We start from the raw sequence: 43,988 nt of genomic DNA, 5'->3' as shown, positions 1-43,988 counted from the left end.
AGGAGAACAAGGTCGACGTGGCTCACGAGGCCACGGTCGGGAAGATCGGCGACGAAGACGTGTTCTACCTGGAGACGCGTGGCCTGGACGACGACGACGCCAAACAGATGATCGTCGCCGGGTTCATCGAGCCGATCACCGAAGAGTTGCCCATCGAGTACGCGGTGGAACTGAACCGGCTGATCGAACTGGAGATGGAGGGCTCGCTCGGGTAATCCCCGGATTCCACAATGAGTACGCAGGTACACGCAAACCTCACAGAGGAGCAGGTAACGGAGATCAGCGAACAGTTGGACGAGCCCGAGTGGCTGCTGGAGACGCGACTCGACGCCCTCGACGCGCTCGAAGACCTCGACATGCCCGAGGTCATCCAGACGCCGGGCCGGGAGTGGACGAATCTCGACGCGCTCGACTACGAGAGCTTCGTCGACCCCCTGGAGATGGCCCAGGAGAAAGACCGCGTGGACGCCGACGGCGTCGACGTGCTCTCCTGGTCGGAGGCACTGGCCGAACACGGCGACCTGATCGAAGAGCAGTTCGGGAGTGTCGTCGACCCCCAGCGCAACTACCTCACGGCGCTGTCGACGGCGCTGTTCTCGGCCGGGACGGTCGTCTACGTCCCCGACGGGGTCGACGCCGAGGACGTGAAGATCCGGACCCGGATGAACAGTCGCGCGCTGTTCAACTATACCCTGGTGATCGCCGAGGAGTCGTCGTCGGTGACTATCCTCGAGCGCCAGGAGACGGGCGACGACGCGAGCGAGGAGGACGAACGCTACTACAGCGGCGTCGTCGAAGTCGCCGCCGGCGAGAACGCACACGTCCAGTACGGCGCGCTCCAGAACCTGAACGAGGACACCTACAACTTCCAGGTCAAGCGCGGCCACACCGACCAGTACGCCACGGTCAACTGGATCGAGGGGAACATCGGGTCGCGCCTGACCAAAACGAGCGTCGAGACGCGACTGCTCGGTGACAGCTCCGAGAGCAAGATCGTCGGTGCCTTCTTCGGCCACGAGGACCAGCACTTCGACCTCGGGTCGCGGGTCTGGCACGAGGCCGAACACACCACCGCCGACCTCGTGACCCGCGGTGTGCTGGACGACACCGCCCGCTCGGTCTACGAGGGCGTGCAGGACGTGGGTCGGGAGGCCTGGGACACCAACTCCTACCAGCGTGAGAACACGCTGATGCTCTCAGACGAGAGCGAGGCCGACGCGTCCCCGAAACTGATCATCAACAACCACGACACCGAGGCCAGCCACTCCGCGACGGTCGGCCAGGTCGACGCCGAGGACATGTTCTACATGACCTCGCGGTCGATCCCCGAACAGGTCGCCGAGAACATGCTGGTCGAGGGCTTCTTCGAGCCCGTCCTCTCGGAGGTCGCGGTCGACGAGTTCCGCGAGGACCTCGAAGACCTGATCGCGACGCGGCTCCGAGAATAGCGGGCTGGCGTTCCGCGGACGCCGTTTTTTTAATTCACACCAACCAGGAGAGCCAGTTCCCGTAGGCCTCGAATTCGGCGATGCCGGTGGTCTCGGCCGTTCCGTCCTCGAAGCGGCCGTGCCGGTAGGTCGGATCGCTCGGCGGGGTCGACGGATCGCCCGACAGCCAGTGCACTGGTCGCTCGTGACTGGCACCGACCAGCGCCGCCCGGACGGCGGCCACGGCCTCGTCGGGGAACTGATAGAGCGCGATGGTGCTGAACACGACGAGCGTCGCGTCCGTCGGGGCGTTTCCGAGCCGTTCGGGGAGGACGTCCGCGGCGTCACCAGCGACGAGTTCCGGTGGCCGGTCGGCGGCCAGTTCCAGTGCGGCGGCCAGCCGTTCGTGCCGACGGTGCTGGTTCGGGAGGACCAGTGCACGGAGCCAGCGGGCGTCGCTCTCGTCGGTCACGTCGAGCGGGTTCAGATCGACGCCCCAGCGTTCTGCGACGGTCGGCGGTTCGTCGGGAAGCGGTGGGGTCCCGTCCCGGATGGTCGTCTCGATGCGGACCGGGGAATCCGGGTCGCCGACGACGTGGTCGTCGAACTCGTAGCGGTATCGGGCCCACAGCAGGTTCAGCCCGGCGCTGGCTCCGAGTTCGACGAGGGCGAGGGGACCGCCGTCGGCGGCGGCGACCCGGGAGCAAGCGGGATAGAGGACGGCGGAGCGACCCACGTCGTTGGTCTGGACCAGCCGGGTTTCGAGCCGTTCACGGATCGCCTCGCGGTGATCCAGACAGAACGACTCGAAGGCGGGGACCGGATCGGTCTCCGTCGGGTCGGTGGGGTTCTCGGTGACGGTGGGATAGAACTCCGCGAGGCGGTGGTCGACGCCGGAGAGGAGGAGGTGGTGAACGGCACCCAGAAGCAGGTTCGGGGCGGGCTGACTCGGCGGGGCCGTCGCGGCGAGGTCGAGGAGGGCGTCGTCGTCTGCGGTGGCGCGGCTCAACCGTTCGTACAGCGGGGACTGGTCGGTGGCCCAGTCGGTGTAGTCGTGGAACTCGTCGGCGCGCGTCATGACCGCTGGTCCAACAGCGGCCGCTTAGGGGTGTCGGTCCCGAGGGAACGGCTTAAGTTCCCGCCTACCTGACTCGGGAGTATGCAGGCGGGACAGAGCCGACGCCGTCGGTGGTGGTCGCCGTGAGCGTCCAGCAACCGGTCTCGAACGACCACCAGCTGGCGCGACTGCTGCAGATCGGCGTCGTCCTCGAAGAGGTCGTGGAGGCGCGGGCGGGCGAACACGCCCGGACGATGGACGTCGACGACCCGGAACTGGAAGCGCTGCTCGCAGAGGCCGCCGAGGAGTCGGCTGGCCACCGCGAGCAACTCGAAGATCTGATCGACGACCTCGAAGCCGACACGATTCCGTTCGAGGAGATCAAGGGGCTGGTCAAGGCCCAGTACGAGTCCGAAGCGGATTTCGACGGCGTCCTCTACGACCAGTTGTGCAACGAGGAGACGGCCTACAAGTTCTACGACGACCTCATCGCGGCCATCGAGGAGTCCGACGCCCGACTCAGCGTCGACCGGGAGCACCTGATCGAGACGCTGGCGGCTATCCGCGAGGAGGAAGCCGAAGGGGTCGAAGAGGTCACGGAACTCATGGAGAAACGAGAATGATCGGGAACTATCCGTACGGAGGGGGTCTCACGTGAACACGTCCGACCAGTATCTCAAGGCGATCTACCTCGTCCAGCAGGCGGAAGACGGCCCGGCCTCGACCGGCCGCGTCGCCGACATGCTCGACGTGAGCCCCGCGAGCGCCAACGAGATGATCGGCAAACTCGAGGACCGCGAACTCCTCGAACACGAGAAGTACAAGGGCGTCACCCTCACCGACGAGGGCATCGTCCGCGCCCGGGACGCGCTCCAGACCTACTGTATCATCGAGCGCTTCCTGCTGGAAGTCCTCGAAGTCGACGAGTTTCGCGCCGAAGCCAAACAACTCGAACCGGTCATCGACGAGACCGTCGCCGACCGACTCGACACCATCATCGACCGGGCCCCGCAGTGTCCGGACTGCTTCGACCCCGAGAACGACGCCTGCAAACTGCTGGAAGTCGAACCCGATCCGGCGGACTGACCACTTTTAGTTTCACTCCGGCTGGATCGCATATTTACGACTCTCAGTCGAACGGTTATTCATGGAGTGTCCAACATGTGGTAAGTCACTCACGACTGAACGTGGTGTCAAACAACATCATACGAAGGTCCACGACGACCCACTTCCGAACCGGGAGTGTGCCGGCTGTGGGACAGAGTTTTACGATCCGAAGGCTCGTCTGACGTACTGCGACGACTGCAATCCCAACGCCGGCGAACACAACGGTAACTGGAAAGACGCGAAAGAGACGACGGAGTGCGAACGCTGTGGTGACGAGTTCGAGTATTACCCCTCCGACAAGAAGGGAGTCTACTGCCCGACGTGCGTCGAGGAAGCGGACGAGTTTCTGGGGACCACGTTCGCTGAAACCGTCGACGCAGAACGGATTACTAGATCATGTGACTACTGTGAGGACGAGATCACGGTGTTACAGTGCAACCGGAATTACGGAGCGGGTCGGTTTTGTTCACGAGACTGTCTATCCGACTGGATGTCAGAAAATAGGCGTGGCGAACGGCACCACCGGTGGGATGGCGGTGACGAAGGGTACTTCGGGCGCTGGTGTTCCGTTCGAAGGGCTGCACTCAAACGGGACCAGTACCGATGCCAACACTGCGGTGCAACCGCCGGTGGACTGGGGCAGAATCCTGATGTCCACCACATCACGCCGATGCGCAAATTCGACGATCCCCAGGGATCGCATACGCTCGACAACCTGATCGCTCTCTGTCGCTCATGCCACAACGATGCCGAGTCGGATCGAATCGATGTGAGTCTGCCATCACGCGATTCGGATCAAGAGTAAGGTTCTTACTCGTCGGTCCGAACTAGCCAATTGCAGCCCCGTGGTGTAGTGGCCAATCATAGAGGCCTTTGGAGCGGTTTAGTTCGGCCCCTCTCAAACGCCCGAATTCGCCGCGGAGCGAGCCTCTGACAGCGGTTCGAATCCGCTCGGGGCTACTATCAAACATTTTATACAAACTACGGCCTCGCCGAACACGTTCCACCGAAACCGAAGCAGTTGAATCTCCGGGTGTCCTACGCGCTCACAGAGGACAATGGTCGATCCGGTGTTCGCACACACAGGTTCTTCGGGACTCCCGGTGCCTCACGCCGTCGTCGACGGCGTCGTTGGGGTCGGGGCCGGGCTGTCCATCGTGGCGGTGTTTTACCTGTTCCTGCGTTTCTACGCGGGGTCGTCGCGGTCCGAATCCTGAACGTCTCTCATCCGGTCGGAGTAGTCCCAGGTGGCGACACGGGTCGGGTCGATCCGAATCGTGACTTCCTCGCGGTCCTTGTCGAGGAGGCGCTGGGCCAGTGCCGAGTCGGTGCCGCCGAGATAGCGCTGGAGAAGCGACCGGAGGACGGTCTTCTCGGGGTCGGGTTCGACGGTGGCCTGGCCCTGGCCGCGGACGCCTCGGTAGGGTGGGTCGTTGACCGAGACCTCGAAGGCGACGCCGGGGTCGTGGTCGAGGAACTCGATCACGTCGGCGCTGGCGGCTGTCGCACAGTGGAGGGCGTCGTCGCGGAACTCGTACCACAGCGAGAGCATCCAGAGTCCGCCACCGGGGGTTCGACAACTCAGCCGGATCGGGGCGCGGCTGTCGGTGAGGAAGGCGTCGGTCGCCTCGCGAGTCCAGGGACCGGAGGGGTCCCACGACCCGTCGAACTCGCCGCCGAGAGGTCGGTCGCTGTCGGTCACAGGTTCAACCAGGGGTCCCAGACGGAAATGAGCGTGGGGCGGGTTCTTTTGTCGGTCCGGCGGTACCACCGGACATGCGATTCACACAGGTACTCCGGAACAGTTTCGTCGCGGGGCTCGCGCTGCTGGCGCCGCTGGTCGTCACCGTCGTCGCGATGCAGTTCCTGGTCGGCTGGGTGACGACGCTGATCGACCCGGTGGTACAGGGGACGCGGTTGACACAGTACACGGCAAACATCGAGGCGATCGCGCAGGCGCTGGCGCTCCTGGTGATCGTGGGTGTGATCGTCGTGCTGGGATATCTCGCGCAGGGACGCATCGGCCAGCGGCTGTTCGGATGGATCGACCGTGGGATCGGTGTCGTGCCACTGGTCAGCATCATCTACTCGAGCGTGCGGCAAGTCGCCGACGCCCTGATGGAGCGGTCGAACCGCTACCGGAGCGTCGTCATGATCGAGTATCCTCGCGAGGGGGTCTACAGCCTCGGGTTCGTGACGGGTGACGGGCCGGTGGAAGCCGAGGCGGTCGCCGGCGAGGACGTGTACAACGTCTTCCTGCCGAACAGCCCGAATCCGACCGGTGGACACTTTCTGATGGTCCCCCGAGACGAGGTTCACGAGCTCGACATGAGTGTCCGGCGCGGTGTTCGGTTGCTGGTGACGACGGGTATCGCCGAGAGCGCGGAGGAGATGGCTGAACTGCGGGCCGAGGCCGATCTCCCGCAGTATTCGTCCTGACCGTGGTGGCCTACATGTACGCCGCGTCCCAGCGCGTGGGTTTGCGGCTGTTGCCACACTCGCCGCACTCGATGCGGCCCATGGCGTCCATCGCGTTGGCCAGCGAATCGCACTTCCCACAGTGGTAGCCGTACTTCTCCTCGCGATCCTCGTCGACGTAGACGACGTGGAACGGGCCCGCCGAGCCCTTGTCCACGTCGTCGTGGTCGATGTATACCGTCTGCCCGTCGTCGGTCGTCCGGGGTTCCAGACCCTCCGGTTCGGCTTCGAGGTACAGCGCCTCGGTGTAGGGACTCCCGTCGATCTCGACTTCCCCTTCGCCGACCTTCTCGAAGCCACGCTGTTTGTAGAAGGTGTTACCGACCTCGTTCATCGAGAGCACGCGGCCACGGAGCTGGGTGATGTCCTGCTCGCGGAGATGGTCGCGGACGGCGTCGAAGAGATCCGACCCGAGTCCTTCGCCGCGGTAGTCCGGATGCACGTGGAGCCACAGCAGGTCCGCGCCGGTCTCGTCGTCGTGGATCACGGTCTCGGTGAACGCGACCGGCTCTCCATCGTATTCGGCCAGCAAAAAGAGCATATCCTCCCGGTCCACCTTCTCCGCGTACTCCTCGTCGTCGTACCACTGATGGACGGTCCCCTCGATGGTCCCGGGGCTGAGGGTGTAAGACGCTTCCAGCGACCGTTCGGCGATCTCCATGATCGCTTGTTGATCGTCAGGAGTTGCCGCTCTGACTTCCATATGTTACACTATGACGGTAGCTGGCATAAATCTACGTCACACGCGGCCCGGTGTCCAGTGGGACGGGTCGGCGGGGTGGCCACGGGTAGGCCGGGTGTCACAGACGGGGCCGCCGGGTCCCGAATTCGGGGGTGTGGTAGATTTCAGGGTGTCGTAACGCTAAAGACCCGCACTCGCTTTTATATCCGTAAGATGAACAGCGAACGTCACGTCCGGAGGTGGTCCCGTGGGTGTTGAAATACGGGAGTCGCCCGTCTCGGACGCGGAATTCGAGGCGATGCAGGTCTTCGTCCACGACTACCTCGAAGCGAGCGTGGTCAACGAGGACGAAGGCGGGCGGATGCGGTGGTATCCCTGGCACTCGGCGGCCTATCGGTTCAACCACATCATGAACGTGGTCGAGCTGGCGACCGACATCGCGCGCGAGGAGGGCGCGAACGTCGACGTGACGCGTGTCGCGGCCCTCTTTCACGACATCGCCAAGCTCGAAGCCGACCAGGACGTCCACGCCGAGGAGGGTGCTCGCATCGCCCGGGAGTACCTGACGACCCACTGCGACTATCCCCAGTCGTTCGTCGACGAAGTCTGTACCGCGGTGGAGGACCACTCCTACCAGGGGCCGCTCTCGGACCTGTCACTGGAGACGCAGTGCCTGATCGAGGCCGACCTGCTCGACAAGGTCGGTGCGAACGGCACGGCGCTGATGCTGTTGCGGATGGGATACGAGTCCCGCACGCACATGGACGCCGCGGAGATGGTCGGGCGCGTCCTCGAACGCGGCCGCGACGCCGCCGAGCGCGTCGAGAGCGACACCGCCGAGAGCGTCGTCCACCAGCGGCTCAAACGCGTCAAGTGGTTCAAGGAGTGGCTCGAATCCGAGGTGGCCATGATGGGCGACTCCGACGCCGAGTTGAGCCCCGGCATGCAGAAGCAACTCGACAACGAGACCGACGACTAGAGCAGCGCGCCGAGGCCGTCGGCCACGAAGAGGAGGCCGAACCCGGCCAGCACGACGGCGCTCCCGCCGGCGACAAGCGGTGTGAGTCGGTCGACCCGCCGGCCAGCAGCGCGTAGTGCCGCCGGAAACCCGACGATCCAGCAGACGATGCCGCCGAACAGCCCCGCGAGCAGGAGGGGGCTCCCGGTCCGGACGACGACGAGTCCTGCCAGTTCCGCGCCGACGTAGGGCGTCTTCTCCAGTACGTCGACGGTCCCGGGTTCGAGCAGGCCCACGCCGACGGTCAGCCAGAACGCGATCTGGTAGGGGTTGGTCAGCGCCAGGACGAACGCCTTCCGGAACCCCCGTCCCACTCCGCCGTCGGTCGAGTCGGTCCCGGAGTCGACGGCCAGCGCTTCGCGCGCGCTCGTCGCCGCCCCGACCGCGAAGTACAGCATCAACCCGCCGCCCGCGAGGATCATCGCCGCGCGCAGGGTCGGTGCGTTCTGGACGACGGTGACGACGCCGGCCAGCGCGAGCGCGAAGAAGCAGGCGTCGGCGGTCATCGCACCGAGGCCCGCGGTGAAGCCCGCCAGCCAGCCCCGCAGGACGCTCTCCTCGGCGATGACGGCGTTCATCGGCCCGGGCGGTGCCGCCAGCGCCAGGCCGAACAGAACGCCCGCGCCGAGCGACGCGACGGGACTGGCCGCCATGCCTCAGATGCCCTTGCTCACCAGGTGGTTCCGGAGGATGTCCGCTTCCGCGTTGCCCGGAAGCGTGTTGACCAGTACGACGGTGTCGTCGGGGCCGAGCGCACCCTGGTCGGCCAGTGCCGCCGCACCGCTGGCCGCCACGCCCGCCGAGGCACCGATCTCGACGCCCTCGGCCTGGGCGATGCTGACTGCCCCTTCCAGCGCCTCCCGGTCCTCGGTGGCGACCGCACCGCCGTCGCTCTCGCGAATCGCCGCGAGCACGTCGGCCCCGCCCGCCGGATCCGGAATCTCGATGCCGCCACAGATCGTGTCGGGCGTCTCCCAGACCTCGGTGTCGTCCGCGTCGTTCTCGAACGCCTCGACGACGGGCGCACAGCCGTCGGCCTGTGCGGCGTACACCGCCGGCGTGTCGCCGACGATTCCCAGGTCGGCCAGTTCCGTCGCGCCGGCGTGAGTGCCGACGAGGCCGACGCCCTCGCCGGTCGGGTAGACGACCGCGTCCGGGGCCGTCCAGTCGAGTTGTTCGGCCAGTTCGTAGGCCAGCGTCTTCGCGCCCTCCCGACGGTAGGGCGTCCCGAAGGGAGCCAGCGAGTGCCACCCTTCCTCGGCGACGGTCTCACGGAAACTTTCGACGGCGTCGCCGTAGCGGCCGCCGACGACCTCCATGTCGCCGCCGTGGACGTTGATCATCGCCTTCGCGTCGAAGGTCGCCCGCGAGGGGACGAACGAGTGCGAGTCCAGTCCGGCGCGGGCGGCGTAGGCGGCCGCGGCCTGTCCTTCGATGCCCGTCGTCGGCAGGGCCACGTCCTCCGCGCCGGCCTCGGCGGCCGCGGTCACCGCGACGGCCATCCCGCGGTCCGCGACGCTGCCCGTCGGATTGCGCCCCTCGTCTTTGACGTAGACCTCGCCGACGCCCCACTCGTCGGCCAGGTCGGGGCAGGCGACCAGCGGCGTCGCGCCCTCGTCCATCGTCACGAGGGTCTCGGCGGTGAACGGGAGCAACTCGGCGTAGCGGGCGATCCCGTCGTACCGCCGGTCGGCGACGGTCTCGGGCGTGAACTCGACTGTGTCCAGGTCGTAGGTGACGGTGAGGTGGCCGTCACACGACGGACACGGGCCGGTCGTCTCGGCGGGGTCGAACGAGTCGCCACACGCTCGGCAGGTGAGGTCCCGAACGGCCGAATTGCGGGTCATGCTCGCGGGTCAGGGCGCGACGGACTAAGCCCTGTCCGTTCGTTCCCGGGCGGTCAGCGCGTCTCGTCGCCGCCGTCGAACGTGGGGCTGGCCCCCTCCTGTTCGGCCAGCGGTTCGAGGGAGTCGGCCATCGATTCCATCGCCACAGTCCGGCGGTGGTAGGCGGCCACGAACCAGCTGACGAACCGCCAGGCGACGTAGAGGCCGAGCACCCACGAGGCGACGAGCGCGCCGAGAAGCGGTCGTTGCACGACGAGGAGGCTGTACAGCACGACGAGCGCAACGACTACCACCACGGGAACGAAGCCTGCAGTCGACGTAAGTCGTGTCGGACTCGATGCACTCCCGCCCGAGCCGGAGGCTGTCTCAGGGCACATCGATCCGGGCTTGTCACGGCGTCTGAATAACCGCTCCCCTCGCGACCGACCGCGCGGCCTTTTTGTGGTCGCCACTCCTTCGCCCGTGTATGACAGACGCCGTGGTCGTCGGCGGCGGATTGGCGGGCCTGGTCGCGGCCCGCCACCTCGCCGACGCGGGCAGGGACGTGACGGTGCTGGAACGTCGCGACGAGGTGGGCGGCCGCGTCCGCTCCGTCCGCGAGGACGGGTTCGTCTTCGACCGTGGATTCCAGGTCCTGTTCACCGCCTACCCCGCGGCGAAGCGGGAACTGGACTACGACGCTCTCGACCTGCGATACTTCTCGGCCGGTGCGACCATCGCCAACCCCGGTCGCCGGTCGGTGCTGGCCGACCCCCTGAGCAGTCCGGGCGACCTCTCGGACACGCTGTTCAACACCGACGTGACGCTCGGTGACAAGCTCCGGCTGTTCAAACTCCAGCGGGAGATGAAAGCCGCCGATATCGGGACGCTGTTCGATCCCGACGAGCGCCAGGACGTGCGGGACTATCTGTCGGACAGAGGATTCTCCGAGAAGTTCGTCGAGAACTTCGCCGCGCCGTTCTACGGTGGGATCACGCTGGATCGCTCGCTGTCGACCGATGCCGGCGTGTTCCGCTACACGTTCAAGATGCTGTCCGAGGGCAAGACCGCGGTCCCCGCCGAGGGGATGGGGGCGATCAGCGAGCAACTGGCCGATCGCGCTCGCACGGCCGGCGCGGAGATCGAACTCGGGACCGCAGTCACGGCCCTCGACGCGGCAGACGACGGCGTCACCGTCGAGACCGACGGGGAGACGATCAGCGCCGACGGGGCCGTCGTCGCGACCGACCCACCGACGGCGGCGGCATTGACGGACGTGGCGGTCCCGACCGAGACCAGCGGCTGTGTCACCCAGTACTACGGCCTTCCCGGCCACGTCGAACTGGAGACCGGCAAGAAGATCGTCCTGAACGCCCGGGACGCGGAACCCAACCAGATCGCGCCGCTCTCGGCGGTCGCCTCGGAGTACGCACCCGACGACCGGACGCTGGTGAGCGCGACCTGGTTGGGCGAGCGCACCGAGAGCGACGAGCAACTCCACGCCCGCGGCCGCGAGGTACTGGGCCAGTGGTACCCCGAACGACAGTTCGAGGACCTCGAACTCCTCCGGACCGACCGGATCGACGTGGCGCAGTTCACCCAGCCCCCCGGATTCCGTGCCGACCTCCCCGCGGTCGACGCACCCGACGGGCCAGTCGTCCTCGCGGGCGATTACACCCGCTGGTCCGCGATTCAGGGCGCACTGGAGAGCGGGCGCGTCGCCGCCCGGACCCTAGAGTAGGTCGCGAAACTCCCCGAGCGGCGGGAACTCACGGATCTGTTCGGCCTCGTCGTCCCAGACGACGGGGCGATAGCGGTCGAGGTCGCCGATCAGCGGCGAGTTCGTCGTGGCGGTGCCGCCGTACCGTCGGTTGATCGAGACGCCCTCGATCAGGTGGGAGAAGGCGGGGAGGACGAGCACGTCCGCACCGTCGTAGGTCGCCGCCCCGTCGAGATAACAGTGCCACTTCCGCCCCTCGATGGTGATGGTAGGGTGGTCGTGGCCGACGACGTACAGGTCCGCCTCTGTCTCGGGTTCGAGGTGCCCGTGACAGACGACGGCCCGTCCCTCGTCGGTCTCGACCTCGAACTCGTGGGCGGTCGGGCCGGACCAGACCACGTCGAGCATCGCGTCGTGATTGCCCGGCGTGACGACCGGCCGTGCGCCCGCGTCCCGCACCGTCTGGTCCAGTGCGGTGACGGTCTCCTCGGCGGCGCTCGCCACGCGGTCGAACGAGTGGAGCAGGTCGCCCGCGAACACGACCGTCGACGGGTCGTATCGCTCACAGAGTGCGGCCACGCGGTCGACGAGGTGGTCGCGCTCGCCGAGGGGGAGCGAGACGTTCGCGGCCGCGGCCTTCCCGACGTGGAGGTCGGCACAGACCAGTACGTCGCCGAGCACGGCGGCCCGGTCCCGGTAGGTCACGTCCACACTCTCCGTCGGGTTCTGTGGTGTAAATGCCTGCCGCTAGCTGGCGTGTTGCTTGGCTGTGGTGTAGGCTTCGCGGACGCGCTTGAATTCGTCCTCGTCGCCGCCGTGGTCCGGGTGGACCTCCTTGACCTTCTCGCGGTAGGCGCGCTTGATGTCTTCGAGGCCGGCACCGACCGGCAGGCCGAGGACGGCGTGGGCCGCCTCCCGTGGATCGAGTTCGCCGCCGGCGTCCTCCTCGAAACTGATCTCGGGCGTCTCGAAGGGGAGCCGCGGGCCGAGCGCGACGCCCGGCAGTTCGTGTTCGACGAGAACCGGGAACGTGTCCGAGCGCTCGATGCGGTAGTACGCTCGGGCGTCGAACGTGATCGCCACGTCCCGTTTGGGCAGGTAGAAGGCGACGTGCTGGCCTTCGACGAAGTGGCGCTCGGCGTACTGTTCGCCGATGGCGTCGAGGTAGCTCCGAATCTCGTCACGGCGGTGTGATTCGCCGCTCGGTTCGCGACCGTCGACTGCGCCACGACCGGGAAAACGGGTAACGCCCACGTAGAAGATAGCGGCGACCACGACGCTGAGCGCGATCCCCAACAGCGCACCGTCGATGAGCCACTGTGGCAAGCCGTCGATCACCTCGGTATACACGAACACGTTAGGGGACCATCGCTAAAGAACCCCTCGGACCGCGACTCACCCGATGTAGCGCAGGTCCTCGTCGGCGGGCCCCGCCGCCGCACTGCTCTCCATCTCCTGGATCTTCCGGACGACCTCCTCCATCTCCTCGGCCCGATCCTCGAGCGAGCCGAAGTCCACCTCGAAGCCGACCAGATCCTCCAGGACCGTGAGGACCGCCTGCGCGCTCTTGGGATCGACGAGGTAGCCGCTGGTCTCACCCATCAGGCAGGCCGCCTCGAAGTCCCGGCGCTCGCCAAGCCCCAAGAGGAGGCCCGAAACGCCGACGATCCCGCCGGCCGGTTCGTCCTCGCGGAACTCCACGTCCGCCCCTTCGAGGTCCTCGACGAACCCCGCGTCGGTCGCCGCCCCGAGGACGTCGTACTCCTCGATGAGTTCACCCGTCGGAACGCCCCCCAGCGCGAACACGCGCCCGACGCCGAATTCGTCGGCCACGTCGAGGATCCGGTCGGTCAGGCGGTAGTGACCCTGGTTGTCCTGTGCCTGGTGGTCACCGGTCAACACGAGCAGGTCCTGGCCCTGTTCGGTCTCGACCGCGTGGAAGGAGGCGCTGGCCAGTTCCGAGCGCCCGTCGTCGATGCTGACCTGCGGCGGGAAGTGCTGAGAGTAGAGCCGGCGCACTTCCTCGCCGTCCAGCTCTTCGAGCAGGTGCTCGGCGGCGAGTTTCCCCACGTGGCCCACGCCAGGGAGTCCCTCTACCAGTACTGGATCCGTGAGCTCCGGGTCCGCGAGCGTCTCGATTTCGAACTCGTCCATACCCGCTACTGGCGGTTCCGGCGCTTAATAGCGCGTCGATATTCACCGTACCTGTCAGTTGGATCGAACGGGGCCGGGGCGCTGTTCTCGGCGTCGGCCCCACACTCCGGACAGGTCTCGGCCAGCGTGTACACCGGCCGCTCGTGATTCGACTCCCAGGCCGAACAGACGCGGATATCCGATTTCATGACGAAAGCGGCGCGGCCGGACGAGTCGTCACTCTTCGTCGGTGTTGCGCTCGCGGTGGTACGTCCCCGTACCGCCGTGGTCCGAGACGACCGCGCTAGCGCGGTCGGCGCTCTCTTCGAGGTGGGACTCGGCGGTCTTGTAGTCGGGGGCACGGACGCGGATGCGGTACTCCGGCGACCCGACGTACGTGACTTCGAGTTCGACCTCGTCGGGGATCTCCCCGTTGCCCTCGGCGGCCTGTAGAGCCTCCTTGATTACGTCGACGCCGGCGGCCGTCGGGACCGAGAGGTCGACGTAGCCGGTGACGTTGACGTAGGGCACCGAGACGTTCTCGCGGGCGGTCTCGACGATGCGCTCGACCTCCTCGTCGTCGAGGTCGGTGTCGTCGAGGGCTTCTTGGCCGTGGATCGCCGCCTGCTCGAAGCCGTCGTACATCGAGCCGAACTCCGCGAGGAACTCGTTGGCGATGGCGGCGTAGGTCTCGTCGTCCAGGTCTTCGCCGAAGGCCAGTTCCATCCAGTTGTCGGCCTTCTGCTCGTTTTTCCACTCCTGGATCTTCTCCTTGCGCTGGTGATCGTTGACGTCCTTGATCGAGAGGTCGACCTGCTGGGATCCCTCGTCGACTTCCAGCACCTTGGCGACGACGGTCTGTCCCTCGTTGACGTGGTCGCGGACGTTCTTGATCCAGCCGGAGGCGACCTCGGAGATGTGACACAGCCCGCGCTTGTCCTCGTACTCCAGCATGTCGACGAACACGCCGAAGTCCTCGATCTCGTCGATCCGGCCGACGACGAGTTCGCCGGGGTCGGGCCAGCCACTGTATTTCATCTATCGCGCCTCGACGGTGTCGGTGATCTCGCCCTCGATGACCGCCTCGCCGCCCGTGGGGCTGGCGAGCTGGTGGCCACACACCGCGCAGGCGACCTCCGTGGCGGCCTTGCCGAAGACGATCTGTTCGTTCTCACAGTCCGGACACGCGACGCTGTAGAAGTTTCCTGCCATGCTTACTCCTGGAATTCGAGTCGGCCGGCACGCCATCCCTCGCGGAGGTGGGCCTTGCCACACTCCGAGCAGCGGTACTTCAGGTCGGTCTTCTTGGTGGGCTTGTCCCCACCGGGCACCTTCGAGAACTTACCCTTGTTCCCGATCCCGGTTCCGCGTCGCTTGCGCTGGCGGTCGTTGACCTTCTTCATGCCCGAGGAACGCCCCGAGCGGACCTTTTCGACCTCCACTTCGTGGTGTTCGTTGCAGTGTGGGCAGTACGTGTTAAATCGGCGTGGCATCTCCATAGATATCTACCTTGTCCCGTGGTTAGACAGTGCCCGTTAAAACCCGTTTGGTTTCGGTATCCGCGTAGACCCGCTCGCGGACCCTGGGTCAGCCGTCCACGCCCGATTTCTCGGCATCGAAGCGCTTAACAGCGATTCGGGCCAACCGGCGAGCATGAAGCAGCTCATCATCAACGGGGACCCCGGCATCCGGAAAAACGCCGTCATCGAGTACGACGGCGAGGAGTACGTCTGTTTCGCCGTCGCGCGACAGGGCGACTGGCACGGCCCCGACCGGGTCCAGTTGTGGTGTACCGTCGGCTCCGAGGACGAACGCGAGGACTACCAGTATCGCCGGTACATCCCCAACCACCTCGACACGATGTCGGCCGAAGCCGAAGCCGTCACCGTCGTCGAGTCCGCGACCTAGAGCCTGGTCTGGTCGACTTCGTAGATCGTCACCGCGTCCCACTGTTTTTCGACCCGAATGCCTTCGATCTCGTCGACGGTGATCCCTTCCAGCGAGGACCCGTAGGTCGCCCGTTCGGCCGGCCCGACGTACACGTACCGCACGTCGTACTCGTTCAGTAAGGCCGCGCTCTCGTTCGGTTCACCCGTGTAGATCGTCCGGAGGTCGGCGGCCCGGCGGTCGTAGGCCTCCTGGCCGCGATAGCCGATCTCGTGGTGCCAGCCCAGGACTGTCGGCACGCCGGTCAGACTCGACGGTGCGCTGGCACCGCCGTTGCGCTCGCCGTTCCAGGTGTAACTCCCGGGTGCGGTGGTGATCGTGGGGCGTCCGTCCAGGCCGTCGACCCAGCGGATCGCGGCGGCCTCCTCGGAGTGGACGCGGTCGACGAACGCCGTCGCGTCGAGCGTCGGATCGTCGGTCTGGGCGTACGCCGAGTCGCTGGCGAAGTGGCCGGTCAGCGCGAGGCCGCCGTACACCGACGTGCCGGCGATCAGGAGCGCAGCAGCCACCTGCATGGCCGGTCGCCAGCGCCCACCGCTGAGTCCGAGTCCGGGCCGGTGTTGACAGAGCAGGTGCGCGAGGGCCGCGCCGGCCGCGACCGCCCAGATCGCCCAGACCTGCGCGTACGTCTTGAACACCGTGTTCATCCGGCCGGGTCCCGCCTGCTCTTTGACGTAGACGAACTCGACCAGCAAGACGAGTCCCGCACCGGCGACGAGCAACACTGTCTCGAAGCCAGGGCGCGGGAGCAGGTGTCCATCCCCGTCACCACCGTCCGCGGTCACGGCGGTCTCGGCGTCCGCCCGGTCCGGCCGGAACCGTTCGCCGATCCCGGCGCCGACGCCACCGGGCAGGTCCCGCCACCGGAGCAATGCCCAGCTGACGCCGATCAGCGGGAGGAAGAGCACGACTGCAGCCGCCTGACTCAGGACGGCGATCACGGCGACGACCGCGAGCATGGCGGCCGTGCGCCAGCCGTCACGGAGTCGCGGGATCGCGTGCCGGAGCAGGTAGGGGACGAACACGAGCAGGAACGTGCCGTGGACCAGCACGAGCGCGCCGAGGCCGCTCCGGGGCGGGAACAGTGCGAGTTCGCGCCCGCTGGCCGCGACCAACCAGAACGGCGCCGAGAGGAGCAACCCCCCAACGACGACGACGGCACCGGACCCGGCGGCGATCAGCAGCGTCCCGCCCTCGTCGAGCCGCCAGTCGTCGGTATCGATCCTCTCCGCCACCGGTTCGGGCAACAACGTCCGTGCCTCCGCGGGCGCGAACAACACCGCCAGCACGGTCAGCCCGGCGACGCTGGGGAACGACCAGGTGTTGACGACCGCCAGCAGGCCGGCCAGCGGCGGGAGTGCCCCGAACAGGAGGCCGCGCCGCCGCCACACTGCTTCGGTCGGGGTCAGGTAGTACGCGAAACACACCGTCGCGGCCAGCAGGAGGAACGGCGGCCCCATCATGTGGGCGTGCAAGTCGCCGTTGAGCCAGGCGAACAGCGGGAACTCGTTGATCGTCCCGTCGACGACGCGGCTGGCGTCCCAGTAGTCGAACTTCCCGAGCCCGCTCGCGAGTCCGTCCGTCTCGACGCCGAGTGTCCCGACCAGCACGCCGATCACGCCGTCGAGGACTGCGAATGCCATCCGAACCGGTATCAGAAGCGTTCCGACGACGCCGCCCAACCCGCCCAGGGCCGCCGCCCACCCGTCGACGAGGGCGACGATCAGCCGGAGCGGGGTCGTCAGATTGCTCGCGATACCGACGAAGAAGGCACCGAAGACGCCGCCGAGCCACCGTGGACTGTCCCGGCTGGCGGCGACGGACCCGGCGAGTCCGTAGGCTGCGGTGACGAACGCCGCGAAGAAGCCCGCGAGCACGAGGTTGTAGGCGAAGCGAGCCTCGGTCGCGGTGAGCCGGGCCAGCAGCGAGGCCAGCAGGTGCCCGCCGTAGTAGTAGCGCACCGGTTCGCCGGCGAACCACATGTCCTCCGGTGGGAGCGTCTCGGCTCGCAAGAGCGACTGGAGCAGGCCGAAATCGAGGAACTTCTCGCCGCCTGGGGGGTGGACGGCGGGGTCGACCGCCCGAACAGCGACGAGAAAGAGGAAGGCGAGGGTGAACACGCCGACCGTCTCGACCAGGACGCGGCGATTCAGTTCGATACCGCGCCAGGCGACGAGGCCGCCCGCGAGGGCGAGGAGGACGGCGACGGCGACGAACGGCGCGGCGTCGAGCGAGACGCGCCCGACCCAGTAGGCGACGAGACAGACGACCGTGAACGAGCAAACGAGCGCCACGCCGGCACCCCGGTCGGCGAGGCGACCGAACAGCGCGTCCGCCAGCGGGAGCCCGGTCAGAAGCAGGGCCAGGAAGGTTCCCAACCACAGGGCGACGAGCAGGAACTCCATCACCTGTGGGAGACGCCCCCGTGCCTATACCTTTTCTTGTTCGCCACCGTGCCGAGACGAACCGTTTTTACTCGCCCCACGGAATGCTGGGACAATGAGTCGGTCCCTGGGTGTCGTGGTCCCTGCCTACCGCCCGGACGTGGAGCGACTGTCGGCGTACGTCGAGGCTCTCGACCAGCGACTCGACCCGGCAGCCATCCGCATCGAACTCGACGCCCCCGACGACGGAACCGTCGAGCAGCTACGGTCCCTCCCCGCCTCGCTCGGCGTCGTTCCCTACCGTCGCGGGAAGGGCGCGGCCGTCACCGCGGGCTTCGAGGCGCTCTCGACCGACGTGCTCGCCTTCCTCGACGCAGACGGGAGCACGACGCCGGACTCGGCGGCCGCCGTCGTCGAGCCCGTCCACTCGGGCGAGGCGGACCTCTCTGTCGGGTCCCGCCGCCATCCCGAGGCCACGGTGTCGGATCACCAGACGACCGCTCGCCGGTGGCTCGGCGAAGGCTTCGTCTGGCTCGCTCGTCGGTTGCTCGACGCGAAACTGCACGACTACCAGTGTGGCGCGAAGGCGCTGACACGGGCGGGCTGGGAGCGAATTCGCGAGCACCTCTACGAGGCGGGGTTCGCCTGGGACATCGAACTCGTCGCCATGGCCGCCGCCTTCGACCTGCGGATCGCCGAGGTCCCGATCACCTGGGAGGATCAGCCCGGCTCGACCGTCGAACCGATCCGGACCTCGATCAGGATGGCCAAGGCGCTGTTCACCGCCCGGCACCGCGTCGAACGGGTCCGGGACAGCCGGCTGCACACCGCCATCGCGGACCGCCGGGCAGACGAGGAGGCCTTGATCGACAAACGATGAGCGACAGGGAACTCCCCCGGCAGCTGGATTCGCTGTTGTCGGGTGTCCGGTTCGGGCAGTTCGTCTCCGTCGGCGTGGTGGGGCTGATCGCAGACACGGTCACGCTCGTAGCGCTGAAAGAACTCGTGGGCCTCGAGCCGTGGCTTGCGGGCCTGCTGAGCATCGAGGTGGCGATTCTCGTGATGTTCGCCGTCAACGAACGCTGGACGTTCGCGGGCGTCGGTGAACCGGGGAAACTGCTCCGGCGGCTGGTGAAGTCCCACGCCGTGCGGTCGGTCGGCTCGTCGATGCAGTACGGTATCTTCTACGGGCTCGTGAGCTTCACCGGGATCTCGGTGGTGCTGTTCGGGAGTGACGTCTGGTACCTGTTCTCGAAGTGGATCGCGGTCGGGGTCGCGATGTTCGTCAACTACGCCTTCGAGAGTCTGTTCACGTGGCGTGTTCACGCGGAGTGATCACGGGAGAAATTGACGGACGGCTTCGGAATCACAACCCTTAATTGGCGGTCGGGATTACGAAGGTGTAGCGGGATGGGATAGCCAGGAGATTCCGGCGGGCTCATAACCCGCAGATCGGTAGTTCAAATCTACCTCCCGCTATACTCTGTCGCTCACAATCCGTGAGCGACGAATATAGGCCGTAGTAGTTTGAACCCAGAGGACGAACGAAGTGAGTCCTCGCGGTTCAAATCTACCTCCCGCTACTTTTCGAGGTGAACAACACGGCGAGCACCGCGTAGCGTGTGCTGGCCTCCACGAACGTCGAAAGTCGCCGTGGCGTTTCGAACCCTGCCACGAGCGACCAGCGGGAGCGAAGTGGCGCCGGTTCGAACCTCCCGCCTGCGATACTCCGTCGGTCACGATGTGACTCGCAGGACGGCGACCGGCGCAATCGCTATCCGTCTCCGCGTGGTGGTACTCGGGCCATGGAAGCGTACGAGGAGGCGTACGTCGAGGCGATAATCGAGAACCTCGGCGCACGGATGGCGACCTGCATGCGGGAAGACGCCGAGACGGAGATGGTGCGGGATAGAGCCCGGCTCACCGACGGGGGGCGACTCTGGGCCTGTGGCTACGTGACGAGTCGGCTGTCGATGCTGCGGGCGGATGCGGCGGACACGCCGAACCTGTCAGCTGCCGACCACCACCGAATCCGTGATCTCGTCGACCGACACGAGTCGACGATCGCGAGCGAACTCCACTCGTGACCGCTGGACGATGGCTGACTCGCGTGGCTGCGCGGCGGAACTGCGGGTGATGAGTTACAACGTCCGGTACCCGTCGGGGGAGGGCGGACGGAACGCCTGGGTGTATCGGCGGGACCCGCTGGTGTCGACGATTCGGTTTCACCGCCCGGACATCGTCGGGCTTCAGGAGGTCCACCACGACCGTGTCGACGACTTCCGCGCGGCGCTTCCCGGGTTCGAGTGGCTCGAAACGGGACGGTCCGGGAAGACGTACGGCGATCACGCCGCGATCGGGTTCCATCGCGAGCGGTTCACCCTCGAAACCGACGGACGGTTCTGGCTCTCCGAGACGCCTGACACGCCGAGCCGGGGCTGGGACGCGGCGCTCGTCCGACTCGTGCGGTACGTCGGACTCTACGACGAAGTGACGGACGTGTCGCTGTTTCATTTCAATACGCACTTCGATCACCGCGGTGAGACTGCCAGGCGACGGAGCGCACAGCTCCTCCGGAGTCGGATCGACGCCATCTCCGGGGACGAGCCGGTCGTCGTGACGGGCGATCTCAACTGTCGACCCGGATCGGAGCCACACCGGCGCTTGACCGACGAATCGCTCTCGAACGGGCGGGCGCTCCACGACGCGGGGATGGTCGCGGACGCGCCGAACCACGGCCCGGATACGAGCATGACCGACTTCACCGACCTCGTCCCGGAGAAGAAAATCGACTACGTATTCGTCACGCCGACGGTCGAAGTCGGCCGACACGGGATCCTCTCGGACAGCTACGGGGACGGCCGGTATCCCTCCGATCACCTGCCGGTGCTCGCCGACGTCGAAGTGCCCACAGACCGGACGTGAGGACTGTCCGAGCCTGACGACCGGCCGGCCGCTACGGATTCATCTGTCTCCAGTCCGTTCTCGGCTCCCTCGCCAGGAGTGAAACAGGAGGCCGACGAGCCCGAGCGCGCCGAGCACGGCCGTCGCGCCACCGGTCACGACGGCCACCAGGTGCGCGATCGTCGTCTCCTCGGCGGGATCGCCGACGACGACGCGGAGCCGGTAGACCGCCCCCTCGTAACGGACGTAACTCGTGTTCGGGCGCTGGTCGGGAGCGATCCGGGCCGAGCCGTTCGCCTCGGCGGCGTCGCTGACGAGCCGTCGGTCGCGTTCAGAGAGGTTCTCGAAGGCCGTGACCGTCGCGTTGGCCGGGGCGTCGGCGGCGATGAGTTCGAGCGTCTGGGGACCGGAGGCCTGTTCGGGGGCGGTCACGATCACGTACCCCGTGCCGGCGAGGCCGAGGACGAACAGGGCAGCGAAGGCGAGGACGAGTCGCATTCCGTCAGTCGTCGCCGAACTCGTCGACGACGACCACTTCGCCGTCGACGACGTCGACGTTGATGAGCGTCTTCACGTCGTAGTCGGAGCCTTCGATCTTGTTCTCGCCGCCGACTTTCTTGATGACGGCGACCGCGTCGACGACGTCCGCGCCGATGTCTTCGAGCGCGCCGGTGAGTGCTTCGAGGGTGCCGCCGGTCGAGAGCACGTCGTCGAGCAGGAGGACGCGGTCGCCCTCGTAGACGTCGTTGACGTACATCTCGCTCTCGGAGTAGCCGGTAACCTGCGAGAGTGAGACTTCCCCCTCCAGACCGTACTGGCGCTTGCGGACGACGACCAGCGGGATGTCGGTCATCAGGGAGACGGCCGTCGAGATGTGGATGCCCATGGCCGCGGGGGTGACGATCTTGTCGACGTCTTCGAGTTCGGCCTTGCGGATGATCTTGATGACGATCTCGCGGAGCAACTCGGGTTTGAGCATCGGCACGCCGTCGCTGATCGGGTGGACGAAGTAGTGGTAGCCGTCCTTCTCGATGATCGGGGCCTCACGAAGTGACTCCTGCAATCGGTCCATGTCGCGCGACTTTGCCCCCGACGACTAAAAGATGCCCGTCACGCGAGCGGCAGCGCCGCCGAGAGCCACCTGACGACCGGGAGCGCGAACTCCCCGGCGTAGGCGAAGTACTCGATCCCCGACAGCAGGACGAAGATAGTGCCGGCACCCGCCGTGACGCTCACCAGCGCCGCGCCCGCGCGCTCGGGAACGGTATCCGAGAGGGTTCTGACGACGGCCCAGGCCGCCAGGCTCGTCGCGGCCGCCAGCGCGAGCAGGGCGTGGAACTGGACGGCCTCGCCGAGTCCGGCGTCGATAGCCGCCAGCACGATGACGACGAGCTGGCCGCCGATCAGGACGGTTCCGCCGTAGGCCAGCCCGGTCGTCCGCCAGTGGGTGGTCACGGCCGACCGGATTGCGGGCACCCTGGCGAGGCCGTACACGCCCAGCAGGTACAGCGGGTGCAGATACCGGACGGTGACCTGCGCGTGGACCGGGAGTCGCGGGAGAAAGAGGAACACGAACAGCAACCCCGACGCGAGCGCGACGGTGTCGACGACGCCAGTCGGCGACCGGAGGGACGAGCCGAGGGCGGTCCGACCCCGGCGGCGGATCCAGAGACCGGCCGCGACGGGCGCGGCGGCGAAGCCAGCCAGGATCGGTGCCGATTCGAGCACGGTCAATCGAATCGCCTGATACCCGTCCCGGAACGCGACCGAGGAGAGGTAGCCGCCACGGAGGAAAACCCGATGCAGCCGCACCGGATCGGTGAAGGCGACCACGACCCCCTCGCCAAGTAGCGAGACGAATCTGAGCGCGATCCGGACCAGTCCGCCTACGATCGGAATCGGAATGTCGAGTACGGCACCCCCGCCACCACCCCCACTCAGGTCGAGACCCGCGGATGCGCTGTAGGACGGCAGCATGCGCGGCGGCTCGACGGGATTCCCCGAGACGAGCAGGTTCGTGAGAAAAAACGGGACCAGCGAGAGCGCGAACGTGCCCGCGATCACGGCGAGTGTCCGCCGGTCGTTCCGATCGGCCGTCGCGAAGTCGACGACGACGAGCGGTGCGAACAGGAGCAGGGCCTCCGCGGCGTGGATCCACGCCAGCAGTGCCACGGGAACGGACGCCAGCGCGCGGAACCGACGTGTCTCGCTGTGCTCGTCCGCAGTGCGACTGCGGGCCAGCGCGTACAGCGCCGCCGCGATGCACAGCACGGTGAAGGAGTGGCGCTTCAACAGCGCCGCCCAGAAGGCGACCGGCGTGGCCAGCACCACGGCAGTCCCGGCAGCCACCCCGATCCGTCGGCCGTGCAGGCACGCCACCAGCCGGTAGCAGAACACGCCCGAGAGGACGGCGGCGAGCATGCCGACGATCTGCAGCGCGAGGATTGGATACAGCCCCGGATCGACCGGTGTCGCGAACGCGACGTTCGCGACGAACGCCACCACCGCGAGCGCGCTCCCGCCGACGACGACCCACTCGCGTTCGACCAGCCGGCCGACGGTCGTCACGGCCCCGACCAGCGCCAGCGACCAGACGCCGATCAACACCACACCCAGATCGAACACCGCCCCGAGTCCCTGGAGCGCGTAGAAGACCGGGACCGCCAGGACGACGATTCCGTAGTTGCGTCCGACCGGCCCGTCGTTGCCCACGTATGTCCCGGGAGCTTCCAGTCCGCTCCCGTAGGGTACCTCCGTCAGGACGACGCGTCCGTCGGCGACGTTGACCAGGGTGTTCGCGATGGCGCTCCCGTCGGTGATGTAGATCCCCATCCGCCAGTAGAGGCCGAAAAAGCAGAGTCCGGTCAGGAACAGCGCCAGCCCGACTCGATCGCCGAACAGCAACCGCCACAGCACGGTCCGGACGGTCTCGGTCCGCGCCGCGAGTCGCGCCGTGAGTCCCGAGTCGAGCGTACTCATCGTCGCACCCGGACTGTGACGTTCCGTTCTGCGACGACCCGCGACTCCTCACCGGCTCGCTCGACGACGCGCAACACGCCCGCGTACGAATCGTTTCGTACGTCCTCGGGTGGGAGCTCGTCACGCTCCAGCGAGAACTGCATCCGCTCGCCGGTGTCCGGTCCGAGGAAGAACGCCGACTCGCGCGTGTACCCGAGTGCAGCGATCTCCAGCTTGTAGGTCAGGATCGGCCGGCCCTCGATCCCGTCGAAGACGACGGTCGCCGGGGGCACCTGCACGTAGTAACTGGCTTCGCCGAACTGGCCCTGCCGGAGTGTGGCCGTCTCCGGCAGTCGAACGTCGCTGATCGTGACCGAGCCCGTTCCGATCTGGGTGGGTTGCTCGGCCGGGCGGTCGGCTATGGCTAGCGGACCGGACGCCAGCGTCACGACGAGAATCACCGCCGCCGCGACGTACGGCACGGACGAGCCGAGATCCATCTACTCTGTGACTGGTGTAACGGGGGCATAAACCTGACGCGGGTGTGACGACTCGATGGCCGTCGCTGGTCGGCGTGAAGAAAACGAAAAGTGGTGTTTAGTTATGCGTCGGGACCCGTCTGCTCGGAGAGAGTGGCGGAGGTGTCGCCTTCCGCGGGCTCCCAGACGAGGGAGAGCTCGTAGTCGCTGGACGCTCCGATTCCGATGGTGTCGCCACCGACGACGGCGGAAGTGTCGCCGATGCTACCTGAGGAGTTCGCGCCGTCCCAGTTTGAGCCAGCGCTCGTTATCTGGGCACGGTCCGCTCCGAACGGATTCCCGCTACCGGTACCTGCATCGTCGAATGGGTTCACGAAGCCAGTGCCACGGAACACCAATTCATTTTGCTTGATTGAGTCACCGCCGTCGTGGCTCACTTCTGCGAGACCTTCACCGACATCGGAATTTGTAACATTGTTGTACTCCCAACTGAACGATGCCTGTGGTGTCTGTTGCTGGCTGCCGCCAAGTCCCAGCACGAACGATGCGATGACAGCAGCCAGGATGACCGTGATGGCGACCATCAGGATGACCCCGATGACCGGGCTGACTGCGTCGTCCTCTTCTAGCAGTTGGCGTACCTGCATAGAGAACCTGTTACTTACTCCTTAACTTATACGTTCGGGTCGACTCAACGGCCGAGTGAAGTGTTCCAGGAACAAAATAACGAAAATAAGTCCTGTCGACAAACAAGTGCGTAATCGGCCGTTGCACCGAAAGAAGAAATTAATGCGCCGTTACGCGTCGGGGCCGGTTTGCTCGGAGAGGGTGGCGGAGGTGTCGCCTTCCTGGGGTTCCCAAACAAGGGAGAACTCGAAGTCGCTTGAAGCACCGATAGTGACGGTGTCACCGCCGACGACGGCGGAAGTGTCGCCGATGCTGCCGGATGCATTTACACCGGCCCATTGCTGTCCGGAATCCACGATCTGCGGATAATCACTGCCCGTACTGATCGCTGTCACGCCAGTTGGGGGTGATCCGTCAGTCGGATCTGCGTAGCCAGTGCCACGGAAGTACAGTTCGTTGTGCCTGATGGAATCGCCTCCGTCGTGGCTCACTTCGGCAATCCCTTCTCCGACGTCCGTTCCAGTGACGTTATTGTAATCCCAGGAGAACGACGCCTGTGGTGTCTGTTGCTGGCTCCCGCCGAGCCCCAGCACGAACGAGGCAATCACGGCGGCAAGAATGACTGTAATCGCGACCATCAGGATGACCCCGATGACCGGACTCACTGCATCGTCGTCTCGTAGCAGTTCACGCACCTGCATACCACACCTGTTACTTGGTGTTTGTATTATACATTCGGGTCAACTCAGCGATGAAATCGGTCTCTGCCGGACGGAAAAACGAGTGATTGAGGGCATGGGTTAAGGTCGTCTTAAATCGGGGAGAACAGGGGGACTACGCGTCGGGACCGTTCTGCTCGGAGAGGGTAGCGGACGTGTCGCCTTCCTGGGGTTCCCAGACGAGGGAGAACTCGAAGTCGCTCTCGGCACCGATATTGATGGTGTCACCGCCGACGACGGCGGAAGTGTCGCCGATGCTACCAGAAGCGTTCGCACCGTCCCAGTTTTTTCCAGTATCAGTGATTTGGACGTAGTCGGTACCACGGTTTGTGATACCACTCCGGACCGGGTCCGTGTAACCCGTACCACGGAACACGAGTTCGTTCTGCTTGATGGAGTCACCGCCATCGTGACTAACTTCGACTACACCGGAACCATCCACGCTGTAGGTGCTGTTGTTGGTGTAGTCCCAGGAGAACGAGGCCTGCGGTGTCTGTTGCTGGCTCCCACCGAGTCCCAGCACGAACGATGCGATGACGGCAGCCAGGATGACCGTGATCGCGACCATCAGGATGACCCCGATGACCGGGCTGACTGCGTCGTCGTCTTGCAGCAGTTGGCGTACCTGCATGGAGAACCTGTTATTCTGACCATTACTTATTCATTTTGACTCGACATAAGGAGCCATTAATGTCTGGTTGTAGTGAGAAAAAAGTCCGGGGAAAATTGCGGGACAGCGGATTGTGATCGCTGATTAAAACGAGAAAATAACGGGCCGGTTACGCGTCGGGGCCTTCCCAGGTGCTGATCGTTGCCGAGGAGTCGCCCTGCTGAGACTCGTAGATGAGTCGGATCTGCCCATCCGTTCCAACCGGGAACTCCAGGAAGTCACCACCGGTCACCGCACTCGTACTTCCGACCTCGCCACTCGCAGAGCCGGAAATGGCACTGCTCGCACCGAATCCGCTCGGTCCTCCGATCATATCGCTCCACGTAACGTCGTACCCGAAGCTGCTTTTCGCGTTGGAGCCGTTCTGCCCTCGCAGGTACAATTGGTTTGCCTTGATGGAGTCACCGCCGTCGTGAGTCGCCGTCAGAACGCCGTCGGTGTTGTCCTGTGCCTCCTCGAACTGGAAGTTGAAGCTCGCCTGCGGTGCGGTGGAGCTCACCTGCTCACCGAGACCGAGCACGAACGTGGCGATCACTGCGGCGAGAATGACCGTAATCGCGACCATCAGGATGACCCCGATGACCGGGCTCACGGCGTCGTCGTCTGAGAGTAACTGTTTCAGTTGCATGGGTGGGGTGGGTATGGGGGCACGCGCGCCATTGGGGTCGTCCCGGCCGGACTCGAATCACCCGGACGGACGGCGTTCCCGTGGGGAGCGGGCGTGCTTACAGTCTGACAAGGCGGTGGCTTTACATAAAGGCTCGCACTGTTTTAATGGCCGTTTACACCCCCCTCACGGCGTTCTACCTGTCGATACGCAGTTCTCCCGTCCCCGGGTTTCCGCGACCACCTCGCCAGCCGGCGCGATCCGATCCGTGCGCCGCTATAACATGTCACTATTCTGGGATCGCGACGGGTCGAGGTCGGTCGCGAGATGGTCGGTCGGCCGGTCGCCGACGCCGATTCCGGCGTGGTTCGGTCCGGGTTGCCCATCTGAAAACACAATGGCTTTGATTCGGACCTGCCATGGGCATCACGACAACAGTGACTGCTGTCAACTATCCAGCGGCCGAGCCAGGCCGGTCGGCGGTCCGGTGGCCCGCGACCGCGGGGGGGCGACCGTGACGGGCGAGAAGTTGCTCGTGCCCGTCAGCGAGTCCCCGACGCTCCGGAATACGGTGGCCTACGCCGTCCGCAACGCCGTCGAGGGCGAGGACCGCTACGACGCGGTCCACTTCGTCTATCCGGCCTCCCGCCGGGTCGCGGGCGAGGAGTACATCGAGAGCGCCCGCGAGCTGCTCGAACGCGTCGCGGTCTGGGCCGGCGAGGACCTCGGCGAGGACGACCCGGATCTCACCGTCGAGACCGAACTGATCGGCGTCGACGACTATCTGTTCAGTCCCGGCGACTACGTCGACTTGCTGACCGACTACGCCCGCGACGAAGGGATCGAGGCCGTCCTCCTCGACCCCGAGTTCAACCCTGGCGAGAACACGCCGCTGCTCCCTCCGCTCGAAGCCGAGCTCGAACGCGCGGGGCTCGTCGTGGAGACGGCACCCGTCGAGCGCGGCACGCGCCGCGACCGACTCGTCCGTCGTGCCGGCCTCGGCCAGTTCGTCCTGCTCGCCGCCCTCTCCTACGGCTTCTACCTGCTCATCGGCGGTTCACTGGCCGCCTTCGATCTGGTGACCGGCGCGATCAGCGCCGCCATCGTCGCCACGGTCCTGTGGCGCATCTCGCTGACGGGCCCGGTCCGGCCCGGCCAACTCGTCGCACGCCTCGCGCGCATGCTCGTCTTCACTCCGTACCTGCTCTACGAGATCGTGGTCGCGAACCTCCACGTGGCGTACGTCGTCCTCCACCCGAGTCTCCCAATCGATCCGGAGGTGGTCGAGTTCGACGCCGCCGTCTGGTCGGAGATTCCGGTGACGACGCTGGCCAACAGCATCACGCTCACGCCGGGGACGCTGACGGTCGACGTGACCCGACAGCACTTCACGGTCCACACGCTCACCGAGAGTTCCCGCGAGGACCTGCTCGACGGCGGACTCGAACGCGCCGTCCGGTTCGTCTTCTACGGCCGGGCGGCCGCCCGCGGTCCCGGCCCGCGCGAGCGTGGTGACGACGGAGGTGAGGAGTCGTGACGCTCGTCACCGACGCCTTGCTCGTGGCCGCTGGGGCCTACGTCGTCCTGTCGGTGGTCATCCTCTACCGGATCGTCCGCGGCCCGACGATGCAGGATCGGGTCATCGCGGTCAACGTCGTCGGGACGAACACGGTCGTCATCATCGCGCTGTTCGCCGCGGCGCTGGACTCCCCGGGCGTCCTCGACATCGCGCTCGTGTACGCCCTGCTCAACTTCCTGATGAGCATCGCCATCTCGAAGTTCACCGTCGAGCGCGGAGGGGTGATGTAGATGGTCACGCTCTACGAGGGTGCGATCATCGCTCTGCTCGTCGGCGGCGTCTTCTTCGGCATCGTCGCCGCCGTCGGTCTGCTCCGCCTGCCCGACCTCTACACTCGGGCACACGGGGCCTCGAAGACGGACACGCTCGGCGCGGGGCTGTCGCTGGCGGCCGCCGCCGCGGCGCTGGGCTCGGGGCTGCCGACGGTCAAAGTCGTCCTCCTGCTCGTCTTCCTCTTCCTGACCAACCCGACGGCGGCCCACGCGATCACTCGTGCGGCCGCGGATCAGGGGATCGAGCCCTGGACTTCCGAGGACAGGGGTGACGGCGAGTGATCGATGCCGTTCCCGCCGTCCTGCTCGTGCTGGTCGTCGCGTGCGCGCTGGCGACCGCCGTCCTGCGGGACGTGCTGGCCGCGATCATCGCCTTCGCCGCCTACAGCCTCGGGATCGCGATGATCTGGGTCCTCCTGCAGGCACCCGACGTGGGGCTGACCGAGGCGGCCGTCGGCGCGGGCGTGACGACTATCCTCTTCTTGCTCACCATCGCGAAGACCGTTCGGCCGCCGGGCGAAGCGATCTTCGAGTCCCTCGACCCGAAGGGACTCGTCGTCGCCGTCCTGATCGTCGGCGTCCTCGCGTCGACGCTGGGGGCGCTCCCACCGGTCGGCTCGGCGGAGACGCCCGTCGCCCAGTCACAGGTGACCGACTACTATCTCGAGAACACGTACGAGCAAACCCACGTCAAAAACGCCGTGACGGCAGTGCTGGCGGCTTACCGTGGGTTCGACACCATGGGCGAGGCCGTCGTGGTCTTCGCCGCCGGCGTCGGGCTACTGGTCGTCCTCGGCCGGGAGGTGTTCGCATGAGCGCCGACGAACGTGGGAACGGCGACGGAAACGCCGTCGAAGCGGGCGAGTCGAACCGCTCGCTGTACGTCGAGAGCCCGATCATCATGGCGACAGTCAGAGTGGTCGCGCCGTTCGTGTTCACGTTCGGCCTGTTCATCATGTTCCACGGGGCCGACTCCGCGGGCGGTGGCTTCCAGGGTGGCGTCATCGTCAGCACCGTCATCCTGATGCTGGCGGTCGCGTTCGGCGTCGAGTCGACACGCGACTGGATCACGCCGGAACGGCTCGTCGCCCTCGTCGGCGTCGGCGTCTCCGCCGTGCTGTTGCTCGGTATCGGAACCGTCGCGCTCGGCGGCGGCTTCCTCGAGTACGACGTCGTCCCGATCTACCACTTCACGAAGTACGGCATCGAACTGTTCGAGATCGGTATCGGCGTCATCGTCTCCGGCATCGTCGTCGGGCTGTTCTTCGGGCTGGCGGCCGGTGCCAGCGGCGAGGGCGGTGCCGACCGTGAACCGGACGACAGGGAGGGGTTGCTATGATCGACGCTCTCGCTGCCGGCCCGGTCGACCTGCTCGCCACCCGGTCGTACTACGCCGGGACCGCCCTCCTGCTGGGAATCGGTGCGTACGTGATGATCGCCAGCCCGAACCTCGTGAAGAAAGTGATCGGCATGAACATCTTCCAGACCGGTATCTTCCTGTTTTTCATCGCCTCGGCCTACGTCGAGGGCGCGAAGAGTCCGATCGTCGGCCCGAAGGCGACGGGCCCGTTCGTCAGCCCACTGCCTCACGTGTTGATCCTCACCGCCATCGTCGTCGGGGTGAGCCTCACGGCCGTCGCACTCGGGCTCATCGTCCGCGTCTACAACGAGTACGGCACGCTCGAAGCCGACGTGCTCCAGGAGGTGCGGTCCGATGACTGACCTGCCACCCTTCCTCGTCGCCCTGCCGCTGGTGGCGTCGGTCGTCGTCCTCTTCGCCGGCCTCGCGCGCTCGAAGACGGGGTGGCCCATCGCCGCACTGGCGGGCGTCGCCCAGCTCGGTCTTGCCGGCTACCTCGCCTACCGCGTGTTCACGGCCGGTCCGATCAGCTACGTCGTCGGCGGGTTCGAGGCCTTCTACGGCATCGAACTCGTGATCGACGGGCTGTCGGCCTCGGTCGTCGTCCTGATCGCGGCCGTCTCGCTCGGGATACTCGCGTACGCTCGCACCGCGGGCCCGCGCGGGAACCCGTTCTACGCGACCTACCTGTTGCTCGTCGGTGGCCTGACCGGTGTCGCGGTCACCGGCGACGTGTTCAACATGTACGTCTTCATCGAAATCTCCGGGCTCACCGCCTACGCGCTGGTCGCCAGCGGTGACTCGGGCCGGTCGGCGGTCGCCGCGCTGAAGTACCTGATCGTCGGGACCGTCGGCGCGTCGCTGTACCTGCTGGGCGTCGGCTACGCCTACATCGGGACGGGGACGCTGAACATGGCCGACCTCTCCGCTATGCTGGCGGAGGTGGGCTACCAGTCTACACTGGTCCAGACGGCGTTCGCGTTGTTCGCCATCGGCCTGTTCATCAAGACCGCCGTGTTCCCGCTGCACACCTGGCAGCCCGAGGCCTACGCCGGTTCGCCCGACAGCGTCAGCGGGTTCGTCTCCGCGCTGGTCTCGACGACGTTCGCGTACGCGCTGATCCGCATCTCGTTGACGGTCTTCACCCCCGACTTCTTCGCCGCGGTCGACCTGGCCCAGACGCTGTTGATCGTCGGAGCCGTCGTCAGCATCGTCGCGGGCAGTCTGCTCGCGGTCTCACAGACCGAGATCAAGCGCATGCTGGCGTACTCCTCGGTCTCGCAGTTCGGGCTCGTGCTGGCGGGGCTGGCCGTGCTGAACCAGACCGCGATGGTCGGCGCGACAGTCCACCTGCTGGGTCACGCCGTGATGAAAGGCGGCCTGTTCCTCGCCGCGGGGTTGATCGCGACCGCTACGGGTGCCCGCGAGATTCACGAGTACGAGGGGCTGAGCGAGCGGATGCCCTACGCCGCCGGAGCCTTCGCCGTGCTGGCGTTCGCGATGGTCGGCGTCCCGCCGACGATCGGGTTCGTCGGGAAGTGGTACATCGCCTTCGGGGCCGTCGAGGCCCAGCTGTGGCCCCTGGCGGCGATCATCCTCGCCTCGACGCTGTTGACGCTGGCCTACTTCGCCCGACTCGTCGAGCGGATGTACTTCCGCGAGCCGGCCGCCGCCGACGACCACCCCGAGGGTGAGGCCACGGGGGCCCAGCCCGACGCGATGGTCGCCGACGGCGGACGTCCCTCGCTGGGGATGTACGCCGCCGTCCTCGTGGCGGCCGTCCTGGCCGTCGTGCTCGCTCCGGCGGTCGTTCCGTTCGAACAACTGCTCGATCCGACGCTCGACATCCTCCTGCCATGACCGAGATCACGCCTTCACTGCGACCACTCGCGGCCGTACTCGTATCGGCGATCGCCATCGTCCCGATCCTGCTCTCGGGTCGACGACCCAACCTCAGGGAGTCCTGGACGGTGCTGGCCGCGCTGTCCACGTTCGGCATCATCGCCAGCATGGTCCCCGGCGTCCTCTCGGGAACCGTCTACGCGTCCCGACTGGGCACCTTCCTGCCCGGCGTCGAGTTCACGCTCATGGCCGACCCGCTCGGCCTCCTCTTCGCCCTGCTCGCGAGCCTCCTGTGGATCGTCACGAGTTTCTACTCGATGGGGTACATGCGCGGGCTGGACGAACACGCCCAGACCCGATACTTCGCGGCCTTCGCGGCCAGCGTCGCCTCGGCCGTGGGCGTCGCCTTCGCCGCCAACCTGTTCGTCCTGTTCGTGTTCTACGAACTGCTGACCGTGGCGACCTACCCGCTGGTCACCCACGACGAGACCGACGAGGCCCGCGCGGCCGGCCGGAAGTACCTCACCTACACCTTCGGCGGTGGCGTCGCCGTCTTCGCCGGTGCCGTCCTCGTGTTCTGGATGGTCGGTGACGTATCCTTCGCCGCCGGCGGCATCGACGGCCTCGCGGCGGCCGCGAACGCCGACCCGATGATCGCCCGACTCGCCTTCGCCCTGCTCGCGGGCGGGTTCGGCGTCAAGGCGGCGCTGATGCCGCTGCACTCGTGGCTCCCGGACGCCATGGTCGCGCCGACGCCCGTCTCGGGCCTGCTCCACGCGGTTGCGGTCGTCAAGTCCGGCGTCTTCGGCATCGCCCGCCTCGTGCTGGACATCTACGGGCCGGGGCTCGTCGGCGAGTTGGGGATGGGAACCATCCTCGCTGCCGTCGCCGCCTTCACCCTGGTCGTGGCGAGCGTTATCGCCCTCCGCCAGGACAACCTCAAGCGTCGGCTCGCGTTCTCGACGGTGAGCCAGCTCTCCTACATCGTCCTCGGGTTGGCCGTCGGGGCCGTCGCCGTCGGGTCGCCGGGCAACGCCTCGGCGTACGCCCTCGTAGGCGGCCTCCTGCACATCCCGGCCCACGCGTTCATGAAGCTCACCCTGTTTTTCTGTGCGGGGGCGCTCCACGTCGAGACTCACACCGACGACATCTCCAACATGGCCGGGATCGGAAGGCGCATGCCGGTCACGATGGGGGCGTTCGCCGTCGCCGCGGCGGGGATGGCCGGCATCCCCCTCGTGGCGGGGTTCGTCAGCAAGTACTTCCTGCTGATCGGGTCCGTTTCGGCCGGCGGGACGATCTACGCGGTCGCCCTGCTGGTCTCGGGCGTGCTCAACATCGCCTACTTCTGGCCGGTCGTCTACACCGCCTTCTTCGAGTCGCCGACCGAGCGCGACCCCAAACCGCTGGTCGAGGGGCCGCTGGGCGGTCGATTCGGGAACGCGGCGGCGACGCTACGGTCCGATGGCGGCGATTCCTCGTCGGAAGTTCGCTCCGACGGGGGCGACCCGGAGGACGGGTCGGAAGCCGAACAGGACGACCACGGCTTCGCGGCCGACCACGAGGGACAGGGCATTCAGGACACCATGGAGACGGTCGGGCAACTCGACGAGGACCACGGCGAGGACGACCGCCTGGACTGGCAACACCGCCGCTGGACCGGTGAGGAGTCCACGTGGCTCATGCTCGGGCCAATCTGCTTCGCGGCGGCCGGGTCGGTCGTCCTCGGGATCGTCCCCGACCTCGCTGTCTTCCTCCGGATCGTCCGCCTGATCGTCGCCGGCGCGACGGGGGTGAGCGTCTGATGGTCGACCCCGTCGTGCCGCCGTTCGTCCCCGTCGTCGTGGCGACGCTCCTGCTCCCGCTGGTCGGGAAGTACCTCGGTCGCTCTGCGGCCCACGCGCTCGGTATCCTGGCGACGGCGGTCGTCGTGCCCTACGTCTGGCTGGTGCCCGAGGGCGTCCACTATCAGGTCGAACTGTTCGGTGCCTTCCCTGCAGTGCTGTTCAACGTCGACGTGTTCTCGACGCTGATGGGCCTGATCTTCGGGTTCATCGGCGCGGTCGCGGTGGCCTACTCGTGGGCCAGCGACGCCGACACCGTCCAGACGGCCTTCGCCCTCTCCTACGTCGGAACCAGTCTCGGCGCGGTCTTCGCCGGCGACTGGCTCACCCTGATCTTCTTCTGGGAGCTGATGGCCGTCACCTCGACCCTGCTGGTGTGGCACTACGGCGGGAAAGCCGTTCGCGCGGCCTTCCGCTACGCTCTCCTGCACGGCATCGGCGGGACGCTCCTGCTGGGCGCGATCATCTGGCAGTACGCCGCCGTGGGCACGTTCCTGTTCGGGAGCCTGCCGGGCGTCCAGCACACACCGGGGATGGCCGGCACCGTCGCGCCCGTCCTCGCGGCACTGGGCATCGGCGTCAACGTCGGCTTCGTCGGCCTGCACGCCTGGCTCCCCGACACCTACCCGCGGCCCCACATCGCCGCCAGCGTCTTCCTCTGCGTGTTCACCACCAAGACCGGCGTCTACGGCATGTACCGGGCGTTCCCGGAGGGCGAACTCGCCATCGCGTACATGGGCGGGGCGATGGCCGTCTTCGGGGCCTGCATGGCCCTGCTCCAGAACGATATGCGCCGCCTGCTGTCCTACCACATCCAGTCACAGGTCGGGTACATGGTCGCCGGGGTCGGCATCGCCGGTCACCTCGCGACCGCCGGCGCGTTCGGCCACGTCTTCAACCACATCCTCTACAAGAGTCTGCTGTTCATGACCGTCGGTGTCGTCGTCTACCGGACGGGCGAGGAGAGCCTGAAGAAACTCGGCGGCCTGGGTCGGCAGATGCCGATCACCGCGATCACGTTCTTCGTCGCCGCGTTCTCCATCGCCGGCTTCCCGGGCTTCAACGGCTTCGTCTCGAAGGGCATGGTGATCGTCGCCGCCCACGAGGAACACTACAATTTGCTGTGGTACCTCCTGCTCGCCGGTGGCGTCGGTACCTTCCTCTCGTTCATCAAACTCGGCTACTACGCCTTCGTCCACGGCGAGTACGACGGCTACGTCGAGGACGCCAGCGTCGGGCAGGCCGTCCCGATGATCGCCGTCGCCGCGCTGTGTATCCTGTTCGGCGTCTATCCGCCGGCACTCTACGAGATTCTGCCCGGCGGTGCCACGCTCGACTACACCGTCTTCACGTTCAAACACGTCCTCGAAGGCGTCGCGCTGGCGGCCGCGGGTGTGATCGGGTTCGTCCTGCTGAAGACGCCCCTCTCGCGAGTGGCGAAGATTCCCGACATCGACCGGCTCTACAACCCCGGCTCGCTGTACGGCACCCGCGGCTTCGTCGTCGCCACGACCGAACTGTACGCCGCGGTCGACCGCACCGTGGTCCGTGCGACCCGGGTGACGGTCCGTGTCGTCCGCGATCCGCGGTCGATGATCGACGACGCGACGGTCGACCGGGCCACGCGACAGGACACTATCGGCTTCGGCGTGTTCCTCGTGGTGGTCGCGCTGGTCGTGGCCGTGGTCGTGCTCTGAGAGTGTGTCTGCGCGGCGAGACCGGCCCGTCGCAACCGATTTAAATCCGAGAAGCCCCTGTATCCCCCCGTGCGACGAGCCCTCCAGACCGTTGCAGTCGTGACCCTCTTGCTGGCGGCCGGCTGTAGCGGACCGAACGGACAGACCACGACCACTGCGCCCGATGTAGCCCCTGCGACACCGACGCAGACCGACGGGTCCACACCCGACCCGACGACGACCGACCGCCCGTCGACCGTCGATGGACCGGCGAACGATTCGGTACCCGACGCGAAAGCGTATCCACCTGGCGTGTTGGCCGACGGTGTGACGAACGTGACCGCCCTCGTCAGCGCCCATCGAAGCAGCGTCGTCGCGGACGGTGCCACGATGCGAACGACCACTCGAACCGACGGAACGGTCGACGGCACCGCGATCCGTATCCGCGGCAACGAGACGGCACGCCTGGCTCCGACGGCTTCACACCTCCGGTGGTCGGCCGGTGCGACGACCACCCGCGGGAACGAGACAGGCGTCCTCGACGAGCGCTACTGGGTCAACGAGTCGGTCCTCGTCTCCCGGGTCGCCGCCCCGGACGGCAATGTCACCGTCAACGTGCAGAATCGGAGCGCCGCCCTCGACCGGGTGGTCGTCTCGGCGGCGACCAAGGCTCGCATCCTGCGCTCGGCGCTGTCGAACGCCGACTACGACGTCCGGAACGTGACCGAACAGGACGGCCGAACCGTGACCACGCTCGTCGCGAGAAACGGGACCTACCGCGGACAGCGCCCCGTCTCGACGTACGACGCGACCGTTTCCGTCGCGGCCTCGGGACGCGTGCTCTCCCTCGACCGAACCTGGCAGACGGCCAACACCAGGTACCACGACGAGTACGTGTGGACGGCGGCGACTCCGGTCGAGAAACCCGCCTGGGCTCCCGGGAACGCGACCACGAGGCCCTAACGCCGCTCGTCCGAGTCACGCTCTCAGAAACAGGTCCCACCGGCGTCGATGGCGATCTCCTGGCCCGTTATCTTCCGGCCGTGAGGCCCGGCGAGGTATGCCACCTGTTCGGCCACGTCTTCGGGGTCGATGACGTACTCGGGCAGGGTGAAGTCGTCGCCGCCGACGCTGGCGGGTTCGGCGTTCTCTACGTCGGCCAGTTTGGCCTGTTCCTGGATCGCGTCCTCGATCCGGTCGCCCTGGACCGGCCCGGGCTGGACGACGTTGACCGTCACGTCGTCCCGGCCCAACTCGGCGGCGAGCGTCCGGCTCAGGCCGACCAGTCCCATCTTCGAGGCGCTGTAGGGCGTCCGGTTGGCGTAGGGGCGTTTCCCGCCGATGGAGCCGATGTTGACGACGCTGCCCTGGTCGCTCTCCCGAAGGTGCGCGCCGGCGTGTTTCACACAGCGCCACGCACCGATCAGGTTCACGTCGAGCACCTGCTCGAAGTCGGCTTCCGCCACGCGGTCGTAGGGCTGGACCGGGCCGGCGATGCCGGCGTTGTTGACCAGACAGTCGAGGCCGCCGAAGGTGTCGACCGTCTCCTCGATGGCGGCCTCTACGGACGCCTCGTCGGTCACGTCCGTTTCGACCGCGAGCGTACGGTCGGGGGCGTCGATGGCGTCGGCGGTGTCGTGGATGCCGTCGCCCCGCGCAGCGAGGGCGACGTTCGCGCCGTGGTCGGCGAGGCTGATCGCGATCTCGCGGCCGATACCCTGGCTCGCGCCAGTGACGAAGGCTGTAACGTCCTCGAGCATGGGAGAGCCTCGAAGGTGTCCCGCAAAGGCGTTCCGACTCTCTCACGGCTCGACAGCGGGGTCGCTCGCCGATGCCTGTGATTCCAGATCCGCCGGATCGTCGTCGGCCTCCAGCGCCACCGGTTCGATCCGGACGACGCCCGTCGCGCTCCGGCCGCTGTCGACCCCCGGTCCGACCAGGCGAATCTCGCCGGGGTCGAGCGGGTCGCCGTCCCGGCGGTAGGCCAGGACTGCCGACAGCGCGTCGGTCACGTCCAGGCAAACCCGGTAGCCGTCCCGGCAGGTCACGAGGACGTGTGTGGCCGCTGGTGGGCTCTCGGCGGCCGTCAGGAGTTCGCCGAGGTCGAGCCCGGTCCAGGGGCCGTCGATCGGGCCGCTATCGGCACACGCCATGTCGGTCGCGACCTCGACCGGCTCGAATCCTTCGCAGGCGTCGAGCGCCGTCGGGAGCAGGAGCTGTCGTTCGCCTTCGATCTCAACGTACGCCGCCCCAGTCCGTTCGTGCTCGCCAGTCACGTCGGTTCGCTGTCGTGTCGCCGGCCACAAAAGCCCGGCTACACGTTCCCGTGATCCGGGAACTACAGTTCGCTCGCGAGTTCGTCCGCGACGCGCGCGCCTAGGCCGGCCTTGCTCCCGGCGTACTCGTCGACCCCATCCTGGCGGATCACGAGCGCCTCCGTCTCGGCCTCGCCCATCACGGCCGCGCGGTTCCCGACGACGAAGGACAGATCCGCCCGCGCCATCGTCTCGCGGGCACGCTCGATCAACGTCTCCTCGTCGCCCTCCGTCTCGACTTTGAACCCGACGATGGACAGGTCGGGGTGAGCCTCCCGGACGGTGTCGATCAGTTTCGGCGTCGGCGTCAGTTCGAGCGTCAGCCGGTCCTGCCCGGACTTGATCTTCTCCGCGGCCGCGTCAACGGTGTAGTCGGAGATGGCCGCCGCCGAGACCAGCGCGTCGGCGTCGTCGGCGTGAACCTGGACAGCGTCGAGCATCTCCGCGGCGCTCTCGACCGATTCGACGTCGGCGTAGTGAACGTCTGCCCCACCGTCGGACTCGAAGGAGCCCGACGAGCCGCCAGGTCCTCCGGACCTGACGACACCGTGCACGAGCGTCACGTCCGCGCCGCGGACGTAGCAGGCGCGGGCGACGGCCCGACCGGTCTTGCCCGACGCGCGGTTCGAGAGCGTCCGGACGGGATCGACGGCCTCGGTGGTCGCGCCGCTGGTGACGATCACGTGGTCGCCCGCCAGCGGGTCGGGTGTCGTCGCGCGGGCGACGCCGGTGGCGATGGCCTCCTCGGTGGCGATCTTGGCCTTGCTCTCCTCGATGCGCGGGTCGACGAACTCGACGCCCCAGGACTCGACGCGGGCGATGGTCTCGAGGACGCCGGGGTGGTCGTACATCGGTTCGTGCATCGCCGGCGCGACGACGACGGGAACGTCCGCACCCAGCGCCGTCGTCGCCGTGGTCGTCACCGGCGTGTCGTCGATGGCTGCCGCCAGTTTCCCGACGGTGTTGGCCGTCGCCGGCGCGATCAGCAACACGTCGGCCCAACCATCGCGGCCGCACAACTCGACGTGTTCGACCCGCCCGGTGATCTCCGTGATCACGGGTTCGTCGGTCGCGAAGTCGACGGCCCACGGGTGAACGATCCCCGTGGCACTGTCGGTCATCACGGCCCGGACCGACGCCCCCTGGCGGCGCAACTCGTGGGCCAACTCCACGGTCTTGACCGCCGCGATGGAGCCGGTGACCCCGAGCGCGACGTTCACTCCGGAAAGCATGATCCGCTCTTGGCCCCCGCGGTGTAAATCCGTAGGGGTTCCATAGAGAGCCCCCGATTTGGGGGTGCTTAAAAAGCACCCGTAGATTTGCGCGTGAACTTTTACTAGGGTTGGGTTTGAAATGGAGTTGCTATGGCAGATGGACTCATATTCCCGAGTTCGGAATGGTTCGAAGACTATCAGGCGAAGGTAAACAGCAACGAAGAGTACGCCGAGAAATCCGCTGGCTGGGGGGTGGATTTCAACGGCGACTTCATTTTCAAGATGACTGACATGCCTCTCGACGACATCGACGTCGAGGCCATGCCCGAACACATCCAGGACGAACTCGATCAGTACGTCTCCGAGAGTGCCTCGGGGTACACCGGGCAGACGTTCGTCGGGCTCGAAGACGGGGAGTGTACCGACGCGTACCTCATCGAATCCGAAGAGGAGGTCGACAACGGTTTCAAGCTCACTGGCACCTACGAGAACTGGGTGGAGCTGACCCGGGGCAACATCGGCGCCGTCGACGGCATGATGTCCGGCAAGTTCGAGCTCGACGGCGACATGCAGAAGATCCTCCAGTACTCCGACGCCGCGACCCTGCTGACCGAGTGTGCGACACAGGTCGACTCCGTGTTCGCACACGAAGAGTTCTCGGAGTAAGGTCGTCGCACGCCGGTAGCGAACCGGCCGAACCGCGCCTGGCACCCCTGGGGGTGGGGCGCGTGAAATCCGTATTTCTTAGGGCGCGTACGTTCCCTCCAGCCGCGCGTTCGCCAGTACCTGCCCCATCATCGCGTCTTCCAAGTCGTCCTTGTCGGTCGACGTGGGCAGGGACAGCGTCTCGTCCAGCGCGTACAGTCGGAACCGGTAGGTGTGTTCCCGATCCGGTGGGTTCGGCCCGCCGTAGCCGTGTTCCCCGTAGTCGTTTTGCCCCTCCGTGGCGTCGTCGGCGGCCCAGTCCTCTGGAATCTCACCGATGTCGGGGTCGACGTCCCAGACGAGCCAGTGGTCCCAGATCTTCCCTGCCGGCTCCATCGCGTCCGGATCGTCGACGATCAACACCAGCGACACCGTCCCGTCGGGCACGTTCTCGACGTGCAAGGGCGGGTTCACGTCGTCCTCGGTGTAGCCGTATCGCTCCGGAATCCGGCCCCCGTCCTCGAAGGCCGGACTCTCCAGTCGTAGGTCGCTCATACTACCTCCACCGGTGATACGACCGCCCGGGGGAAGAAACTACGGCGTGGATTCAGTCACCGTCGTCGGCGACGCTGGGGTGCTGGGTCGGCTCGCCGGGGTGGCGCTCGGCGAACGCGTCGGTCATCACGTCCATCGCCTCGCGCTCGCGCACTTCCCGCTCGGTCTCGTCGATCTCCTCACAGCCCGGCGGCACGTCCCGACCTCGATCCGAGAAGTAGCCCTCGGGCGCGACCCAGTCGTGGTAGAAGGGGCGGTCGTCTTCTTCCAGCAGGGTGACGGCGACCTCCGCCCCGTGGCCGGCACAGACAGCCGTCTGGTGGGGTTTCTCGGCCAGTCGACCGGCGGCGTAGAGCCCGTCGACGCCGGTCTGTCCGCGCTCGTCGGTGTCGACGAACATCTTCCCGCGGTCGACGAACCCCAGGCCCTCGATCCCCCGGAGGTATTCCACCGTGTTCTTCGTCGCCGCGACGACGTAGTCGGCCCAGAACTGGTCACCAGCGGCCGTCGTCACGTCGAACCCCTCGTCGTCGACGGCGACCTGCGTCACTTCTCCCTCGTGGAAGGCACAGCCCGCGTCCTCGGCCTGCTGTTGGAGGAGGTCGAGGAACCGCCGCGCGTTCACGCCGGCGGGGAAGCCGGGGACGTTCTCCAGATGGCCGTTCCGCCGGAGGAGCGACTCGCCGTCGTTCACGACTGTCGTCTCCAGTCCGTGTCGAGCGGTGAACACGCCCGCGCTCAGTCCGGCGACGCCGCCACCCACGATGCACACGTCAGTCGTTTCGGTCATGACAGCGGGCACTTGATCGGCCCCCGAATAGAAGCGTTCGATTTACTCGCCGAGGTCGAACTGCGGAATACTTACGGCGCGGTCGGTCCCAGGGACTGTGTGGACAGAGTCGAGGTCAGTACCGTCGTCTACCTGCCGCCCGAGGAGATCTACGAGTTTCTCGAGGACTTCCCTGGGTACGCCAATTACTCGAAGTACCTCAAGGAGGTCCGCAGCGACGGCGACGGCAGTCCGGGGACGCGCTACTTCCTCACCTTCGCCTGGTGGAAACTCACCTACACTGCACACTCGAAGGTGACCGACACCGACCCGCCGAACCGGATCGACTGGGAGATCACGAAAGACATCGACGCCGAGGGGCACTGGACCGTCGAACCGATCCCGGAGGAACGCGCCGACAGCCAGGAACACGCCTGTCGCGTGCGGCTGACCGTCACGTTCCGGCCGGACTCGGCGGACTCGGGGGTGCTTGACCTCCCGCGATTCGTCTCGATGGACTGGGTAATCGAGAAGGTGAAACCGAAGATCCAGGCCGAGGCCGAACGCGTCGTCGAGCGCATCGTCGCCGACCTCGAAGGCCGCCAGCGCGAGGTCGATCTCGAAATTCACACCGTCGACACGTCCGTGTAGCGGGACGCCCTATTCGGGCGTCTCGTAGTCGCCGCCGTACTTCATGAAGATGTAGGACAGGCCCAGCGACGCGCTCATGACCAGCGCCGTCGCGACGCCGATGGTCTTGGCGCTGCCGGGGAGGGCGGGGCCGCCACCGCCACCGCCGCTCTCGGGTTCGATGGTCGGGTAGTCCGTCCCGACGACGACCGCGCCGAGCATGCCCTGGCCCTGGTGCGGGCTACAGTAGTACTTGTAGATGCCGTCCTCCTCGAAGGTGTGTTCGTACTTGACGCCCGAACCGCCGACCGCGGACCCGGAGTCGATCGGCCCCTCGTCGGCGACGACGTTGTGCGCGCCACCCTCGCCAGTCCACTCCCACTGGACGGTCGCGCCGTTGTCCACTTTGACGCCCGCGGGGCTGAACGCGAACCCGTCGCCGGCACCCACCTGCACCGTGACCGTACTCTGCCCGGTCTTGTCGGTGACGCTCCCGCCGTAGGTGTTGGCGTCGTCCAGGTAGCCGCCGAGGTCGGGGATGCCGCCACCGCCGCCACCGCCACCGCCGCCCTCGGTGCCTTCTGGGGCGCTCGTCCCGTTGGCCGCGGTGCCGTTAGTTGCCGTCCCGTTCGCCGTCGCGGTGCCGCCAGTCTGCGTGGTCTCCTGGGCAGCCGCCGTGCCCGCGACGCCGGCGGCCGCAGCGCCGCCCGCCGTCGCCATGAGGAAACCCCGTCGTGACACGTCCTCCGAACGGTCGCTCATGGTCGGGCGTTAGAAGGGGGTGGTAGTGAATATGTTGGTTCCGAGTCGGCGGCTCGGGGTTTCGATGCCCATTTTACGTCTCGGGCCCATGTAGGGGTATGGAAGAGGACCCCGGCCTGAGCGACCAGTACCGGAAAGCCAGCCCGTGGCCCATGTTCGTCGCGCTCGGGTTCGTACTCTCGGAAGTCGGCATCATCGTCGGCATCTTCTCGATCGCCGTCGGCGGCCTGTTGCTGTTCGGCGGCAGCGTCGCCGGCATCCTCAAAGAGTCGGAGTACGTCGACACGCTGTGGGGCTCCCTGCTGGCCTTCGGCAGCGTCCTCGCGGTGATCGGCATCGGCCTCGTCGCCTGGCGCGTCGGCGTCGACCCCGGCGTGCTGGTCGGCGTGATCGCCGCACCCGGTGACTTCGGGCTCCTCGTCCCGCGCGCGCTCGCCGTGGCGGTCGCCGGAATCCTCTTGCTGGCTGCGGGGGGAACGGTGCAGGCGCTCGAACGGAACGTCGACGCCCGGTAACCGCGACGACCGGGCCGTCGACGCGACGATTCCGACAACCTATTTATCGTCGTCTGCAAACCCGATAGTATGCTCCCGAGTACATTCGACCGCGAAACCATCCTCGACCTCACGGTCAACATGATCCCGCTTGGCATCCTGTTGTTCTTCATCGTGGCCTTCGGCTTGGTCAACCCGTTCGGGTGGGACAACGTCATCTCGTCGCTCCAGTTCGGCATCCTGATCGCCTCGTTCGTTCTGCTGGCCATCCTGACCTACTACTCCGGGAAGGCAATCTCCGAGGCCGAGGCCGAGATGGACGGCGACGAAGACCACTCCGCCTGATCGGTTCCGATCTCTCTTCTCTCGCGGACGCCGACTCTCCACGCTGTCCGACTTCGAGATGGCGCTGTGTCGGCGCGCCGTCCCCGGACGAACAGGTTCGGGGTGACCCAAAGGGAATCTTTCTTTATCCCCCAGTCCTGAAGGTCGAGTATCAATGGCTGCAGAACAGCTCGCACTAACGGTGCTGATGGGTGTCTTCCTCATCGCCGTGGCGGCCTTGCTGACACGGATCGAGGACTGGCGCTCGTACACGCCACTCGCCGGTGGCGGCGCGATCGGCGAGGAGACAGGGTACGGGCACGAAGAAAAGCCCGGCGGAATCGTGCGGTGGCTCACCACCGTCGACCACAAGGACATTGGAATGCTGTACGGCACCTACGGGGTGCTGGCGTTCGCGGTCGGTGGCCTCATGGCCTTCCTCATCCGGGTCCAACTCATCGTCCCGGCAGGGGCCGTCGTCGAGAACGGCTTCTACAACGCCATCCTGACCAGCCACGGGATCACGATGCTGTTCCTGTTCGGGACGCCCATTCTGGCGGCGTTCTCGAACTACTTCGTCCCACTGCTGATCGATGCGGACGACATGGCGTTCCCGCGGATCAACGCCATCGCGTTCTGGCTGCTCCCACCCGGCGCACTGCTGGTCTGGGGCGGCTTCCTCATCCCCGGCATCGGCACCGCCCAGACCTCCTGGGTGATGTACCCGCCGCTGTCGGTCGAACAGACCCAGATGGGGGCCGACCTGATGATGCTCGGCCTGCACCTCACCGGGGTCTCGGCGACGATGGGTGCGATCAACTTCATCGCGACCATCTTCACCGAACGCAGTGAGGAGGTGACCTGGGCGAACCTGGACATCTTCTCGTGGACGATCCTCACCCAGTCGGCGCTGATCCTCTTCGCCTTCCCCCTGCTGGGGAGCGCGCTGATCATGCTCCTGCTG

56 protein-coding genes and 2 tRNA genes are annotated in these 43,988 nt (G+C 66.6%); 30 read left to right on the top strand and 28 right to left on the bottom strand.

Annotated features, from left to right (window positions below; translation table 11 throughout):
* On the top strand, positions 1-215 hold a 215-nt coding region (locus EAF64_RS20320), incomplete at its 5' end, for a SufD family Fe-S cluster assembly protein (protein WP_193767783.1).
* 15 nt (positions 216-230) lie between these two features.
* Entirely contained in the window at positions 231-1,448 is a 1,218-nt protein-coding gene (sufD, locus tag EAF64_RS20315) for a Fe-S cluster assembly protein SufD (protein WP_129070806.1), read from the top strand.
* Positions 1,449-1,482: 34 nt separating this feature from the next.
* Here sufD and EAF64_RS20310 read toward each other — a convergent pair whose 3' ends face one another.
* Positions 1,483-2,505 (bottom strand): DUF2332 domain-containing protein, encoded by a 1,023-nt coding sequence (locus EAF64_RS20310; RefSeq protein ID WP_129070805.1) that lies wholly within the window; start codon positions 2,503-2,505, stop codon positions 1,483-1,485.
* A gap of 122 nt (positions 2,506-2,627) precedes the next feature.
* Between EAF64_RS20310 and EAF64_RS20305 the strand changes: the two genes are divergently transcribed.
* The 4 genes from EAF64_RS20305 (at position 2,628) to EAF64_RS20290 (ending at position 4,551) form a co-directional block, all read left to right on the top strand.
* Positions 2,628-3,107: a ferritin-like domain-containing protein gene (locus tag EAF64_RS20305; RefSeq protein ID WP_129070804.1), complete on the top strand. Its 480-nt coding sequence runs from the start codon at positions 2,628-2,630 to the stop codon at positions 3,105-3,107.
* A gap of 31 nt (positions 3,108-3,138) precedes the next feature.
* Complete coding sequence (locus tag EAF64_RS20300) at positions 3,139-3,570, top strand: metal-dependent transcriptional regulator (RefSeq protein WP_129070803.1); 432 nt, start codon at positions 3,139-3,141, stop codon at positions 3,568-3,570.
* 61 nt (positions 3,571-3,631) lie between these two features.
* Positions 3,632-4,396 (top strand): HNH endonuclease, encoded by a 765-nt coding sequence (locus EAF64_RS20295; protein ID WP_129070802.1) that lies wholly within the window; start codon positions 3,632-3,634, stop codon positions 4,394-4,396.
* Positions 4,397-4,430: 34 nt separating this feature from the next.
* A tRNA-Gln gene (locus tag EAF64_RS20290) sits at positions 4,431-4,551 on the top strand.
* Positions 4,552-4,777: 226 nt separating this feature from the next.
* Here the strand turns inward: EAF64_RS20290 and EAF64_RS20285 are convergent.
* A complete protein-coding gene (locus tag EAF64_RS20285) occupies positions 4,778-5,293 on the bottom strand; it encodes a pyridoxamine 5'-phosphate oxidase family protein (RefSeq protein WP_129070801.1) in 516 nt (171 codons plus the stop codon).
* A 74-nt stretch (positions 5,294-5,367) separates the two neighbouring features.
* Between EAF64_RS20285 and EAF64_RS20280 the strand changes: the two genes are divergently transcribed.
* Entirely contained in the window at positions 5,368-6,030 is a 663-nt protein-coding gene (locus EAF64_RS20280) for a DUF502 domain-containing protein (RefSeq protein WP_129070800.1), read from the top strand.
* A 10-nt stretch (positions 6,031-6,040) separates the two neighbouring features.
* Here the strand turns inward: EAF64_RS20280 and EAF64_RS20275 are convergent, their stop codons facing one another.
* Entirely contained in the window at positions 6,041-6,772 is a 732-nt protein-coding gene (locus EAF64_RS20275; RefSeq protein ID WP_129070799.1) for a GNAT family N-acetyltransferase, read from the bottom strand.
* A 226-nt stretch (positions 6,773-6,998) separates the two neighbouring features.
* Between EAF64_RS20275 and EAF64_RS20270 the strand changes: the two genes are divergently transcribed.
* A complete protein-coding gene (locus tag EAF64_RS20270; protein ID WP_129070798.1) occupies positions 6,999-7,730 on the top strand; it encodes an HD domain-containing protein in 732 nt (243 codons plus the stop codon).
* On the opposite strand, the gene EAF64_RS20265 is transcribed toward EAF64_RS20270, so the two are convergent.
* From EAF64_RS20265 to EAF64_RS20255, 3 genes are read right to left on the bottom strand one after another with little or no spacing between them, the layout of a single operon-like run.
* The gene (locus EAF64_RS20265; protein ID WP_129070797.1) at positions 7,727-8,422 is read right to left on the bottom strand and encodes a LysE family translocator; all 696 of its coding nucleotides are present in this window, start codon (positions 8,420-8,422) and stop codon (positions 7,727-7,729) included. The two genes, EAF64_RS20270 and EAF64_RS20265, sit on opposite strands and share 4 nt — an antisense overlap.
* A gap of 3 nt (positions 8,423-8,425) precedes the next feature.
* Positions 8,426-9,616, bottom strand: a complete 1,191-nt coding sequence (locus EAF64_RS20260; RefSeq protein ID WP_129070796.1) for a threonine synthase — start codon at positions 9,614-9,616, stop codon at positions 8,426-8,428.
* A gap of 53 nt (positions 9,617-9,669) precedes the next feature.
* Positions 9,670-9,909, bottom strand: coding sequence for a hypothetical protein (locus tag EAF64_RS20255; RefSeq protein ID WP_129070795.1), 240 nt, complete (start codon positions 9,907-9,909; stop codon positions 9,670-9,672).
* A gap of 173 nt (positions 9,910-10,082) precedes the next feature.
* On the opposite strand from EAF64_RS20255, the gene EAF64_RS20250 reads away from it, so the two are divergent.
* Entirely contained in the window at positions 10,083-11,336 is a 1,254-nt protein-coding gene (locus EAF64_RS20250; RefSeq protein ID WP_129070794.1) for an NAD(P)/FAD-dependent oxidoreductase, read from the top strand.
* Here EAF64_RS20250 and EAF64_RS20245 read toward each other — a convergent pair.
* From EAF64_RS20245 to EAF64_RS20215, 7 genes are read right to left on the bottom strand one after another with little or no spacing between them, the layout of a single operon-like run.
* Complete coding sequence (locus EAF64_RS20245) at positions 11,328-12,026, bottom strand: metallophosphoesterase (protein ID WP_129070793.1); 699 nt, start codon at positions 12,024-12,026, stop codon at positions 11,328-11,330. The genes EAF64_RS20250 and EAF64_RS20245 overlap by 9 nt on opposite strands.
* A 36-nt stretch (positions 12,027-12,062) precedes the next feature.
* Positions 12,063-12,665 (bottom strand): J domain-containing protein, encoded by a 603-nt coding sequence (locus EAF64_RS20240; RefSeq protein ID WP_227739072.1) that lies wholly within the window; start codon positions 12,663-12,665, stop codon positions 12,063-12,065.
* Between the two features lie 45 nt (positions 12,666-12,710).
* Entirely contained in the window at positions 12,711-13,469 is a 759-nt protein-coding gene (locus EAF64_RS20235; RefSeq protein ID WP_129070792.1) for a proteasome assembly chaperone family protein, read from the bottom strand.
* A 5-nt stretch (positions 13,470-13,474) separates the two neighbouring features.
* On the bottom strand, positions 13,475-13,657 hold the full coding sequence (locus EAF64_RS20230) for an RNA-protein complex protein Nop10 (protein WP_129070791.1): 183 nt from the start codon (positions 13,655-13,657) through the stop codon (positions 13,475-13,477).
* 28 nt (positions 13,658-13,685) lie between these two features.
* Positions 13,686-14,486, bottom strand: a complete 801-nt coding sequence (locus EAF64_RS20225) for a translation initiation factor IF-2 subunit alpha (protein ID WP_129070790.1) — start codon at positions 14,484-14,486, stop codon at positions 13,686-13,688.
* The gene (locus EAF64_RS20220; protein WP_129070789.1) at positions 14,487-14,660 is read right to left on the bottom strand and encodes a 30S ribosomal protein S27e; all 174 of its coding nucleotides are present in this window, start codon (positions 14,658-14,660) and stop codon (positions 14,487-14,489) included.
* 2 nt (positions 14,661-14,662) lie between these two features.
* Positions 14,663-14,947: a 50S ribosomal protein L44e gene (locus EAF64_RS20215; RefSeq protein WP_077205237.1), complete on the bottom strand. Its 285-nt coding sequence runs from the start codon at positions 14,945-14,947 to the stop codon at positions 14,663-14,665.
* A 154-nt stretch (positions 14,948-15,101) separates the two neighbouring features.
* On the opposite strand from EAF64_RS20215, the gene EAF64_RS20210 reads away from it, so the two are divergent.
* Complete coding sequence (locus EAF64_RS20210; RefSeq protein ID WP_129070788.1) at positions 15,102-15,356, top strand: HAH_0734 family protein; 255 nt, start codon at positions 15,102-15,104, stop codon at positions 15,354-15,356.
* Here EAF64_RS20210 and EAF64_RS20205 read toward each other — a convergent pair.
* The gene (locus EAF64_RS20205) at positions 15,353-17,800 is read right to left on the bottom strand and encodes a DUF2298 domain-containing protein (protein WP_129070787.1); all 2,448 of its coding nucleotides are present in this window, start codon (positions 17,798-17,800) and stop codon (positions 15,353-15,355) included. The genes EAF64_RS20210 and EAF64_RS20205 overlap by 4 nt on opposite strands.
* Positions 17,801-17,894: 94 nt before the next feature.
* On the opposite strand from EAF64_RS20205, the gene EAF64_RS20200 reads away from it, so the two are divergent.
* From EAF64_RS20200 to EAF64_RS20180, 5 genes are all read left to right on the top strand, one after another.
* A complete protein-coding gene (locus tag EAF64_RS20200; protein ID WP_129070786.1) occupies positions 17,895-18,659 on the top strand; it encodes a glycosyltransferase in 765 nt (254 codons plus the stop codon).
* The gene (locus EAF64_RS20195; protein ID WP_129070785.1) at positions 18,656-19,114 is read left to right on the top strand and encodes a GtrA family protein; all 459 of its coding nucleotides are present in this window, start codon (positions 18,656-18,658) and stop codon (positions 19,112-19,114) included. Before EAF64_RS20200 ends, EAF64_RS20195 begins: the two co-directional genes overlap by 4 nt.
* Positions 19,115-19,183: 69 nt before the next feature.
* A tRNA-Met gene (locus EAF64_RS20190) sits at positions 19,184-19,258 on the top strand.
* A gap of 326 nt (positions 19,259-19,584) precedes the next feature.
* Positions 19,585-19,866 carry a hypothetical protein gene (locus tag EAF64_RS20185; RefSeq protein ID WP_129070784.1) on the top strand — a complete coding sequence of 94 codons (282 nt, stop codon included), beginning with the start codon at positions 19,585-19,587 and terminating at the stop codon, positions 19,864-19,866.
* 10 nt (positions 19,867-19,876) lie between these two features.
* Entirely contained in the window at positions 19,877-20,704 is an 828-nt protein-coding gene (locus EAF64_RS20180; protein ID WP_227739071.1) for an endonuclease/exonuclease/phosphatase family protein, read from the top strand.
* 39 nt (positions 20,705-20,743) lie between these two features.
* Here EAF64_RS20180 and EAF64_RS20175 read toward each other — a convergent pair whose 3' ends face one another.
* The 8 genes from EAF64_RS20175 to EAF64_RS20140 form a co-directional block, all read right to left on the bottom strand.
* Entirely contained in the window at positions 20,744-21,181 is a 438-nt protein-coding gene (locus EAF64_RS20175) for a hypothetical protein (RefSeq protein WP_129070783.1), read from the bottom strand.
* A gap of 4 nt (positions 21,182-21,185) precedes the next feature.
* On the bottom strand, positions 21,186-21,755 hold the full coding sequence (hpt, locus tag EAF64_RS20170) for a hypoxanthine/guanine phosphoribosyltransferase (protein WP_129070782.1): 570 nt from the start codon (positions 21,753-21,755) through the stop codon (positions 21,186-21,188).
* Positions 21,756-21,793: 38 nt separating this feature from the next.
* Entirely contained in the window at positions 21,794-23,662 is a 1,869-nt protein-coding gene (locus tag EAF64_RS20165; RefSeq protein WP_129070781.1) for a hypothetical protein, read from the bottom strand.
* Positions 23,659-24,141 carry a hypothetical protein gene (locus tag EAF64_RS20160; protein ID WP_129070780.1) on the bottom strand — a complete coding sequence of 161 codons (483 nt, stop codon included), beginning with the start codon at positions 24,139-24,141 and terminating at the stop codon, positions 23,659-23,661. Before EAF64_RS20160 ends, EAF64_RS20165 begins: the two co-directional genes overlap by 4 nt.
* A gap of 101 nt (positions 24,142-24,242) precedes the next feature.
* The gene (locus EAF64_RS20155) at positions 24,243-24,767 is read right to left on the bottom strand and encodes a type IV pilin (protein WP_129070779.1); all 525 of its coding nucleotides are present in this window, start codon (positions 24,765-24,767) and stop codon (positions 24,243-24,245) included.
* 150 nt (positions 24,768-24,917) lie between these two features.
* Positions 24,918-25,448, bottom strand: coding sequence for a type IV pilin (locus tag EAF64_RS20150; protein ID WP_129070778.1), 531 nt, complete (start codon positions 25,446-25,448; stop codon positions 24,918-24,920).
* Between the two features lie 133 nt (positions 25,449-25,581).
* Positions 25,582-26,097 carry a type IV pilin gene (locus EAF64_RS20145; protein WP_129070777.1) on the bottom strand — a complete coding sequence of 172 codons (516 nt, stop codon included), beginning with the start codon at positions 26,095-26,097 and terminating at the stop codon, positions 25,582-25,584.
* Between the two features lie 148 nt (positions 26,098-26,245).
* Complete coding sequence (locus tag EAF64_RS20140; protein WP_129070776.1) at positions 26,246-26,764, bottom strand: type IV pilin; 519 nt, start codon at positions 26,762-26,764, stop codon at positions 26,246-26,248.
* Between the two features lie 466 nt (positions 26,765-27,230).
* Here EAF64_RS20140 and EAF64_RS20135 point away from each other — a divergent pair, with 466 nt between their 5' ends.
* The 10 genes from EAF64_RS20135 to EAF64_RS20090 all read left to right on the top strand — a co-directional run bounded on the left by EAF64_RS20135 (position 27,231) and on the right by EAF64_RS20090 (position 36,279).
* Positions 27,231-28,280, top strand: a complete 1,050-nt coding sequence (locus EAF64_RS20135; RefSeq protein WP_227739070.1) for a monovalent cation/H+ antiporter subunit E — start codon at positions 27,231-27,233, stop codon at positions 28,278-28,280.
* Positions 28,277-28,552: a cation:proton antiporter gene (locus EAF64_RS20130; RefSeq protein ID WP_129070774.1), complete on the top strand. Its 276-nt coding sequence runs from the start codon at positions 28,277-28,279 to the stop codon at positions 28,550-28,552. Before EAF64_RS20135 ends, EAF64_RS20130 begins: the two co-directional genes overlap by 4 nt.
* Positions 28,553-28,876, top strand: coding sequence for a monovalent cation/H(+) antiporter subunit G (gene mnhG, locus EAF64_RS20125; protein WP_129070773.1), 324 nt, complete (start codon positions 28,553-28,555; stop codon positions 28,874-28,876).
* Positions 28,873-29,409, top strand: a complete 537-nt coding sequence (locus EAF64_RS20120) for a DUF4040 domain-containing protein (protein ID WP_129070772.1) — start codon at positions 28,873-28,875, stop codon at positions 29,407-29,409. The genes mnhG and EAF64_RS20120 overlap by 4 nt, the downstream gene beginning before the upstream one ends.
* Positions 29,406-29,933, top strand: coding sequence for an MnhB domain-containing protein (locus tag EAF64_RS20115; protein ID WP_129070771.1), 528 nt, complete (start codon positions 29,406-29,408; stop codon positions 29,931-29,933). Before EAF64_RS20120 ends, EAF64_RS20115 begins: the two co-directional genes overlap by 4 nt.
* Positions 29,930-30,316 (top strand): cation:proton antiporter subunit C, encoded by a 387-nt coding sequence (locus tag EAF64_RS20110; protein ID WP_129070770.1) that lies wholly within the window; start codon positions 29,930-29,932, stop codon positions 30,314-30,316. Before EAF64_RS20115 ends, EAF64_RS20110 begins: the two co-directional genes overlap by 4 nt.
* Entirely contained in the window at positions 30,309-31,814 is a 1,506-nt protein-coding gene (locus EAF64_RS20105) for a monovalent cation/H+ antiporter subunit D family protein (protein ID WP_129070769.1), read from the top strand. The genes EAF64_RS20110 and EAF64_RS20105 overlap by 8 nt, the downstream gene beginning before the upstream one ends.
* Positions 31,811-33,601 carry a proton-conducting transporter transmembrane domain-containing protein gene (locus EAF64_RS20100; RefSeq protein ID WP_129070768.1) on the top strand — a complete coding sequence of 597 codons (1,791 nt, stop codon included), beginning with the start codon at positions 31,811-31,813 and terminating at the stop codon, positions 33,599-33,601. Before EAF64_RS20105 ends, EAF64_RS20100 begins: the two co-directional genes overlap by 4 nt.
* Entirely contained in the window at positions 33,601-35,337 is a 1,737-nt protein-coding gene (locus EAF64_RS20095; RefSeq protein ID WP_129070767.1) for a Na(+)/H(+) antiporter subunit D, read from the top strand. Before EAF64_RS20100 ends, EAF64_RS20095 begins: the two co-directional genes overlap by 1 nt.
* A gap of 69 nt (positions 35,338-35,406) precedes the next feature.
* A complete protein-coding gene (locus tag EAF64_RS20090; RefSeq protein WP_129070766.1) occupies positions 35,407-36,279 on the top strand; it encodes a hypothetical protein in 873 nt (290 codons plus the stop codon).
* Positions 36,280-36,302: 23 nt separating this feature from the next.
* Here the strand turns inward: EAF64_RS20090 and EAF64_RS20085 are convergent, their stop codons facing one another.
* The 3 genes from EAF64_RS20085 to coaBC form a co-directional block, all read right to left on the bottom strand.
* Positions 36,303-37,076, bottom strand: coding sequence for an SDR family NAD(P)-dependent oxidoreductase (locus EAF64_RS20085; RefSeq protein WP_129070765.1), 774 nt, complete (start codon positions 37,074-37,076; stop codon positions 36,303-36,305).
* A 42-nt stretch (positions 37,077-37,118) separates the two neighbouring features.
* Entirely contained in the window at positions 37,119-37,592 is a 474-nt protein-coding gene (locus EAF64_RS20080) for a molybdopterin-dependent oxidoreductase (protein ID WP_129070764.1), read from the bottom strand.
* 62 nt (positions 37,593-37,654) lie between these two features.
* Positions 37,655-38,863 (bottom strand): bifunctional phosphopantothenoylcysteine decarboxylase/phosphopantothenate--cysteine ligase CoaBC, encoded by a 1,209-nt coding sequence (gene coaBC / locus EAF64_RS20075; protein WP_129070763.1) that lies wholly within the window; start codon positions 38,861-38,863, stop codon positions 37,655-37,657.
* 132 nt (positions 38,864-38,995) lie between these two features.
* On the opposite strand from coaBC, the gene EAF64_RS20070 reads away from it, so the two are divergent.
* Positions 38,996-39,511 carry an SCP2 sterol-binding domain-containing protein gene (locus EAF64_RS20070; protein WP_129070762.1) on the top strand — a complete coding sequence of 172 codons (516 nt, stop codon included), beginning with the start codon at positions 38,996-38,998 and terminating at the stop codon, positions 39,509-39,511.
* A 78-nt stretch (positions 39,512-39,589) separates the two neighbouring features.
* On the opposite strand, the gene EAF64_RS20065 is transcribed toward EAF64_RS20070, so the two are convergent.
* Both EAF64_RS20065 and EAF64_RS20060 read right to left on the bottom strand, forming a co-directional pair.
* On the bottom strand, positions 39,590-40,045 hold the full coding sequence (locus tag EAF64_RS20065; RefSeq protein ID WP_129070761.1) for a YbhB/YbcL family Raf kinase inhibitor-like protein: 456 nt from the start codon (positions 40,043-40,045) through the stop codon (positions 39,590-39,592).
* A 52-nt stretch (positions 40,046-40,097) separates the two neighbouring features.
* A complete protein-coding gene (locus EAF64_RS20060) occupies positions 40,098-40,835 on the bottom strand; it encodes an NAD(P)/FAD-dependent oxidoreductase (protein ID WP_129070760.1) in 738 nt (245 codons plus the stop codon).
* A gap of 99 nt (positions 40,836-40,934) precedes the next feature.
* Between EAF64_RS20060 and EAF64_RS20055 the strand changes: the two genes are divergently transcribed.
* Positions 40,935-41,465, top strand: a complete 531-nt coding sequence (locus EAF64_RS20055; RefSeq protein ID WP_129070759.1) for a type II toxin-antitoxin system RatA family toxin — start codon at positions 40,935-40,937, stop codon at positions 41,463-41,465.
* A 9-nt stretch (positions 41,466-41,474) separates the two neighbouring features.
* Here the strand turns inward: EAF64_RS20055 and EAF64_RS20050 are convergent, their stop codons facing one another.
* A complete protein-coding gene (locus tag EAF64_RS20050; RefSeq protein ID WP_129070758.1) occupies positions 41,475-42,206 on the bottom strand; it encodes a halocyanin domain-containing protein in 732 nt (243 codons plus the stop codon).
* A gap of 98 nt (positions 42,207-42,304) precedes the next feature.
* On the opposite strand from EAF64_RS20050, the gene EAF64_RS20045 reads away from it, so the two are divergent.
* From EAF64_RS20045 to EAF64_RS20035, 3 genes are all read left to right on the top strand, one after another.
* The gene (locus EAF64_RS20045; protein WP_129070757.1) at positions 42,305-42,721 is read left to right on the top strand and encodes a DUF7541 family protein; all 417 of its coding nucleotides are present in this window, start codon (positions 42,305-42,307) and stop codon (positions 42,719-42,721) included.
* 69 nt (positions 42,722-42,790) lie between these two features.
* Positions 42,791-43,045: a DUF6684 family protein gene (locus EAF64_RS20040; protein ID WP_129070756.1), complete on the top strand. Its 255-nt coding sequence runs from the start codon at positions 42,791-42,793 to the stop codon at positions 43,043-43,045.
* Positions 43,046-43,199: 154 nt separating this feature from the next.
* A partial coding sequence (locus tag EAF64_RS20035) for a cbb3-type cytochrome c oxidase subunit I (protein ID WP_193767782.1) occupies positions 43,200-43,988 on the top strand: 789 nt, incomplete at its 3' end.

Source organism: Halorientalis pallida (assembly GCF_004118325.1).
In the GTDB taxonomy this organism is placed as follows: domain Archaea; phylum Halobacteriota; class Halobacteria; order Halobacteriales; family Haloarculaceae; genus Halorientalis; species Halorientalis pallida.
The sequence above is the reverse complement of the archived record's forward strand: the minus strand, read 5'-3'. Positions and strand labels throughout refer to the sequence as shown.

Coding starts and splice junctions, on each gene's coding strand:
- EAF64_RS20150 (WP_129070778.1), bottom strand. CDS start 25,448: ATGCAGGTGCGTGAACTGCTACGAGACGACGATGCAGTGAGTCCGGTC.
- EAF64_RS20060 (WP_129070760.1), bottom strand. CDS start 40,835: ATGACCGAAACGACTGACGTGTGCATCGTGGGTGGCGGCGTCGCCGGA.
- EAF64_RS20280 (WP_129070800.1), top strand. CDS start 5,368: ATGCGATTCACACAGGTACTCCGGAACAGTTTCGTCGCGGGGCTCGCG.
- EAF64_RS20070 (WP_129070762.1), top strand. CDS start 38,996: ATGGCAGATGGACTCATATTCCCGAGTTCGGAATGGTTCGAAGACTAT.
- EAF64_RS20225 (WP_129070790.1), bottom strand. CDS start 14,486: ATGAAATACAGTGGCTGGCCCGACCCCGGCGAACTCGTCGTCGGCCGG.
- EAF64_RS20180 (WP_227739071.1), top strand. CDS start 19,877: ATGGCTGACTCGCGTGGCTGCGCGGCGGAACTGCGGGTGATGAGTTAC.
- EAF64_RS20175 (WP_129070783.1), bottom strand. CDS start 21,181: ATGCGACTCGTCCTCGCCTTCGCTGCCCTGTTCGTCCTCGGCCTCGCC.
- EAF64_RS20100 (WP_129070768.1), top strand. CDS start 31,811: ATGACCGAGATCACGCCTTCACTGCGACCACTCGCGGCCGTACTCGTA.
- EAF64_RS20295 (WP_129070802.1), top strand. CDS start 3,632: ATGGAGTGTCCAACATGTGGTAAGTCACTCACGACTGAACGTGGTGTC.
- EAF64_RS20250 (WP_129070794.1), top strand. CDS start 10,083: ATGACAGACGCCGTGGTCGTCGGCGGCGGATTGGCGGGCCTGGTCGCG.
- EAF64_RS20115 (WP_129070771.1), top strand. CDS start 29,406: ATGAGCGCCGACGAACGTGGGAACGGCGACGGAAACGCCGTCGAAGCG.
- EAF64_RS20105 (WP_129070769.1), top strand. CDS start 30,309: ATGACTGACCTGCCACCCTTCCTCGTCGCCCTGCCGCTGGTGGCGTCG.
- EAF64_RS20235 (WP_129070792.1), bottom strand. CDS start 13,469: ATGGACGAGTTCGAAATCGAGACGCTCGCGGACCCGGAGCTCACGGAT.
- EAF64_RS20110 (WP_129070770.1), top strand. CDS start 29,930: ATGATCGACGCTCTCGCTGCCGGCCCGGTCGACCTGCTCGCCACCCGG.
- mnhG (WP_129070773.1), top strand. CDS start 28,553: ATGGTCACGCTCTACGAGGGTGCGATCATCGCTCTGCTCGTCGGCGGC.
- coaBC (WP_129070763.1), bottom strand. CDS start 38,863: ATGCTTTCCGGAGTGAACGTCGCGCTCGGGGTCACCGGCTCCATCGCG.
- EAF64_RS20085 (WP_129070765.1), bottom strand. CDS start 37,076: ATGCTCGAGGACGTTACAGCCTTCGTCACTGGCGCGAGCCAGGGTATC.
- EAF64_RS20275 (WP_129070799.1), bottom strand. CDS start 6,772: ATGGAAGTCAGAGCGGCAACTCCTGACGATCAACAAGCGATCATGGAG.
- EAF64_RS20145 (WP_129070777.1), bottom strand. CDS start 26,097: ATGCAGGTACGCCAACTGCTGCAAGACGACGACGCAGTCAGCCCGGTC.
- EAF64_RS20210 (WP_129070788.1), top strand. CDS start 15,102: ATGAAGCAGCTCATCATCAACGGGGACCCCGGCATCCGGAAAAACGCC.
- EAF64_RS20265 (WP_129070797.1), bottom strand. CDS start 8,422: ATGGCGGCCAGTCCCGTCGCGTCGCTCGGCGCGGGCGTTCTGTTCGGC.
- EAF64_RS20310 (WP_129070805.1), bottom strand. CDS start 2,505: ATGACGCGCGCCGACGAGTTCCACGACTACACCGACTGGGCCACCGAC.
- EAF64_RS20165 (WP_129070781.1), bottom strand. CDS start 23,662: ATGAGTACGCTCGACTCGGGACTCACGGCGCGACTCGCGGCGCGGACC.
- EAF64_RS20195 (WP_129070785.1), top strand. CDS start 18,656: ATGAGCGACAGGGAACTCCCCCGGCAGCTGGATTCGCTGTTGTCGGGT.
- EAF64_RS20095 (WP_129070767.1), top strand. CDS start 33,601: ATGGTCGACCCCGTCGTGCCGCCGTTCGTCCCCGTCGTCGTGGCGACG.
- EAF64_RS20230 (WP_129070791.1), bottom strand. CDS start 13,657: ATGAAATCGGATATCCGCGTCTGTTCGGCCTGGGAGTCGAATCACGAG.
- EAF64_RS20045 (WP_129070757.1), top strand. CDS start 42,305: ATGGAAGAGGACCCCGGCCTGAGCGACCAGTACCGGAAAGCCAGCCCG.
- EAF64_RS20050 (WP_129070758.1), bottom strand. CDS start 42,206: ATGAGCGACCGTTCGGAGGACGTGTCACGACGGGGTTTCCTCATGGCG.
- EAF64_RS20140 (WP_129070776.1), bottom strand. CDS start 26,764: ATGCAACTGAAACAGTTACTCTCAGACGACGACGCCGTGAGCCCGGTC.
- hpt (WP_129070782.1), bottom strand. CDS start 21,755: ATGGACCGATTGCAGGAGTCACTTCGTGAGGCCCCGATCATCGAGAAG.
- EAF64_RS20200 (WP_129070786.1), top strand. CDS start 17,895: ATGAGTCGGTCCCTGGGTGTCGTGGTCCCTGCCTACCGCCCGGACGTG.
- EAF64_RS20155 (WP_129070779.1), bottom strand. CDS start 24,767: ATGCAGGTACGCCAACTGCTAGAAGAGGACGACGCAGTCAGCCCGGTC.
- EAF64_RS20160 (WP_129070780.1), bottom strand. CDS start 24,141: ATGGATCTCGGCTCGTCCGTGCCGTACGTCGCGGCGGCGGTGATTCTC.
- sufD (WP_129070806.1), top strand. CDS start 231: ATGAGTACGCAGGTACACGCAAACCTCACAGAGGAGCAGGTAACGGAG.
- EAF64_RS20185 (WP_129070784.1), top strand. CDS start 19,585: ATGGAAGCGTACGAGGAGGCGTACGTCGAGGCGATAATCGAGAACCTC.
- EAF64_RS20260 (WP_129070796.1), bottom strand. CDS start 9,616: ATGACCCGCAATTCGGCCGTTCGGGACCTCACCTGCCGAGCGTGTGGC.
- EAF64_RS20040 (WP_129070756.1), top strand. CDS start 42,791: ATGCTCCCGAGTACATTCGACCGCGAAACCATCCTCGACCTCACGGTC.
- EAF64_RS20205 (WP_129070787.1), bottom strand. CDS start 17,800: ATGGAGTTCCTGCTCGTCGCCCTGTGGTTGGGAACCTTCCTGGCCCTG.
- EAF64_RS20065 (WP_129070761.1), bottom strand. CDS start 40,045: ATGAGCGACCTACGACTGGAGAGTCCGGCCTTCGAGGACGGGGGCCGG.
- EAF64_RS20215 (WP_077205237.1), bottom strand. CDS start 14,947: ATGGAGATGCCACGCCGATTTAACACGTACTGCCCACACTGCAACGAA.
- EAF64_RS20220 (WP_129070789.1), bottom strand. CDS start 14,660: ATGGCAGGAAACTTCTACAGCGTCGCGTGTCCGGACTGTGAGAACGAA.